Annotated in this window: 54 protein-coding genes and 1 pseudogene; 34 read left to right on the top strand and 21 right to left on the bottom strand. The window is 73.3% G+C overall.

Features of this window, described 5'->3' with window-relative positions; all coding sequences use genetic code 11:
* The coding region (locus QOZ86_RS19295) for a transposase (protein ID WP_284493598.1) at positions 1 to 580 on the top strand (580 nt) is incomplete at its 5' end.
* Here the strand turns inward: QOZ86_RS19295 and QOZ86_RS19290 are convergent.
* Positions 552 to 980: a hypothetical protein gene (locus QOZ86_RS19290; protein ID WP_284493597.1), complete on the bottom strand. Its 429-nt coding sequence runs from the start codon at positions 978 to 980 to the stop codon at positions 552 to 554. The two genes, QOZ86_RS19295 and QOZ86_RS19290, sit on opposite strands and share 29 nt — an antisense overlap.
* Before the next feature lie 442 nt (positions 981 to 1,422).
* Between QOZ86_RS19290 and QOZ86_RS19285 the strand changes: the two genes are divergently transcribed.
* The 4 genes from QOZ86_RS19285 (at position 1,423) to QOZ86_RS19270 (ending at position 3,530) form a co-directional block, all read left to right on the top strand.
* Positions 1,423 to 1,797 carry an SLC5/6 family protein gene (locus QOZ86_RS19285; protein WP_284493596.1) on the top strand — a complete coding sequence of 125 codons (375 nt, stop codon included), beginning with the start codon at positions 1,423 to 1,425 and terminating at the stop codon, positions 1,795 to 1,797.
* A gap of 108 nt (positions 1,798 to 1,905) precedes the next feature.
* Complete coding sequence (locus tag QOZ86_RS19280; protein WP_284493595.1) at positions 1,906 to 3,057, top strand: sodium-dependent transporter; 1,152 nt, start codon at positions 1,906 to 1,908, stop codon at positions 3,055 to 3,057.
* On the top strand, positions 3,054 to 3,188 hold the full coding sequence (locus tag QOZ86_RS19275; protein ID WP_284493594.1) for a methionine/alanine import family NSS transporter small subunit: 135 nt from the start codon (positions 3,054 to 3,056) through the stop codon (positions 3,186 to 3,188). The genes QOZ86_RS19280 and QOZ86_RS19275 overlap by 4 nt, the downstream gene beginning before the upstream one ends.
* Before the next feature lie 198 nt (positions 3,189 to 3,386).
* Positions 3,387 to 3,530 carry a hypothetical protein gene (locus QOZ86_RS19270; RefSeq protein WP_284493593.1) on the top strand — a complete coding sequence of 48 codons (144 nt, stop codon included), beginning with the start codon at positions 3,387 to 3,389 and terminating at the stop codon, positions 3,528 to 3,530.
* Here QOZ86_RS19270 and QOZ86_RS19265 read toward each other — a convergent pair.
* Positions 3,520 to 4,290: an SDR family NAD(P)-dependent oxidoreductase gene (locus QOZ86_RS19265; protein WP_284493592.1), complete on the bottom strand. Its 771-nt coding sequence runs from the start codon at positions 4,288 to 4,290 to the stop codon at positions 3,520 to 3,522. The genes QOZ86_RS19270 and QOZ86_RS19265 overlap by 11 nt on opposite strands.
* A gap of 216 nt (positions 4,291 to 4,506) precedes the next feature.
* Between QOZ86_RS19265 and QOZ86_RS19260 the strand changes: the two genes are divergently transcribed.
* From QOZ86_RS19260 to QOZ86_RS19250, 3 genes are read left to right on the top strand one after another with little or no spacing between them, the layout of a single operon-like run.
* Positions 4,507 to 4,962 (top strand): hypothetical protein, encoded by a 456-nt coding sequence (locus tag QOZ86_RS19260; RefSeq protein WP_284493591.1) that lies wholly within the window; start codon positions 4,507 to 4,509, stop codon positions 4,960 to 4,962.
* Positions 4,883 to 6,007, top strand: a complete 1,125-nt coding sequence (locus tag QOZ86_RS19255; protein WP_284493590.1) for an alpha/beta fold hydrolase — start codon at positions 4,883 to 4,885, stop codon at positions 6,005 to 6,007. Before QOZ86_RS19260 ends, QOZ86_RS19255 begins: the two co-directional genes overlap by 80 nt.
* A 1-nt stretch (position 6,008) precedes the next feature.
* Positions 6,009 to 6,551, top strand: coding sequence for a GNAT family N-acetyltransferase (locus tag QOZ86_RS19250; RefSeq protein ID WP_284493589.1), 543 nt, complete (start codon positions 6,009 to 6,011; stop codon positions 6,549 to 6,551).
* Between the two features lie 5 nt (positions 6,552 to 6,556).
* Here the strand turns inward: QOZ86_RS19250 and QOZ86_RS19245 are convergent, their stop codons facing one another.
* The 3 genes from QOZ86_RS19245 to QOZ86_RS19235 are packed head-to-tail and all read right to left on the bottom strand — an operon-like array spanning position 6,557 to position 9,776.
* Positions 6,557 to 8,194, bottom strand: a complete 1,638-nt coding sequence (locus tag QOZ86_RS19245) for an ABC-F family ATP-binding cassette domain-containing protein (protein WP_284493588.1) — start codon at positions 8,192 to 8,194, stop codon at positions 6,557 to 6,559.
* A 44-nt stretch (positions 8,195 to 8,238) separates the two neighbouring features.
* Positions 8,239 to 9,291, bottom strand: coding sequence for an adenylate/guanylate cyclase domain-containing protein (locus QOZ86_RS19240; protein WP_284493587.1), 1,053 nt, complete (start codon positions 9,289 to 9,291; stop codon positions 8,239 to 8,241).
* A gap of 14 nt (positions 9,292 to 9,305) precedes the next feature.
* Complete coding sequence (locus QOZ86_RS19235; RefSeq protein WP_284493586.1) at positions 9,306 to 9,776, bottom strand: universal stress protein; 471 nt, start codon at positions 9,774 to 9,776, stop codon at positions 9,306 to 9,308.
* Between the two features lie 113 nt (positions 9,777 to 9,889).
* Between QOZ86_RS19235 and QOZ86_RS19230 the strand changes: the two genes are divergently transcribed.
* The 6 genes from QOZ86_RS19230 (at position 9,890) to QOZ86_RS19205 (ending at position 17,749) form a co-directional block, all read left to right on the top strand.
* Positions 9,890 to 10,906: an ABC transporter ATP-binding protein gene (locus tag QOZ86_RS19230; protein ID WP_284493585.1), complete on the top strand. Its 1,017-nt coding sequence runs from the start codon at positions 9,890 to 9,892 to the stop codon at positions 10,904 to 10,906.
* Positions 10,903 to 11,655, top strand: coding sequence for an ABC transporter permease (locus tag QOZ86_RS19225; RefSeq protein WP_284493584.1), 753 nt, complete (start codon positions 10,903 to 10,905; stop codon positions 11,653 to 11,655). Before QOZ86_RS19230 ends, QOZ86_RS19225 begins: the two co-directional genes overlap by 4 nt.
* A 229-nt stretch (positions 11,656 to 11,884) precedes the next feature.
* Entirely contained in the window at positions 11,885 to 12,694 is an 810-nt protein-coding gene (locus tag QOZ86_RS19220) for an ankyrin repeat domain-containing protein (protein WP_284493583.1), read from the top strand.
* A gap of 139 nt (positions 12,695 to 12,833) precedes the next feature.
* A complete protein-coding gene (locus QOZ86_RS19215; RefSeq protein ID WP_284493582.1) occupies positions 12,834 to 16,637 on the top strand; it encodes a multifunctional oxoglutarate decarboxylase/oxoglutarate dehydrogenase thiamine pyrophosphate-binding subunit/dihydrolipoyllysine-residue succinyltransferase subunit in 3,804 nt (1,267 codons plus the stop codon).
* A 67-nt stretch (positions 16,638 to 16,704) separates the two neighbouring features.
* A complete protein-coding gene (locus QOZ86_RS19210; protein WP_091928837.1) occupies positions 16,705 to 16,893 on the top strand; it encodes a DUF6104 family protein in 189 nt (62 codons plus the stop codon).
* Positions 16,894 to 17,035: 142 nt separating this feature from the next.
* Entirely contained in the window at positions 17,036 to 17,749 is a 714-nt protein-coding gene (locus QOZ86_RS19205; RefSeq protein ID WP_284493581.1) for a metal-dependent hydrolase, read from the top strand.
* 1 nt (position 17,750) lies between these two features.
* Here QOZ86_RS19205 and QOZ86_RS19200 read toward each other — a convergent pair whose 3' ends face one another.
* Positions 17,751 to 18,047 carry a hypothetical protein gene (locus QOZ86_RS19200; protein WP_284493580.1) on the bottom strand — a complete coding sequence of 99 codons (297 nt, stop codon included), beginning with the start codon at positions 18,045 to 18,047 and terminating at the stop codon, positions 17,751 to 17,753.
* 76 nt (positions 18,048 to 18,123) lie between these two features.
* Here QOZ86_RS19200 and QOZ86_RS19195 point away from each other — a divergent pair, with 76 nt between their 5' ends.
* On the top strand, positions 18,124 to 19,311 hold the full coding sequence (locus QOZ86_RS19195; protein WP_284493579.1) for an RtcB family protein: 1,188 nt from the start codon (positions 18,124 to 18,126) through the stop codon (positions 19,309 to 19,311).
* 66 nt (positions 19,312 to 19,377) lie between these two features.
* Here QOZ86_RS19195 and QOZ86_RS19190 read toward each other — a convergent pair whose 3' ends face one another.
* A complete protein-coding gene (locus QOZ86_RS19190; protein ID WP_284493578.1) occupies positions 19,378 to 20,574 on the bottom strand; it encodes an NAD(P)-dependent malic enzyme in 1,197 nt (398 codons plus the stop codon).
* Between the two features lie 53 nt (positions 20,575 to 20,627).
* On the opposite strand from QOZ86_RS19190, the pseudogene QOZ86_RS19185 reads away from it, so the two are divergent.
* Positions 20,628 to 21,122: pseudogene (locus tag QOZ86_RS19185) on the top strand (dTDP-4-dehydrorhamnose 3,5-epimerase family protein); the annotation flags it as partial.
* Positions 21,123 to 21,194: 72 nt separating this feature from the next.
* Here QOZ86_RS19185 and QOZ86_RS19180 read toward each other — a convergent pair.
* Complete coding sequence (locus tag QOZ86_RS19180; RefSeq protein WP_284493599.1) at positions 21,195 to 21,497, bottom strand: S26 family signal peptidase; 303 nt, start codon at positions 21,495 to 21,497, stop codon at positions 21,195 to 21,197.
* A gap of 144 nt (positions 21,498 to 21,641) precedes the next feature.
* Here QOZ86_RS19180 and sodN point away from each other — a divergent pair, with 144 nt between their 5' ends.
* The 6 genes from sodN (at position 21,642) to QOZ86_RS19150 (ending at position 25,778) form a co-directional block, all read left to right on the top strand.
* On the top strand, positions 21,642 to 22,046 hold the full coding sequence (sodN, locus tag QOZ86_RS19175; RefSeq protein ID WP_284493577.1) for a superoxide dismutase, Ni: 405 nt from the start codon (positions 21,642 to 21,644) through the stop codon (positions 22,044 to 22,046).
* Between the two features lie 394 nt (positions 22,047 to 22,440).
* Positions 22,441 to 23,106 carry a phosphatidylserine decarboxylase gene (locus tag QOZ86_RS19170; protein ID WP_284493576.1) on the top strand — a complete coding sequence of 222 codons (666 nt, stop codon included), beginning with the start codon at positions 22,441 to 22,443 and terminating at the stop codon, positions 23,104 to 23,106.
* Positions 23,107 to 23,116: 10 nt separating this feature from the next.
* Positions 23,117 to 23,944 carry a CDP-diacylglycerol--serine O-phosphatidyltransferase gene (gene pssA, locus QOZ86_RS19165; RefSeq protein WP_284493575.1) on the top strand — a complete coding sequence of 276 codons (828 nt, stop codon included), beginning with the start codon at positions 23,117 to 23,119 and terminating at the stop codon, positions 23,942 to 23,944.
* Positions 23,941 to 24,420, top strand: a complete 480-nt coding sequence (locus QOZ86_RS19160; protein WP_284493574.1) for a GNAT family N-acetyltransferase — start codon at positions 23,941 to 23,943, stop codon at positions 24,418 to 24,420. Before pssA ends, QOZ86_RS19160 begins: the two co-directional genes overlap by 4 nt.
* An 81-nt stretch (positions 24,421 to 24,501) precedes the next feature.
* Entirely contained in the window at positions 24,502 to 24,972 is a 471-nt protein-coding gene (locus QOZ86_RS19155; RefSeq protein WP_284493573.1) for a quercetin 2,3-dioxygenase, read from the top strand.
* Between the two features lie 23 nt (positions 24,973 to 24,995).
* On the top strand, positions 24,996 to 25,778 hold the full coding sequence (locus tag QOZ86_RS19150; protein ID WP_284493572.1) for an HAD-IIA family hydrolase: 783 nt from the start codon (positions 24,996 to 24,998) through the stop codon (positions 25,776 to 25,778).
* Between the two features lie 101 nt (positions 25,779 to 25,879).
* On the opposite strand, the gene QOZ86_RS19145 is transcribed toward QOZ86_RS19150, so the two are convergent.
* Entirely contained in the window at positions 25,880 to 26,362 is a 483-nt protein-coding gene (locus QOZ86_RS19145; protein ID WP_284493571.1) for a hypothetical protein, read from the bottom strand.
* 82 nt (positions 26,363 to 26,444) lie between these two features.
* On the opposite strand from QOZ86_RS19145, the gene QOZ86_RS19140 reads away from it, so the two are divergent.
* Together QOZ86_RS19140 and QOZ86_RS19135 are read left to right on the top strand one after the other, a co-directional pair.
* Positions 26,445 to 27,464 (top strand): diacylglycerol/lipid kinase family protein, encoded by a 1,020-nt coding sequence (locus tag QOZ86_RS19140; protein ID WP_284493570.1) that lies wholly within the window; start codon positions 26,445 to 26,447, stop codon positions 27,462 to 27,464.
* A 279-nt stretch (positions 27,465 to 27,743) separates the two neighbouring features.
* Positions 27,744 to 27,995: a WhiB family transcriptional regulator gene (locus QOZ86_RS19135; RefSeq protein ID WP_041775839.1), complete on the top strand. Its 252-nt coding sequence runs from the start codon at positions 27,744 to 27,746 to the stop codon at positions 27,993 to 27,995.
* Positions 27,996 to 28,121: 126 nt separating this feature from the next.
* Here the strand turns inward: QOZ86_RS19135 and QOZ86_RS19130 are convergent, their stop codons facing one another.
* The 3 genes from QOZ86_RS19130 to QOZ86_RS19120 form a co-directional block, all read right to left on the bottom strand.
* Positions 28,122 to 29,603 carry a sensor histidine kinase gene (locus tag QOZ86_RS19130; RefSeq protein ID WP_284493569.1) on the bottom strand — a complete coding sequence of 494 codons (1,482 nt, stop codon included), beginning with the start codon at positions 29,601 to 29,603 and terminating at the stop codon, positions 28,122 to 28,124.
* A gap of 353 nt (positions 29,604 to 29,956) precedes the next feature.
* Complete coding sequence (locus QOZ86_RS19125; RefSeq protein WP_284493568.1) at positions 29,957 to 30,178, bottom strand: biotin/lipoyl-binding carrier protein; 222 nt, start codon at positions 30,176 to 30,178, stop codon at positions 29,957 to 29,959.
* A gap of 56 nt (positions 30,179 to 30,234) precedes the next feature.
* The gene (locus QOZ86_RS19120; protein ID WP_284493567.1) at positions 30,235 to 31,284 is read right to left on the bottom strand and encodes a biotin carboxylase N-terminal domain-containing protein; all 1,050 of its coding nucleotides are present in this window, start codon (positions 31,282 to 31,284) and stop codon (positions 30,235 to 30,237) included.
* Positions 31,285 to 31,455: 171 nt separating this feature from the next.
* On the opposite strand from QOZ86_RS19120, the gene QOZ86_RS21295 reads away from it, so the two are divergent.
* Positions 31,456 to 31,530: a 50S ribosomal protein bL37 gene (locus tag QOZ86_RS21295; protein WP_014377707.1), complete on the top strand. Its 75-nt coding sequence runs from the start codon at positions 31,456 to 31,458 to the stop codon at positions 31,528 to 31,530.
* A 238-nt stretch (positions 31,531 to 31,768) separates the two neighbouring features.
* On the opposite strand, the gene rsrA is transcribed toward QOZ86_RS21295, so the two are convergent.
* The gene (rsrA, locus tag QOZ86_RS19115; RefSeq protein ID WP_014377708.1) at positions 31,769 to 32,110 is read right to left on the bottom strand and encodes a mycothiol system anti-sigma-R factor; all 342 of its coding nucleotides are present in this window, start codon (positions 32,108 to 32,110) and stop codon (positions 31,769 to 31,771) included.
* Positions 32,110 to 32,802, bottom strand: a complete 693-nt coding sequence (locus QOZ86_RS19110; RefSeq protein WP_284493566.1) for a sigma-70 family RNA polymerase sigma factor — start codon at positions 32,800 to 32,802, stop codon at positions 32,110 to 32,112. The genes rsrA and QOZ86_RS19110 overlap by 1 nt, the downstream gene beginning before the upstream one ends.
* Before the next feature lie 197 nt (positions 32,803 to 32,999).
* On the opposite strand from QOZ86_RS19110, the gene ybaK reads away from it, so the two are divergent.
* Positions 33,000 to 33,473: a Cys-tRNA(Pro) deacylase gene (ybaK, locus tag QOZ86_RS19105; protein ID WP_284493565.1), complete on the top strand. Its 474-nt coding sequence runs from the start codon at positions 33,000 to 33,002 to the stop codon at positions 33,471 to 33,473.
* Between the two features lie 113 nt (positions 33,474 to 33,586).
* Here the strand turns inward: ybaK and QOZ86_RS19100 are convergent, their stop codons facing one another.
* The gene (locus QOZ86_RS19100; protein WP_284493564.1) at positions 33,587 to 35,134 is read right to left on the bottom strand and encodes a fused MFS/spermidine synthase; all 1,548 of its coding nucleotides are present in this window, start codon (positions 35,132 to 35,134) and stop codon (positions 33,587 to 33,589) included.
* Between the two features lies 1 nt (position 35,135).
* Positions 35,136 to 35,882: an SOS response-associated peptidase gene (locus QOZ86_RS19095; RefSeq protein ID WP_284493563.1), complete on the bottom strand. Its 747-nt coding sequence runs from the start codon at positions 35,880 to 35,882 to the stop codon at positions 35,136 to 35,138.
* A 137-nt stretch (positions 35,883 to 36,019) separates the two neighbouring features.
* On the opposite strand from QOZ86_RS19095, the gene QOZ86_RS19090 reads away from it, so the two are divergent.
* The 3 genes from QOZ86_RS19090 (at position 36,020) to rsgA (ending at position 39,987) form a co-directional block, all read left to right on the top strand.
* Entirely contained in the window at positions 36,020 to 37,483 is a 1,464-nt protein-coding gene (locus QOZ86_RS19090) for an NAD-dependent succinate-semialdehyde dehydrogenase (protein ID WP_284493562.1), read from the top strand.
* A gap of 105 nt (positions 37,484 to 37,588) precedes the next feature.
* Positions 37,589 to 38,968, top strand: coding sequence for a 3-phosphoshikimate 1-carboxyvinyltransferase (aroA, locus tag QOZ86_RS19085; protein ID WP_284493561.1), 1,380 nt, complete (start codon positions 37,589 to 37,591; stop codon positions 38,966 to 38,968).
* Positions 38,969 to 38,994: 26 nt separating this feature from the next.
* Positions 38,995 to 39,987, top strand: a complete 993-nt coding sequence (gene rsgA / locus QOZ86_RS19080; protein WP_284493560.1) for a ribosome small subunit-dependent GTPase A — start codon at positions 38,995 to 38,997, stop codon at positions 39,985 to 39,987.
* On the opposite strand, the gene QOZ86_RS19075 is transcribed toward rsgA, so the two are convergent.
* Together QOZ86_RS19075 and QOZ86_RS19070 are read right to left on the bottom strand one after the other, a co-directional pair.
* Positions 39,981 to 40,784 carry a hypothetical protein gene (locus tag QOZ86_RS19075; protein WP_284493559.1) on the bottom strand — a complete coding sequence of 268 codons (804 nt, stop codon included), beginning with the start codon at positions 40,782 to 40,784 and terminating at the stop codon, positions 39,981 to 39,983. The two genes, rsgA and QOZ86_RS19075, sit on opposite strands and share 7 nt — an antisense overlap.
* A gap of 88 nt (positions 40,785 to 40,872) precedes the next feature.
* The gene (locus tag QOZ86_RS19070) at positions 40,873 to 41,409 is read right to left on the bottom strand and encodes a DUF2087 domain-containing protein (RefSeq protein ID WP_284493558.1); all 537 of its coding nucleotides are present in this window, start codon (positions 41,407 to 41,409) and stop codon (positions 40,873 to 40,875) included.
* A 53-nt stretch (positions 41,410 to 41,462) separates the two neighbouring features.
* On the opposite strand from QOZ86_RS19070, the gene QOZ86_RS19065 reads away from it, so the two are divergent.
* Together QOZ86_RS19065 and hisN are read left to right on the top strand one after the other, a co-directional pair.
* Positions 41,463 to 41,645 carry a DUF2795 domain-containing protein gene (locus QOZ86_RS19065; RefSeq protein WP_284493557.1) on the top strand — a complete coding sequence of 61 codons (183 nt, stop codon included), beginning with the start codon at positions 41,463 to 41,465 and terminating at the stop codon, positions 41,643 to 41,645.
* A gap of 52 nt (positions 41,646 to 41,697) precedes the next feature.
* A complete protein-coding gene (gene hisN, locus QOZ86_RS19060) occupies positions 41,698 to 42,480 on the top strand; it encodes a histidinol-phosphatase (RefSeq protein ID WP_348637989.1) in 783 nt (260 codons plus the stop codon).
* A 6-nt stretch (positions 42,481 to 42,486) separates the two neighbouring features.
* Here the strand turns inward: hisN and QOZ86_RS19055 are convergent, their stop codons facing one another.
* Positions 42,487 to 43,827, bottom strand: coding sequence for an FGGY family carbohydrate kinase (locus QOZ86_RS19055; RefSeq protein ID WP_284493555.1), 1,341 nt, complete (start codon positions 43,825 to 43,827; stop codon positions 42,487 to 42,489).
* Positions 43,828 to 43,861: 34 nt separating this feature from the next.
* A complete protein-coding gene (locus QOZ86_RS19050; RefSeq protein ID WP_284493554.1) occupies positions 43,862 to 44,881 on the bottom strand; it encodes an aldo/keto reductase in 1,020 nt (339 codons plus the stop codon).
* A gap of 103 nt (positions 44,882 to 44,984) precedes the next feature.
* Here QOZ86_RS19050 and QOZ86_RS19045 point away from each other — a divergent pair, with 103 nt between their 5' ends.
* From QOZ86_RS19045 to QOZ86_RS19035, 3 genes are all read left to right on the top strand, one after another.
* A complete protein-coding gene (locus QOZ86_RS19045; RefSeq protein WP_284493553.1) occupies positions 44,985 to 45,935 on the top strand; it encodes an SRPBCC family protein in 951 nt (316 codons plus the stop codon).
* Between the two features lie 28 nt (positions 45,936 to 45,963).
* A complete protein-coding gene (locus QOZ86_RS19040) occupies positions 45,964 to 47,136 on the top strand; it encodes a zinc-dependent alcohol dehydrogenase (RefSeq protein WP_284493552.1) in 1,173 nt (390 codons plus the stop codon).
* A gap of 76 nt (positions 47,137 to 47,212) precedes the next feature.
* Positions 47,213 to 48,619: a cystathionine beta-synthase gene (locus tag QOZ86_RS19035; protein WP_284493551.1), complete on the top strand. Its 1,407-nt coding sequence runs from the start codon at positions 47,213 to 47,215 to the stop codon at positions 48,617 to 48,619.
* An 11-nt stretch (positions 48,620 to 48,630) separates the two neighbouring features.
* Here QOZ86_RS19035 and QOZ86_RS19030 read toward each other — a convergent pair whose 3' ends face one another.
* Positions 48,631 to 49,893, bottom strand: coding sequence for an IS110 family RNA-guided transposase (locus QOZ86_RS19030; protein WP_284493550.1), 1,263 nt, complete (start codon positions 49,891 to 49,893; stop codon positions 48,631 to 48,633).
* Positions 49,894 to 50,163 lie beyond the last annotated feature (270 nt).

The following is a 50,163-nucleotide window of genomic DNA, read 5'->3' as shown; positions in this document are numbered from 1 at the left end:
GGAACTGCCCGAGGCGGTCGCGGTCATGGACCCCTTCCACGTGGTCCGCCTGGCCGGCGATGCGCTGGACCGGTGCCGCCGACGGGTCCAGCAGGCCCTGCACGGCCACCGCGGCATGAAGAACGACCCGCTCTACCGCGCCCGGCGGACGCTGCACACCGGCGCCGACCTGCTCACCGACAAGCAGACCCAACGCCTTCGAGCCCTCTTCGCTGCCGATGAGCACGTCGAGGTCGAGGCCACGTGGGGGATCTACCAGCGGATGATCGCTGCCTACCGAGAAGACGACCGGCGGCGCGGCCGCAAGCTGATGATCGACCTGATCGACTCGGTCAGCACCGGCGTGCCGAAGTCGCTCAGCGAGGTCATCACGCTGGGCCGAACGCTGAAGAAGCGCGCTGCCGACGTGCTGGCCTACTTCGACCGGCCCGGTACCTCCAACGGACCGACCGAGGCGATCAACGGACGACTCGAGCACCTCCGAGGCTCCGCGCTCGGGTTCCGCAACCTGACCAACTACATCGCCCGATCGCTTCTCGAGACCGGCGGGTTCAGGAGTCGACTACACCCTCGATCGTGAAGAGCCTCTTGATCGCCGAGCTGGTGCAGCCGGTGTCGTCGCAGTGCGCGGTCTGGTACTCGAACCGCTGCCCGATCGACAGCCGCCCTCCGGGCAGCTGGGTGTAGGCGTCGGTGCCGGCCACCGCGACGTTGTCCAGCAGATCCCAGGTTGCCGACCCCACCGTCCGCGCCGAGAAGGTGATCGACTGCGCCCCCGTACCGGTGGCGGTCGCCTGGCCGTGCAGCACCGGCTGCAGGCTCTCGTTCACCACCACCTCGGCCACCGGCGCCGACGCCGGCGCAGCGAGGACACCGGTCGCCGACCCGGCCACCACTGCCGCGGCCGCGACCGTGACTGTGACTGTGACGGTGCGGCCCAGCCGCCGCCCTCCGGCGGCCCGGGAGCGGAGCCCCGACATCCTTGGCAGAACAGAACGAGCCACTGCGCACCTCACGAGATCAGAGACCGGGCCGAACCGATCAGTCCGACCACCGTCTCAGGCCTCATGGCACCCCGCAATCATTCGAACGCGCTGAGTAACGACAGGCCGACTACACTCAGTGGCTGCCTACCTCGCGACGAGAGGGGTGGCCCGTCGGAACGACCTTGCAGGTCAGGCCCCCGTGCCGACGAGGGGCGACACCTACCAGAGGTGATGCGCTAGAAAAGCGGTCCTCTCACGGCGCGCCGGCCAGGCCTCTCGACCCGGGCATCGCAGGGAGGCCGACGGCGGCAGCCGGGGCCCGGTAGCGCCCGAGCTGTCGACGTCCCCCGGTTCTGGCACGCTCTTCCCGACGGCCCATCGAGGCCCGGTGCGCGAGGTGCCTGCGGGCTCGGCGGACCACGAGGCAGGAGGTCGGATGAGCACGACAGGTCGACGCGCCACCGCCCAGGCAGCCGACGAGGGCCGCCGCGGCGCGTTCAGCTCCCGGCGCGTCTTCATCCTGGCGGCGATCGGCTCGGCTGTCGGCCTCGGCAACATCTGGCGCTTCCCGTACGTCGCCTACGAGAACGGCGGCGGAGCCTTCGTGGTGCCCTACCTGGTCGCGCTGCTGACCGCCGGCATCCCCTTCCTGCTGCTCGACTACGCGATCGGCCACCGCCACCGGGGCTCCGCGCCGCTGTCCTTCGCCCGGCTGCGCCGCGGCGCCGAGGGGCTCGGCTGGTGGCAGGTGGCCATCTGCTTCCTCATCGCCGTCTACTACGCCGCGGTGCTGGCCTGGGCGCTGAGCTAAACCTTCTTCTCGTTCGACCAGGCGTGGGGCGCCGATCCCGAGGGCTTCTTCTTCGGGGAGTACCTGCAGGCCGGTGACGTCGAGGTCACCGCCGACGTGGTGCCCGGGGTGCTCGTACCCCTCGCGGTCGTCTGGCTGGCCGTCCTGGTGGTCATGGCGCTCGGCGTCCAGCGCGGGATCGGTGCGATCTCGCTGGTCTTCATCCCGGTGCTGGTGCTCGCCTTCGCCGTCCTCGTCGTGCAGGCGCTGCTGCTGCCGGGAGCGGGTGCCGGCCTCGACGCCCTGTTCACGCCCGACTGGGCGGCGCTCACCGAGCCCTCGGTCTGGGCCGCCGCGTTCGGCCAGATCTTCTTCTCGCTGTCGATCGGCTTCGGCATCATGATCACGTACGCCTCGTACGTCGGCCGCCGCGAGGACATGACCGGCTCCGGCCTCGTCGTCGGCTTCTCGAACTCCAGCTTCGAGCTGCTCGCCGGCATCGGCGTGTTCGCCGCCCTCGGCTTCATGGCCCAGGCCGGCGGGGTCGCGGTCGGCGAGGTCGCCAGCGACGGGATCGGCCTGGCCTTCATCGCCTTCCCGACGATCATCAGCGAGGCCCCGGGGGGCACCCTCATCGGCGTCCTCTTCTTCGGGTCCCTGGTCATCGCCGGCATCACCTCGCTGATCAGCGTGATCGAGGTCGTGATCTCAGCCGTCCGCGACAAGCTCGACACCAGTCGCCTCACCGCGACCCTCGCCGTCGTCGTGCCCACCGCGGTGCTGAGCCTGGTGCTGTTCAGCACGACGAGCGGCATCTACGTCCTCGACGTCGTCGACCACTTCGTCAACCAGTACGGCATCCTCGTCGTGGCGCTGGTCAGCATGCTGGTCGTCGCGTGGGTGCTGCGGGCACTGCCCCGACTCGGCGACCACCTCAACGTCCACGGTCGACCCCGGGTCGGCACCGGCTGGCGGGTGCTGACGAGCGTCGTGGCCCCGGTGGGCCTGGCCATCGTGCTCGTCCTCGCGGTGCGGGACGACCTCGCCGCGCCCTACGAGGGCTACCCCACCTGGCTCCTGCTGGGCTTCGGCTGGCTGCTGGTCGTGGCGCTGCCGCTGGTCGGCTTCCTGCTCGCCCGGCTGCCGTGGCGCGCCGGGACCCACCTGGACGGGCCGCCACCCGGCTCGGATCCGGGGACACCGCTGGACGGGGCACCCGTGGCGGACGCGGCCCCCCGCGACCGCTCGGTGACCGGGTACGACGAAGGAGGACGCCGGTGAGCGCCGACGCGATCGTGATGATGGTGGTGACGATGGCCGTGATCTGGGGCGGCCTCGCCCTGGCCATCGGCAGCCTGCTGCGCCACGGCGCCGTCGAGGACCGCGCCGAGGGTGTACGCCGGGACCCCTGACTCGGCCGAGACCGCGCTCGCCCGGGTCGGTGGGCCCTTCCCGACGGGCTGCACTCCGGTCCGCATCCATGGAGACCAGCGGCATCCGCACGACACCGGTCGGCGACCTCGAGCTCGCCAACGAGACGTTCGGCGACCCGGCGGATCCCCCGGCCCTGCTGGTCATGGGCCTGGCCACGCTGACGATCGGCCGGCGCGATGACTTCTGCCGCGACCTGGCCGCTCCGCTGGGGCTCGCGCGCCGACGGCGGGACGGCGGCGCTGCCGGCGCCGGACCCGGAGGCCGACCGCGTGCTGCCGTGCACCGCCCGCGCCGCCGCCGAGGGGCAGCTCAGCTGGTGAGCATCCCACCCTCGACCGGGATGGTGGTCCCGGTGACGTACCCGCCGGCGTCACTGACCAGGAAGACCAGGGCGGCAGCGAGCTCCTCGGGCTCGCCCTTGCGCCCGACGAGCACCCGGGACAGCTGCGACTCCAGGTAACCCTCGGGGTACTGGTCGGTCATCTCGGAGGTGAAGAAGCCCGGCGCCAGAGCGTTGACCCGGATGCCCTTGCGGCCGGTCCACTGCTGGGCCAGGTCGCGGGTCAGCCCGATCAGCCCCGCCTTGCTGGCCGCGTAGGCCGCCTGCGGCAGGCCCGCGGTGGTCAGCCCGAGGACGCTGGAGATGTTGACGATCGAGCTGCCCGGCTGCATCACCCGGCCGCAGGCCTGGGCCATCCAGTAGCAGCCGTTGAGATTGACGTCGATGACCTGGCGGAACTGATCGGGGGTCTCCCGCGTCGCCGGAGCGGCGGTGCCGACCCCGGCGTTGTTCACCAGGATGTCGACCTTGCCGAACTCCGCCATGGCGGCGTCGACGAGCGCCTGGCAGTCCTCCGGCTTCGACACATCGGTGGCCACGGCGATCGCCCGCCGGCCGGCCGCCTCCACGGACCGCTGGGTGTCGGCCAGCCGGTCGGCCCGGCGAGCGCCCAGCACGACGTCGCAACCGGCTTCGGCGAGCGTGCGGGCGAAGACCGCGCCCAGCCCGGAGGAGGCCCCGGTCACGACGGCGACGCGGTCGTCGAGGCGGAAGAGGTCGAGGATCGGACGGTCGGGCATGAGCGGGGATCTCCTCGCAGACGGTGGGCTGTCCCGCCACCGTATCCGCCCTGTGCGGTAGATCACCGGCCGAGCCGGGTAGGGGCTCCCGGTCCACGCCGGGGCACACGGAGGAGCACGCATGACCACACCTGTGGCTGTCGGTACCCTGCCCGAGGGCACGACGGGAAAGATCCTGCGCCGGTCGGTGGAGGTTCCGCGGGAGGTGGGGGGCCGATGACCCAGCCGCCGGCCCCCCGCACGCCCCCGCCGTCGCCACCGCTGTGGCGGCAGGCCTTCGACGCCGCCGAGCGCGCGGTCGCCCCGCGAGCCGAGGACCTGGTGCGCAGCGAGTACTTCTCGCTGGCCACCGCGCTGCTCCGCCGAGCGCAGACCGTCGCGGGCAGTTCCGTCCAGGGCGTGAGCGCGCGTGCCTGGCACCTGCTCAACCTGCCCGCCGGCAGCGACATCAGCCGGCTGCGCGCGCAGATCGGCTCGCTCGACCGCGAGGTGCGGCGGCTGACGATCCAGCTGGAGCAGGAGCGGCGACGCGGATCCACGTCCCGCCCCCACTCCTCCCGACCGACGACCGCCACGACCACGGAGGACAGCGATGCCGACGGTGCCCAGCCCCCAGACGGTGCTCGATCGCGTCCGGCGCGACGTCGAGCGCAACGCCCTTCGGGCTCGTAACGGGATCAAGCTGGTCGCCGGCGTCGACCGCCCCGGTGTCGGGCAGACCCCCAAGGACGTCGTCTGGCAGCGGGGCCGCACCCAGCTCTGGCACTACCGGAACGACCCCGACACCTACGGCGGCGTCCGCTACGGACCGCCGCTGCTGATCGTGTTCAGCATGGTGAGCCGTAGCTACATCCTCGACCTGACGCCGGGCAACAGCTTCGTGGAGCAACTGCTGAATGCCGGCTTCGACGTGTACATGCTCGACTGGGGCGAGCCCGACGAGCGCGACGCGGGGAACGGGCTCGAGGACTACGTCGACGACTACATCCCCGCCGGGATCGACCGCGTCCTCGAGCTCTCCGGTGCCGACGAGGTCAACCTCTTCGGCTACTGCTTCGGCGGCGACCTGGCGCTGCTCTACGCCGCGCACCATCCCGACGCCCCGCTGCGCAGCCTGACCGTGCTGGCGACCCCGGTCGACTTCCGGCACATGGGCCCGCTCGCCGACATCTTCGCGGTCGGCGGGATGGACGTCGGCTCCGTCCTCGACGCGGACGGCAACGTCCCGCCCTCGGTCGTCGTCCAGGGCTTCCGGGCGCTGACCCCGACCGCGGAGGTGACCCGCTACGTGACCCTCTGGGAGCGGCTCTGGAACGACGACTACGTCGCGTCCTACCAGGCCATGACCGGCTGGTCGGACGACCACGTGCCCTTCCCCGGCGCGGCGGCCCGGGAGACCGCGGAGATGCTGGTGCGGAACAACGGGATGGTCGACGACCGGCTCACCGTGGGCGGCGACCGGGTGCACCTCTCCGACATCCAGGTGCCGTTCCTGACCGTGCGCGCCAACCGCGACCACATCGTGCCGCCGGACGCGACCGCGCCGCTGATCGACCTGGTCGGCTCCCCCGACAAGCACGAACTGTGCCTCGATGCCGGTCACATGGGGCTGGTCGTCGGGCGCACCGCGGCGAAGACGACGGTGCCCACCATCATCGACTTCGTCCGCCGGCGCAGCGATCCGCTGGATGCAGACGACACGAGAGAAGAGGCCTGACGTGGCGGTGGTGGAACTCGGACCGGAGCGCTGCGACGCGCTGCTGCGGTTCTTCGGCGACCTGCCGGCAGGTGACCTGACCTTCATCAAGGAGGAGGTCACCGACCCGGAGACCGTCCGCTCGTGGGCGAACGGCGAGTCCGCCGGTGGCCGGTGGGTGGCGGTCGAGGGCGACGAGGTGACCGGCTACGTCGCCGTCCGGCCGCTCCCGGGGTGGTCGGACCACGTCGGCGAGGTACGCCTGGTCGTCGCGCCGTCCAGCCGCGGCAGCGGGCTCGGGCGCGAGCTGGCCCGGCAGGCCCTGGTGGGGGCCGTGTCCTCGGGGCTGTCGAAGCTCGTCGTGGAGGTCGTCGCCGAGCAGGGGGCGGCTCTGGCGCTCTTCACCGACCTGGGCTTCTCCGGGGAGGCGCTGCTGCGCGACCACATCCGCGACCGCGACGGCGAGCTGCGCGACCTCATGGTGCTGGCCCACCACGTCTCGGACACCTGGTCGGGCATGGACACCGTCGGCATCGCCGACGAGCTGGGTGCTCCGGCCGGCTGACCGGCTCAGCGCTCGGTGACCCGACCCGCGACCACCTGGAACCGCCGGGTGGTCGCGACCGCCTCGAGCATCCGCCGGTCGTGCGTGACCAGCAGCAGGGTGCCGGGGTAGTCGGCCAGCGCCTGCTCGAGCTGCTCGATGGCCGGCAGGTCGAGGTGGTTGGTGGGCTCGTCGAGCACCAGCACGTTCACGCCACGAGCCTGCAGCAGCGCCAGGGCCGCGCGGGTCCGCTCCCCGGGCGAGAGGGTGACGGCCGGCCGGAGCACGTGGTCGGCGGTGAGGCCGAACTTGGCCAGCAGCGTCCGCACCTCAGCCGTCGGCCAGTCGGGCACCTCGGCGCCGAACGCGTCCAGCAGCTGCTCGGGGCCGAGGAACCGCCCCCGCGCCTGGTCGATCTCGCCGATCCGCACAGCCGGCCCCACCGAACCCGTACCGTCGTCCAGCGGCACCCGGCCGAGCAGGGCGGCCAGCAGGGTGGACTTCCCCGAGCCGTTGGCCCCGGTGATGGCCACCCGGTCCCCCCAGCCGATCTGCAGGTCCACCGGCCCGAGCGTGAAACCGCCCCGCCGGACGACGGCCCCGCGCAACGTGGCCACCACCGCACCCGCCCGCGGGGCGACGGCGATCTCCATGCGCAGCTCCCACTCCTTGCGGGGCTCCTCGACGACGTCCAGGCGCTCGATCATGCGCTGGGTCTGCTTGGCCTTGGCCGCCTGCTTCTCCGACGACGCCCGGTTGGCGGCCTTGATGTGCTTGTCGCCGTCCTTGGACTTCTTGATCGAGTCGCGGACGCCCTTGGCCATCCAGTTCCGCTGCATCCGCGCGCGCGCCTCGAGCGATGCCTTCGTGTCGGCGAACTCCTCGTAGTCCTCGCGCGCGTGCCGCCGGGCCACCTCGCGCTCGACCAGGTAGGCCTCGTACCCCCCGTCGTGCACGCGCACCAACTGCTGGACGAGGTCGAGCTCGACGATCCGGGTGGCGGTGCGGGCCAGGAACTCGCGGTCGTGGCTGACGACCACCACGCCGGCCCGGGTGCCGGTGACGAACCGCTCCAGCTGGTCCAGCCCGGCCAGGTCGAGGTCGTTGGTCGGCTCGTCGAGCAGCAGGACGTCGTACCGCGACAGCAGGAGCGCGGCGAGCCCCACCCGGGCGGCCTGACCGCCGGACAACCCGGTGGTCGGCGCGTCGAGGGCGACCCCGGGCGCCACGTCGGCCACCACCTCGGCGGCCCGCTCGTCGAGGTCGGCCCCGCCGAGGGCGAGCCACCGCTCGAGCGCGTCGCCGTAGCCGTCGTCGGCGCCCGCCGCACCGGCGGCGAGCGCCTCCGTCGCGGCGTCCAGCGCCGCCTGCGCGGCGGCGACGCCGGTACGTCGGGCGAGCGCGGCCAGCACCGTCTCCCCCGCCCGCCGCTCGTGCTCCTGCGGGAGGTAGCCGAGGGTCGCGCTCGGTGGGCTGAGGGCGATGCTGCCGGCCTCCGCCGGAAGGTCCCCGGCCAGGGTGCGCAGCAGCGTGGACTTACCCGCGCCGTTCACCCCCACGAGTCCGACGACGTCGCCGGGCGCGACGACCAGGTCGAGGTCGGAGAACAGCACGCGGGCGCCGTGACCGGCCGCCAGTCCGCGGGCGACGAGGGTGGCGCTCATCCTTACAGCGTGCCAAGCCGCACCAGCCGGCTCGTCAGCGGAGGTCAGCCGTCGGTGTCCTCGACGTCGAACGCTTCCTCGTCGTAGCCGCTGTCGTGCTCGCCGGCCGCGCCCACCGGCCGGCGGACCAGCCAGGGCTGGAGGTGGTCGTAGCCGCGCACCGACACCCGGCGCAGCGGCCGCACCCGGTAGCCCGGGAGGCCGCGGAGCCGGTCTGCCAGGTCGCGGTCGACCAGGAGCGCCCCGGGGCGGGCGAGCGAGGTGAGCCGGCTGGCCAGGTTGACGACCGGTGAGTACACGTCACCGAGCCGGGTGAGCACCGCGCCGTAGGCGGCACCCACCCGCAGCGGCGGGCGGTCCGCGGCCGCCCAGAACCCGGGCAGCTCGAGCCCGATGTCGGCGGCGTCGGTGGCCGACCGGGCGGTGAACAGCACCCCGTCCCCCACCGTCTTCACCACCCGGCCGTGGTGCCGGGCGATGACCTCGGCCGCGATGCTCTCGAAGTCCTCCACCATCGCGCCGAGCTCCCGGCCACCCATCCCCCGGCTGCGGGACGTGTAGCCGACCAGGTCGGCGAAGCCCACCGCGAGCTCCCGCCGGTCCCCCTGGCCGGTCGCCGCCAGGAGCCGGTCGACGTTGGCCGCCAGGTGCCGCAACCAGACGTAGCTCTGGAGCTGGAGCAGCTTGGGCAGCATCGCGCTCGCGACCGCCACGGCCTCCTCGGGGGAGGCCGGCCGCCGCTCGCCGTCCGGCCCGGTCCGGGCCAGGGCGTCGGCGAGCATGTCGGCCTGCCAGTCAGCCAGCCGCGACAGCGCCTGGCCCATGGCCCGCGCGATCGATGCTTCGGTGTCCTCGTCCACGAATCCCGACTCGATCAGCTCCGACAGGACGCCGAGGGCATGGATGTCGGCGTCGGTGAACGCGGGATCGTCGTCGGCGGCGTCGGGGAAGCCCAGCGCCCGCCACAGCCGCTGGGTGCGCTCCGGCGGCATGCCTGCCTGCTGCCCCACCTGCAGCCGGGTGTACCGGCGCGGACCGTCGAGCAGGAGCCGCTCCATCGCCTCCCGGGCGTCGGGTTCCGGGACGTCGGCGTCCATGCCCTCGCCGGACCTCAGTCGGTGGTGTGGACGACGAGCACGTCGCACTGCGACCGGCGGGTCGCGTCGGCGGGGACCGAGCCCAGCAGGCGGCCCTTGATCCCGTTCAGCCCCCGGTTGCCGACGACCAGCAGGTCGGCGTTCTCTCTCCGGACCACGTCCAGCAGCGTCTCGACCGGGGAGCCCATGACCGCGACCGTGCGCACCTTGCCCGCGCCGGCGGCAGCGGCTCGCTCGGCCGCGGTGCGCACGGTGTCCTCGGCGGGGTGCGCCCCCACCACCTGGTAGGCCTCGTCCCCCAGGACGTCCTGGGCACGGGCCAGCTCGCGGTCGTCCGGCTCCGTGGAGAGGTAGGCGCAGGCGACGACCAGGGTCGCCCCGCAGGCGCCGGCCAGGGCGCCGGCGCGGGCCACCGCACGCAGGGACGATTCCGACCCGTCGGTTCCGACGACGACCGTGGAGTAGGCGCTGGCGGGCTCGCTCACGGCGCGCACTCTATGGGATCACCGCGGCCGGTGTGCCCGTGGTCACCTGAGGGGATGCCGCCCGGTGCAGCCGGGGATGCCACACGGCGCGGGGCTCCCGCGGACGTCGCCGAGTGCGCTTGGATGGGAGCCCACCAGGACCGACGAGGGAGCAGGCCATCTCCAGCGGCACGACGGCGAGGGTCGACCCCGTCCGGGTCGAGATCCGCGGACTCACGAAGAGCTTCGGCAGCGTCCGGGCGGTCTCCGATCTCGGGTTCACCGTGGAGCCGGGCACCGTCACCGGGTTCCTGGGCCCGAACGGGGCCGGCAAGACGACCACCCTGCGGATGGTCCTGGGTCTCATGAAGCCCGACGCGGGTGCCGCGACGTTCGACGGCGTGCCCTACCCGTCGCTGTCCCGACCGCTGCGCACCGTCGGTGCGGTGCTGGAGACCGCGTTCCACCCCGCCCGGTCGGGGCGCAACCACCTGCGCGTCTACTGCCGCGCCGCCGGACTTCCGCTGCAGCGCGCGGACGAGGTGCTCGCGCAGGTCGGGCTCGCCGACGCCGGGCACCGCCGGGCGGGTGGCTACTCCCTGGGCATGCGGCAGCGGCTCGGACTGGCCACCGCGCTCCTCGGCGACCCCGCGGTCCTGGTGCTCGACGAGCCGGCCAACGGCCTCGACCCGGAGGGCATCCAGTGGCTGCGCGGTTTCCTCCGCCACCTCGCGCACGAGCAGGGACGGACCGTGCTCGTCTCCAGCCACCTGCTGTCGGAGGTGGAGCAGACCGTCGACCGGGTCGTCATCGTCGGAGCCGGGCAGCTCGTGCGCGAAGGCTCGATGGAGCAACTGCGGTCCGGCGCCGACGGCGCCGGGACCGTGCTGGTGCGCAGCCCGGAGGCCGCCCGGCTGGCCGAGGCCCTCCGTGCCGACGGCACCGGGGTCTCGCTGGACGGCGACGCCCTCACCGTCAGCGGTCGGACGACCGCCGAGATCGGCGCCCGCGCCTACGCCGCCGGGGTCGAGCTGCACGAGCTCCGCTCGCAGACCAGCGGCCTCGAGGAGATCTACTTCCAGCTCACCGCCGGGCGAGGGCAGTTCGCGGCGCCCCCGACCGGTCCGGCCGCCGAGGAGACCACCCGATGATGCGCCTGGTGCGTGCCGAGTGGACCAAGCTGTTCACCACCCGGGTCTGGATCGGGCTGCTGGTCGGCGCGGTCGCCCTGGCGGTACTGTCCACCGTCCTCCTCACCGCGTTCGCCGGTGACACCGAAGGTGTGGGCATCCCGCCGGTGGGCAGCCCGGCCTTCGAGCAGCTGGCCCTCGCGGGGCCGGCGAACTCCGTCGTCCTCATGCTCGTGCTCGGCGTCATCGGGATGACGCAGGAGTACCGCCACCGCACCGCCACCCCGACGTTCCTCACCACGCCGCACCGCGGCCAGGTCGTGATCGCCAAGCTGGTGGCCTACGCCCTGGTCGCCGTGCCGTTCGCGGTGGTCGTCACGGCCGTCAACTACGCCGTCCTGGCGGTGTACGCAGGCAGCCGCGGAGCCGTCCCCGCACTCACCGGCGACAACTCCCGCGTCGTGCTGACCTCGGCGCTGGCCCTGGTGATCTACACCGTCATCGGGGTCGGCCTGGGCGCGCTCGTCCGCAACCAGATCGGGGCGATCGTCGGCGCCCTGGTCTACCTCTTCGTCATCGAGGCCCTGATCCGCCAGTTCGTCGGCACGGCGTACAAGTGGTTGCCCGGTGGTGGCCTCGAGGCACTGACGGCGACCTTCCAGGGCCCGGACGTCCTGGAGGCGTGGCAGGGAGGCGTCCTGCTGCTCGGCTACGGTCTGGTGGCCGCCGTGCTGGGCACGTTCCTGGCCGTCCGGCGTGACATCGTCTGACGACAGCCCCGGGAGCATCGCAGCGAGGCCGCCGCCGACAGGGAGTGAGCATCGCAGCGAGGAAGGAGCGGAGCGGAGCGACCGCGGAGGCGGCGTACGGCTTCGAGCGAGGAGCGGACCGGGGCACGGAGTCGGACTCGAGGAATCGTCTGAGGCGCCGGCGGACAGCGCACGACCCCGTCCGGGCGAGACCACGCGCCGGGCGGCCCGAACGGAGAACGGAGACCGCGTGACGACCCGCATGACCGTGCAGCGACTCGGCCGGATGATCGCCGAGGCAGACACCGACGACGTCCGCGCCGCCGTCACCGAGGCACCGCACCTGCTCACCGCCTCGGTGGAGCGGGAGGGCGAGGGCGGCTGGACACCGCTGCACCTCGCCGTCGCCTGCGACCGCGCCGACGTGGTACCGGTCCTGGTGGAGGCCGGCGCCGACCTGTCGGCGCGCACCGATGGTCACCGCACCCCGCTGCACGTGGCGCTCGAGCACGCACCCGGCCTGGTGCCGGTGCTGGTGGAGCTCGGTGCGGTCGTCGACGCGTCCAGCGCGGCCTACCTGGACGACGTCGACCGGCTCACCGCCGAGCTCGACGCGGGCGCCCCGCTCACCGACCCGACCACCGGGGTGGACCTGCTCGCGTGGGCCGCCTTCGGCGGCGCGGCCGATGCCGCACGGCTGCTGCTGGACCGGGGCGCCGACCCCGACGGCGGGGCACTGCACGCGGCAGCCGAGGGCCGGCGCCTGGAGCTGGTCCGCCTGCTCCTGGACGCCGGGGCCGGGGTCGACCACCGGGATCCCGACACGGGGCGCACCCCGCTGCACACCGCCGTGGCGGCCGGCGGCACCGGCGACTCGCCGGAGATCGTCCGGTTGCTCCTGGACGCCGGCGCGAACGTCGACGCCACCACCCACGACGGCGCCAGCGCCCTCGACATCAGCCGGGTCGCGGCGGCCCGCCACCGCCGCGCCGACGAATCGCAGGCCAGTGGCAACGACGCCCTGGCCGAATTCCTGGTAGCGCGCGGGGCGAGCCATTGAGCCCGTTCCGGGCGGGGCACGCGGAAGCCGCTCCACGCCCGGTCAGCCGCCGCACACGGGCGTAGACTCGACACCCGGTTCAGCGACGCCCCTCAGACGCAGCCCCGAGACGAAGAAGGCACTCGACCCCGTGTCAAGCGTGAGTTCATCCCGACCGTCGTCCGCCTCGTCCCCGGTCGCCGGTTTCGGCACCAACGAGTGGTTGGTCGAGGAGATGTACCAGCAGTACCTCGCCGACCCGTCCAGCGTCGATCAGGCGTGGCACGAGTTCTTCGCCGACTACCGGCCGGGTGGCCCGGTCGGTGGTGGCGACCGAGGGGAGGCGCCGCCCGGCGAGGGCGCGCCCGCGGCGGCCCCGAAGCAGGCGGCCCCGAAGCAGGCGGCGCCGAAGCAGGGGGCGCCGAAGCAGGGGGCGCCGGCCGCTCCGGCGCCGGAGGCGCCCGCCGCCGCGAACAAGCCCGACGTCCAGCGCCCGGCCGCCGGGTCCCAGCCGACGGGGAGCCCGCCCGTGCAGAAGTCCAGCCAGCCCGCCGCCGATGCCGCCCCCGCCGCCAAGGCCGCTCCGAAGCTCCCGGTCGGGGACGGCAAGCAGTCCCCGCTGCGCGGCGCCGCCGCCGCGGTGGTCAAGAACATGAACGCGTCGCTGACCGTGCCGACGGCGACCAGCGTGCGCGCGGTGCCCGCCAAGCTCCTGGCCGACAACCGCATCGTCATCAACAACCACCTGGCCCGCGCGCGCGGCGGCAAGATCTCGTTCACCCACCTGATCGGTTACGCGCTGATCCGGGCGCTGGACGCGTTCCCGAACATGAACAGCGCCTTCGCCGAGGTCGACGGCAAGCCGGTGCTGGTGCAGCCGGAGCACGTCAACTTCGGCCTGGCCATCGACCTGCCGAAGCCCGACGGTTCCCGCTCGCTGGTGGTGGCCTCGATCAAGGGCGCCGAGGAGATGGACTTCGCCGGCTTCTGGGCCACCTACGAGGACATCATCCGCCGGGCCCGGAACAACAAGCTGACGATGGAGGACTTCTCCGGCACCACGATCAGCCTGACCAACCCCGGCACGATCGGCACCAACCACTCGGTGCCGCGGCTCACCGCCGGCCAGGGCGCGATCATCGGCGTGGGGGCCATGGAGTACCCGGCCGAGTTCCAGGGGATGAGCCCCGAGGTGCTGACCGAGATGGGCATCTCGAAGATCATCACGCTCACCTCGACCTACGACCACCGGATCATCCAGGGCGCGGAGTCCGGCGACTTCCTGCGCAAGCTGCACGCGCTGCTGCTGGGTGAGGACGGCTTTTACGACGAGGTCTTCCGCTCGCTGCGGATCCCCTACGAGCCGGTGCGCTGGATGCCGGACGTGCGGGTCACGCGGGAGGGGCAGATCGACAAGGAAGCCCGCGTCGTCGAGGTCATCGAGTCCTACCGGCGCAACGGCCACCTGATGGCCGACACCGACCCGCTCGAGTTCAAGGTCCGCACCCACCCCGACCTCGACATCCTCGAGCACGGCCTGACCCTGTGGGACCTGGACCGCCGGTTCCCCGTGGGCGGCTTCGCCGGCGAACGGCTCATGCCGCTGCGCGACATCCTCGGCGTGCTGCGCAACTCCTACTGCCGCACGGTCGGCGTGGAGTACATGCACATCACCGACCCCGAGGAGCGCGAGTGGCTCCAGCAGCGCATCGAGGTCAAGCACGAGCAGCCCGAGCGGCAGAAGCAGAAGCACATCCTGGGCCGGCTCAACGCCGCCGAGGCGTTCGAGACGTTCCTGCAGACCAAGTACGTCGGCCAGAAGCGGTTCTCCCTCGAGGGCGGCGAGTCGGTCATCCCGATCCTCGACGAGGTGCTCATCGCCGGCACCGACCACGGCCTGGACGAGGTCGCGATCGGCATGGCGCACCGCGGCCGGCTCAACGTGCTGGCGAACGTGCTCGGCAAGAGCTACGCGAAGATCTTCGGCGAGTTCGAGGGCAACATCGACCCCGGCACGGTCCAGGGCTCCGGTGACGTGAAGTACCACCTCGGCGCCACCGGCCGGTTCCGCAACCCGTTCCAGCCCGTCGCCGAGATCGCCGTATCGCTGGCCAGCAATCCGAGCCACCTGGAGACGGTGAACCCCGTCCTCGAAGGCATCGTGCGGGCCAAGCAGGACATGATCGACAAGGGCGAGGAGGGCTTCACCGTCCTCCCGGTCCTGCTGCACGGTGACTCCGCGTTCGCGGGGCAGGGCGTGGTCCAGGAGACCCTGAACCTCTCCCAGCTGCGCGGCTACCGCACCGGCGGCACGGTCCACGTGGTCATCAACAACCAGGTGGGGTTCACCACCAGCCCCGGATCCGCGCGCTCGACGCTCTACTCCACCGACGTCGCGCGCATGGTCAACGCGCCGATCTTCCACGTCAACGGTGACGACCCCGAGGCGTGCGTCCGGGTGGCGCGGCTGGCGGTCGAGTACCGGCAGCAGTTCAAGAAGGACGTCGTCGTCGACCTCGTCTGCTACCGCCGCCGCGGGCACAACGAGGGCGACGACCCCTCGATGACCCAGCCGCAGATGTACGACATCATCGACCGCAAGCGCTCGGTCCGGAAGCTCTACACCGAGGCGCTCGTGGGCCGCGGCGACATCACCCTCGAGGAGGCCGAGGAGGCCCTCAAGGACTACCGCGGTCAGCTCGAGCGGGCGTTCGCCGAGACGCACGACGCGCAGGACTCCTCGAAGCCCGAGCCGGTCATGGACCCGCGCACCCCGCAGCAGTCGCAGGTGCGGACGGCGATCACGCCCGAGGTGCTCAAGACCGTCGGGGACGCGCACGTCTCCTTCCCGCCGGACTTCACGCCGCACCCGAAGCTGCAGAAGATGCTGGAGCGTCGCGCGGCGATGGCCAGCGAGGGCGGCATCGACTGGGCGATGGGTGAGCTGCTGGCCTTCGGGTCGCTGCTGATGGAGGGCGTCCCGGTGCGGCTGGCGGGTCAGGACTCCCGCCGCGGCACGTTCGTGCAGCGCCACTCGGTGCTCATCGACCGGGAGAACGGCGCCGAGTACACGCCGCTGGCCAACCTCACCGAGGACCAGGCCAAGTTCTTCGTCTACGACTCGCTGCTCAGCGAGTACGCGGCAGTGGGCTTCGAGTACGGCTACTCGGTGGCCAACGAAAAGGCGCTGGTCCTGTGGGAGGCGCAGTTCGGCGACTTCGTCGACGGCGCCCAGATGGTCATCGACGAGTTCATCAGCTCCGGCGAGGCCAAGTGGGGCCAGCGTTCCGGCGTCGTCATGTTGCTGCCGCACGGCATGGAGGGGCAGGGCCCCGACCACTCCAGCGGCCGGATCGAGCGATTCCTGCAGCTGTCGGCCGAGAACAACATGACGGTCGCCAACTGCACCACGCCCGGCAACTACTTCCACCTGCTCCGCCGCCAGGCGCTGTCGGACGTGCACCGGCCGCTGATCGTCTTCACGCCGAAGTCGCTGCTGCGGGCCAAGGCCGCGGTCAGCCCGGTCGAGGACTTCACCGAGCGGGAGTTCCGGCCGGTGCTGCCCGACACCGGGGTCGGCGGCGAGCCGCTCGAGGCCTCCGCGGTCACGCGGGTGCTCCTGTGCAGCGGCAAGGTCGCCTACGACCTGATGGCGCAGCGGGAGGCCGACGGCCGCGCCGACACCGCCGTGGTGCGGGTCGAGCAGCTGTACCCGCTGCCGGCCGAGCAGATCCGGGCGGAGCTCGAGCGCTACCCGGATGCCTCCGACGTCGTCTGGGTGCAGGAGGAGCCGGCCAACATGGGGGCCTGGCAGTTCATGGCCGTCAACCTGCCCGAGGAGCTGCCGTCCGGCCGCAAGCTCCGGCGGGTGAGCCGCCGGGCGTCGGCCAGCCCGGCCGTGGGCTCGGCGAAGGTGCACGAGGTCGAGCAGCGCACGCTGGTCGCCGAGGCCTTCGGGAGCTGACCCGGCAAGCCCTTTCGACGCCCGGTCCCCGATCCGCTCGGGGACCGGGCGTCGTAGGTTCTGCGGCATGTACTTCACCGACAGGGGCCTGGAGGAGCTGGCCGAGCGGCGAGGCGGTGAGCAGGTCACCCTCGCCTGGCTGGCCGATCAGATGCAGGCGTTCGTCGACCAGCACCCCGACTTCGAGGTGCCGGTAGAGCGGCTGGCCACCTGGCTCGCCCGCGGCGGCACGGACGACGACGACCTCGACGACTGATCCGCCCGCCCCGCGCGCCGAGTGCGACGAACTCGTGGCCATCACCCTGCTGATCGCCACGAGTTCGTCGCACTGGGCGGGTCTCGCCAGCCATCCCGCGAGCCTGCGCAACAACACGGTCGGATGCAGCCACGCTCTGAGCATGCTCGGTCACTCCCACGCGCTCTCCGGTCTCGCTACCGGCGCCGCGACGCTGCCGTGGGCCCCGGTCCACGGCGCGGTCGCCCAGGGCGCCTGGATCGCCGCCGTCGGCGGGTTCGCGATGCTGCCCGACCTCGACCACCGCAACTCCACGGTGTCGGACATGTGGGGCCCGGTGACCGACGTACCGGCAGGGGCGATCGGGGCGCTGTCCGGCGGACATCGCTGGGGCACCCACGACGCCATCCTCGCCCCGCTGGCCTTCGGCGCCCTGGCCGTGCTCGCCGCCGGCGCGTTCTGGTCCAGTCTCCTGCTCATGGCGCTGGCGATCGGGCTGGCGCTGCGGGCGCTGCACTTCGTCATCCCCGGGCGGACCGAGACGACGGTCCTCGGGAACCTGGTGCTGTCCTGGGGCGGCGCGTGGCTGCTGCTCGACCACATGAGCAGCCCGGTGTGGCTGCCGTGGGCGGTGGCCGCCGGCGTCCTGACGCACGTCCTCGGCGACGCGATCACCACCGCCGGCGTGCCTGTGCCAGTGCTGTGGCTGGTCAAGCGGAAGCGGCTGGCCCTCTCTCCCATCCGCACCGGTGCGACCGTGGAGAAGATGGCGCTGGTGCCGCTGTTCGTGGTGGCGACGGTCGTGCTCGCCTACAGCAACACCGGCCTGCACCTCGCCGTGGACCCGCTGGTGGACCGCCTGCTCAGCGCCGGCTGACTCACGGGCGGGGGTTGGTCCGCGTCCATCCCCGCTCGTCGCGGCGCGCTCCCTGGCCCGCGCGGCAGCGCCGGCACACCGCCTGCACGCCCTCCGCGTGCCGCCCCGACTCGGGCTGAGCGTCGGCCCAACCGACGTGCGGGAAGCGGGTCAGCCGCGATCTGCTGAGCGAGAGCCCGCACACCGTCTCGTTCCGCCCGCGCTCCCACGCGTGCACCTCCCCTGCCGGGTACCGGATGCCGTCGTCGGGGTCGACCCACTGGTCCGTGGCCGCGACGGCCGCGCTGCTGGCTCCCATGCGCCGTTCGGTACCCGTGACGCGGACCCGCGACAAACCGTTCGCCGCGATCGGCCGGGACCCGCAGACTCGGGGCGTGGAAAGACTGTCCGACAAACTGCTGAACTGGGCGAGCATCCTCGACGACGAGACGCGCAAGCAAGCCGAGCGCACCGCCTCGCTCGACATCGTCGACCCGCATGTCGCCCTCATGCCGGACGCGCACCTGGGCAAGGGCGCGACCGTGGGGTCGGTGCTGCCCACGCGCGCGGCGATCATCCCGGCGGCGGTCGGCGTCGACATCGGTTGCGGCATGATCGCCGTCCGCACGCCGTGGTCGGCCGACGAGGTGCGGGCCCGCGGCTCGCTCGCGCCCCTGCGCGGCGACATCGAGCGCGCCGTACCCCTCTCGGCGGGCCGCTACAACAAGAGGCTGACCGACACCGCCCGCCGCCGGGTCGCCGAGCTGGAGGCGAAGGCCGAGGAGCTCGGCCACCGCGTCCTGCACTCGGTGACGGCGACGGCGCCAAACTGGGCGCTGCAGCTGGGCAGCCTCGGCTCGGGCAACCACTTCATCGAGGTGACCGCCGACGAGCAGGACCGCATCTGGCTCTTCCTGCACTCCGGCAGCCGCGGGGTGGGCAACAGGATCGCCCAGAAGCACATCGCGATCGCGCACGAGCGGGCGCGGCGCGACGGCCTCGACCTGCCCGACCGCGACCTGGCCTGGCTGGACGAGGGCACCCCGGAGTTCGACCGGTACATCGCCGAGCTGCGGTGGGCGCAGCACTTCGCGCTGCTCAACCGCGAGGAGATGATGGACCGGGTCGCCGACGCCCTGGCCCGGCACATGCGCGCCGACGCGACGCCGGAGCTGGAACGAGTCAACTGTCACCACAATTTCACCCAGCACGAGGAGCACTTCGGCGAGGAGCTGTGGGTGTCCCGGAAGGGCGCCATCCAGGCGGAGAAGGGGCAGGCGGGGCTCATCCCGGGCTCGATGGGGACGGCGAGCTACGTGGTCAGCGGGCTGGGCAACCCGGAGTCGCTGAACAGCTCCCCGCACGGCGCCGGCCGGGTGTACTCGCGGACCAGGGCCCGCAAGACCTTCACGCGGGGTCAGCTCGACGAGTCGATGCGCGGCATCGAGTGGCGGCACAGCGACGCGTTCCTGGACGAGATCCCCGCGGCCTACAAGGAGATCGACGTCGTGATGGCCGACGCCGTCGGTCTCGTCGAGGTCCGGCACACGCTGCGCCAGCTGGTGAACGTCAAGGGCGACTGAAGAAGGACCGGCCGGTCGCCGAGCGGTTGCTGGCCGGGGTGCCGGGGCTGGTCCACCGCCCCGGCCTCAGCGGGTGACACCCTGCTCGCGGGCGCAGGCGGCGACGGCCTCGGCGACCGCGGTGGCCACCCGGCGGTCCAGCGGGCTCGGCACGATGTAGTCCGGCCGCAGGTCCTCGCCCACCACGTCGGCGATCGCGGTGGCGGCAGCGAGCTTCATCTCCTCGGTGATGCCGGTGGCGCCGGCGTCGATGGCGCCCCGGAAGACGCCGGGGAACGCCAGCACGTTGTTGATCTGGTTGGGCAGGTCGCTGCGACCGGTGGCGACGACGGCGGCGTACTTCGCGGCCATCTCCGGGTCGACTTCGGGGATGGGGTTGGCCAGCGAGAAGACGATGCAGTTCTCGGCCATCGACGCGATCGCCGCCTCGGGCACCGTGCCGCCGGAGACTCCGACGTAGACGTCGGCGCCCGCGAGCGCCGCCACCATGGAGCCGGCGAAGCCGGCCTCGTTGGTGTTCTCCACCAGCCACCGTTTGGTCCCGGTCAGCGCCTCGCGCCCCGGGTGCAGGATCCCCTGCGAGTCGGCGACGGCGATGTCGCCGACGCCGGCCTCGATCAGGATCTTCGTGCACGCCACGCCGGCGGCGCCAGCACCGGAGACGACCACGCGCAGGTCGGCCAGCTCCCGCCCGACGACCTTCGCCGCGTTGCGCAGCGCGGCGAGCACGACGATCGCCGTTCCGTGCTGGTCGTCGTGCATGACCGGGATGTCCAGGCGGTCGCGCAGCCGGGCCTCGATCTCGAAGCAGCGGGGCGCGCTGATGTCCTCGAGGTTGATGCCACCGAAGGACGGGGCGATGGCGGCGACGGTCTCGACGATCTCGTCGACGTCCGTGGTGGACAGCACGATGGGGACCGAGGAGAGCCCGGCGAACTCGCTGAACAGGCAGGCCTTGCCCTCCATCACCGGCAGGGCGGCCACGGGGCCGATGTTCCCGAGCCCCAGCACCGCGGTGCCGTCGGAGACGACGGCGACCACGCGCGGCGCCCAGGTGAAGCGACGGGCGAGCTCCGGCTCGGCCGCGATGGCGCTGGACACCCGGGCGACGCCGGGGGTGTAGGTCAGCGCGAGGTCGGCGATCGAGCCGATCGAGCGGGTGGAGGCCACGGAGAGCTTGCCGCCCTCGTGCACCGCGAACGCCGGATCGTCGGCGAAGCGGTCGGTGCTGAGGTGCTGCCCGGGCCCGGCATTTCCGCTCATGGGCACAGCAGCGTAACGACGGCCGGGCGGGTGCATGTCGCTACGGTGCCGGCGTGGAGATCGGTGAGCTCGCCGTCCCCGACAGCTACGTGCTCGACCTGGTGCCGCACGGCGACACGCGAAGATGTTTCACGGAGTGGTTCCGCGCGACACGCGCTGTCCCTCGCGCAGGCCGACCACAGCGTCTCCGCACGAGGCGTCCTCCGAGGGGCGTGCACTTCGCCCTCGTGCCGCCCGGTCAGGCCGAGTACGTGCACCGCCCCGCCGGCCGGGTGCTCGACGTCGTGGTCGACGTGCGGGTCGGCTCCCCGACGTTCGGGGTGCACCACTTGGTGGTGCTCGACGGCGATCGGCCCCGCGGGGTGTACCTGGCCGAGGGCCTGGGCCACGCGTTCGTCTCCCTGGCCGACGCGAGCTCCGTCACCTACCTCGTCTCCTCCGGCTACGACCCGGCGCGCGAGTTCGGCGTCTCGCCGCTGGACCCGGCTCTCGACCTGCCCTGGCCCGCCGACGTGGAGCTGGAGCCGTCGGCCGAGGACCGTGCCGCCCCCACGCTCGACGAGGACCGTCAGCAGGGCCTCCTGCCGACCATGGAGGAGTGCGCGGCGCGGTACACCGCGCTACGCCACGCCCGAGGGCCGTCCCGGCAGCCGGCCCGGCCGCGGCCACAGCCGTCCCACGATCCGGCCGACGACCACGGCCGGGCCGAACGAGCGGCTGTCGTCGGTGGCGAACGGGTTGTCGCCCTCCACCCAGTGCCCGCCGTCGACGGCCCGGCGCACCCGTTTGACCACCAGGAGCTCCGGTCGCGCCGGGAAACGGGCCAGGACGACGTCACCCGGCCGCACCCGCCCCCCCGACCGGCTCCCCGGCCGCACCCTTCGGGCGAGCAGCCGATCGCCGGAACGCACCGTCGGTGACATCGACGGGCCGCTCACCCGGACCGCTGCCCAAGCGCTCGGCAGCCCGGCCACCTCTGCCCTCGCGCGATCTCCCAGACTGTCCCCGTCGGTCACCGCGAGTAGGGTCGCAGACGACACAACCCCACGATCTTCGGAGGCATCTCCATGCGTCTCATCCGCATGTTCTCCGCCGTGGAGGCCACCGCGCACTGCGACCTCCCCTGCGGCGTGTACGACCCGGCCCAGGCCCGCATCGAGGCGGAGTCCGTCAAGGGCATCCAGGAGAAGTACCAGGCCAACGAGGACCCGGTCTTCCGCACCCGCGCCATCATGATCAAGGAGCAGCGGGCGGACCTGGTCAAGCACCACCTGTGGGTGCTGTGGACCGACTACTTCAAGCCGCCGCACTTCGAGAAGTACCCGCAGCTGCACGAGCTGTTCAACAAGGCCACCAAGCAGGCCGGCGCGGCCGGTGGCAAGGGCAGCATGGACCCGGCCGAGGGCCAGAAGCTGCTCGACTACATCGCCGAGATCGACAAGATCTTCTGGGAGACCAAGGCCGCCGCCTGACCCTCCGGCAGCGCCTCGGACGGCGCCGGTCGACACCTGTCGGCCGGCGCCGTCCGCCGCCTGTCGGACTGTCGCCCGCCGGCGGCCGGTTCTCGTGTTCCTGACCGGCGGCCTGCTCGAGCGCAACGCCGCCTCCTTCGACGTCGTGGCCGCCCTCCGCCGACAGTGCAGCCCGGCATCCTCGGGAGGTCGTCCACGAGCTGGGCGCGGCGGTGCTGAAGGCCACGGGCGGCGACCTGTGCGACGACGCCACGATGGGGTGCCTGGACTCGTACGGGGCCCTCCCCGCCGCCGCATCACCGAGTGTGTGGCGCGGATCCCGGCCGCTCCTGACGCGGGTCCGACCCGCGAGTCCGGAACCGCATCCCCAGGCGCCCGGTAGCGTTCGCACACGATGCGCATCGACCCCGCCGGCTGGCCCTTCATCACCGGACCGCTGGCTCCGGCCGCCCTGCTCGCCGCGGGGGGCCAGGCCACGGGCCACCGTTGGCCGCGCCTGGCCGCCTGGCCCCTGCTCGGCCTCTCCGCCTACATGGCGCTGTTCTTCCGCGATCCCGACCGCCGGTGCGACACCACCACGCCCGGTCCCGACGACGTCGTGTCGCCTGCCGACGGCGTCGTCATGGTCGCCGGCGAGCCGCAGGAGGGCGTCGCGCCCGAGGGCGACTGGCAGCAGGTCAGCGTCTTCCTGTCGGTGGTCGACGTGCACGTGAACCGCTCCCCCTACCGGGGCGAGGTCGTGGAGAGCTCCTACCGCAAGGGCAGCTTCCTCGCCGCCTACCGCAAGGAGTCGGCGCACCGCAACGAGCGCAGCGAGCTGCGGCTGCGCGACGGCGAGCGCACGGTGGTCTTCCGGCAGATCGTCGGCGTGCTGGCGCGGCGGATCGTCACCCGGACCGGCCGGGGCCAGCGGCTGGAGACCGGTCAGCGGATGGGGCTCATGAAGTTCGGCTCCCGCATGGACGTGTTCGTGCCACCCGAGTGCACGATCACCGTGACGAAGGGGCAGCGGGTGCGGGGCGGCGAGACCGTCATCGCCCGCTGGCCCTCGACCGACTGAGGTGGCGTCCGTGCCCAGCTCCGCATCCGGCCAACGCCCGCCACAGACGCGCCGCACGGCCACCGTCGAGTTCGTCCGCGGCTCGGTTCGGGGCAGCCGCCGCCGCGCGCTGGCGACGCTGCCCAGCCTGTTCACCCTCGCGAACATGCTGTGCGGCTTCGCCGCGATCCTGGTCTCGATCCGCGGCCAGTACACCCTGGCCGCGGTGCTCATCGGGCTCTCGGTGCTCTTCGACATCACCGACGGCGCCGTCGCCCGCCTGGTGGGGGCCGTGACGCCCTTCGGCCTGCAGTTCGACTCGCTGGCCGACCTGGTGTCGTTCGGGCTGGCTCCGGCGCTGCTGGCCTTCACCCTGTTCTCCGAGGGCCGCGACGAGTGGGACCCCCTGGGCTGGGTCGTCTGCTTCCTGTGGGTGGCCTGCGCAGCCATCCGGCTGGCCCGGTTCAACACCACGATCGACCCGACGGCGGACAAGCGGTACTTCATCGGCATGCCCAGTCCCGGCGCCGCCGGTGTCGTGCTGGCCTCGGTGTTCGCCTTCGGGGACGCCATGCAGGGCCGCGACCGGCTGTGGGTGCTGCTCGTCGTCGCGCTGCCGGCGGTGCTGATGGTCACCAACATCCGGTTCCGGTCGTTCCGGTCGCTGGTCAGCCCGAAGAGCGGGCGCCCCTACGGCCTGATCGCCGCGGCTGTGCTGCTGGTCATCGGCCTCGCCCTCTGGCCCGTGGTCACCTTCTGCCTGCTGGCCTACGGCTACCTGTTCGCGCCGGTCCTCGTGCCAGTCGTCGCTCCGCTGGCCAGGCTGCTGCCGCCGAGGCTGAAGGAGGTCCTCTCATGAGCGTCCGACCCGTCCGCCCCGACGACGTCCCGGCCGTCATCGGCCTGGTCCGCGAGCTGGCCGAGTACGAGAAGGCGCTGCACGAGGTGCGCCTGACCGAGGAACAGCTCACCAGCTGCCTTTTCGGCGACTCCCCCGCACTGTTCGGCCACGTGGCCGAGCACCAGGGCAGCGTGGTCGGCGTCGCCCTGTGGTTCCTGAACTTCTCCACCTGGCGCGGCACGCACGGCGTGTACCTCGAGGACCTGTACGTCCAGCCACAGCACCGCGGCACCGGTCTGGGGCGCGAGCTGCTCCGCACCCTCGCCCAGGTCTGCGTCGACCGGGGTTACTCCCGGCTGGAGTGGTCGGTGCTCGACTGGAACACCCCGTCGATCGAGTTCTACCGGGCCGCCGCCGCCGTCCCCATGGACGAGTGGACGGTGTTCCGCCTGACCGACGACGCCCTGGACTCCTTCGCTGCCGACCGCCGCTGAAACGGTGGCGCACCGGGGCCTGGACCGGCGTGCCGGCCCGCGGCACGATGCCGCCACCCGGTCGTCCCCGAGGAGCGCGCCATGCCCCGACCGTTCGCCACGCACCGCGACGACGCCCCCGCGTACTGGTCCCTGGGCGAGCTGCTGACCGTCTTCGCCACGGGTGAGCAAACCGGCGGCGCCTTCAGCCTGCTCGAGGAGCGCCTGCCCCGGGGGGCCGAGCCACCGCCGCACGTCCACCACCGGGAGGATGAGTCGTTCCTGGTCCTGGCCGGTGAGCTCACCGTCCGGGTCGGCGACGACCTCCTGCGCGCCTGCGCCGGCTCGCTGGTGTTCTGCCCCCGCGACGTCCCCCACCTGTTGACCGTGGAGTCCGACGAGGTGCGGATGCTCACGCTCTGCACGCCCGGTGGCGTGGAGCGGTTGTTCGTGGAGCTGGGCGAGCCGGCCACCGCACCCACCCTGCCGCCGTACGACGGCGCGCCCGACCCGGCGCGGGTCGTCACGCTCGCCGCGCACTACGGCGCCGAGGTGCTGACCGCGTGGCCGTGAGGAAGGGCGCTAGCGTTCGCCCCGTGACGACCGAGCGCGGACCGATCGAGTGCTGGCTGACCGACATGGACGGCGTCCTCGTCCACGAGGGCAACGCCCTGCCCGGAGCCAAGGAGTTCCTCGACCGGCTCGTCGAGCGGCGCCGCCGGTTCCTCGTCCTCACCAACAACTCGATCTTCACGCCGCGCGACCTCGCCGCCCGCCTGGCCCGGGGCGGCCTGCAGGTGCCCGAGGCGGCGATCTTCACCTCGGCCCTCGCCACGGCGGACTTCCTCACCTCCCAGCTGCCCGGCGGCTCGGCGTACGTCATCGGCGAGGCCGGGCTGACCACCGCGCTCTACGAGGCCGGCTACACGCTCACCGACACCGACCCGGACTACGTCGTCCTCGGCGAGACGCGCACCTACTCGTTCGAGGCCATCACGCGGGCGATCCGGCTGGTCGCGGGCGGCGCCCGGTTCATCGCGACCAACCCCGACGTGACCGGCCCCTCCCCCGAGGGCCCGCTGCCGGCCACCGGATCGGTGGCCGCGATGATCACCGCGGCCACCGGCGCCAAGCCCTACTTCGTGGGCAAGCCCAACCCGATGATGTTCCGCAGTGCGATGAACCGGATCGAGGCCCACTCGGAGTCCACGATGATGGTGGGCGACCGCATGGACACCGACGTCGTGGCCGGGATCGAGGCCGGGCTGGAGACGGTCCTGGTACTCACCGGCTCCACCACGGCGAGCGAGGTCAGCCGCTTCCCGTTCCGCCCCAGCCGGGTCTGCGACTCGATCGCCGACGTCATCGATGTGATCTGAGAAAGGACCCCACCGCCCCCACGCCTCGCACGCTCGGCGCGGGCCCCTGCGGCGGGGCCGTGTGCCGCTTGCGAGCTGACGGCGCTTCCCGGGACGGGCCGTCAGCGGTCGAGAAAGGCCAGCCGGGACTCCGGGGTCGCCAGCAGGTAGAGCACCGTGGCCACGAGCGCGAGGATCGGCAGGCCGATGAGCGGCAGCTGGGCCGAGAACGCGAACGTGAAGCCGGTCAGGCCGAGGAAGAGCTGGAGCGCGATCACCGGCCCGCGAGCCCAGCCGGCCACCCGCCGGAGACCCCGGGCCCCTGCACCCAGGACGCCCGCGACCAGGCCGGCGAGCACCACCTCGGCCACCGCCCGGGGCACGCTCTCCGGGTTCCCGGTCAGCGTCAGGAACAGCAGGACCAGGGCACCGAGCGCGAAGGCGAGCGCCTCGACGGCGACCGCCAGCGCGGCCCGGCGCAGGGACGCCGGCGCAGCGGTCGCGGGCCGCGGCGGGCGCGGCGCCGGCTGCGCCGCCGCAGCGCCGAACAACCGGTCGGCCAGGCGACGGGGCGGCGGGGACGGCGCGCTCCGGTCCTCGGTCACGACGGCGAGACTACGCGGCGCGGCCGGCCCCCGGCCCCGCTTCCTCCCATGACCGTCCGGCGCCGCTGGATAGCCTGGCGGCATGCGCGCGCTCGTGGTGGTCAACCCCGCGGCGACCACCACGACCGCCAAGATGCGGAACGTTCTGGTCGGGGCGCTCGCCAGCGAGCTCAAGGTCGACGTCACCGAGACGGGCCACCGCGGGCACGCCCGCGAACTGGCGGCCCAGGCCGCGGCCGACGGAATCGACGTCGTGGTCGCCCTGGGCGGCGACGGCACGGTCAACGAGGTGGTCAACGGCCTGCTGAGCGATGGCCCGGGTCCGGCGGTGCCCACCCTGGCCGTCGTCCCCGGCGGATCGACGAACGTCTTCTCCCGGGCCCTGGGCCGGTCTCGCGACCCGGTGGAGGCCACCGCCGAGATCCTGGCCGCGCTGCGGGCCGGCCGGACCCGGCTCGTCTCGTTGGGTACGGCGAGCGCCACGGGCACCAGCACGGCGGCGGTCACCGGCGTCGCGCCGGCGGTGGCCGAGGCGGTGGCCCGGGCCGACGCCGACGAGTCGGGGTGGACGACCCCTCGCTGGTTCGTCTTCGCGGCCGGGCTCGGCTTCGACGCCGACGTCATCGCCCGGGTGGAGGCCCGCCGGGCACAGGGACGGCGGTCCACCGGCGCGCTCTACGTGCGAGAGGCCACCAGCGCCTTCCTGTTCGGCCGGGAGCGGCGCCGTCCGGCCATGAGCCTGCAGGTGCCGGGGGAACCGGATCTGGAGGGTCTGTTCCTGTGCCTGATCTCCAACGTGAGCCCCTGGACCTATCTGGGCGCGCGCCCGGTGAACCCGACGCCCGAGGCATCCTTCGAGACCGGGCTCGACGTGTTCGCCCTCGGCCGCACGAGCACCGCCCGGATGCTGCTGGCGCTGCGGCAGACGATGGCGCGGGAGCCCGACCTCCGGGGCCGGGGGCTGCACCGCCGGCACGACCTCCGGCAGCTCGCGCTGACCGCCGACCGGCCGCAGGGCTGGCAGGTCGACGGCGACCACCTGGGGACCGCCACCGGGCTGCGCATCCAGAACGTGCCGGACGCGCTCCGCGTGGTCGCCTGAGGGCATTCCTCGAGCGTCCGGCGGTGGTACTCGCCCCGCCGAGTGGCGGGCCTATCACGGTCGTGGTGAGGTTGCTCACGCGGGGGTCCGCCCTCAGCCCGTTTCCCTTGACAGGCGTCCCTGCCGTGAAAACATCGCTGCTGGAACGCAACCTGTCGGTAACAGAGCGGGAAAGTCGCTGCCGCCATGGCGCTGGGTAACCGGTGTCGGCCCGGCGAAGGCGGACCGAGCAGGCGACTGACGCAGTAATCCGTAGACGACATCGAGGAGTACAACGCCATGGACTGGCGCCACCGTGCGCTCTGCCGGGACGAGGATCCGGAGCTGTTCTTCCCGATCGGGACGACCGGCCCCGCCCTGGTCCAGATCGAGCAGGCGAAGGCCGTGTGCCAGCGCTGTCCGGCCGTGCAGCCGTGCCTGGACTGGGCCCTGCGCTCGGGTCAGGACTCCGGTGTCTGGGGTGGGCTCTCCGAGGACGAGCGACGCGCGCTGAAGCGCCGTCAGGCTCGGACCCGGGTGCACACCGCCTGATCCGGAGGACACGACCGGCTGCGGGGACGCCCTCGCGGCCACCGCACCACCGCGATCGCACTGACCGCCACGAGGCCGGTCCGGGTTCTCCCCGGACCGGCCTCGGCGTTCTCGGAGTCGGCCGGCTCAGCGTCGCGGTCGCTTCCCGCCGGGCAGCGTGAGCACCACCTCGGTGCCGGTCCGGCCCTCCGGCGTGCCCATGCTGAGACTGCCACCGAGCTCGCTGGTCACCAGCGTCCGGACGATCTGCAGCCCCAGACCGTCGCTGTCGGTCGGGTCGAACCCCGGCGGCAGGCCCTGCCCGTCGTCGCGGACCCGGACGACCAGGTCGTCGCCGTCGCGCTCGGCGACCAGTTCGATCGTCCCGGGCTCGGCACCGACGAACGCGTGCTCGGCGGCGTTGTGCAGCAGCTCGGTGACCGCCAGGACCAGCGGCGTCGCCGCCGCCGCCGGCAGCTCCCCGAACGAGCCGGTGCGGCGGGTGCCGGCTGCCGGGCCCACGGAGGTGAGGTCGCCCAGCATCGGGAGCACCTGGTCCAGCACGTCGTCGACGTCGACGACGTCCTCCCGGCTGCCGGCCAGCGTCTCGTGCACCACGGCGATCGACGCCACCCGGCGCACCGACTCCTCCAGCGCCGCCCGGGCGGCCGGCTCGGTCATGCGCCGGGCCTGCAGCCGGAGCAACGCGGCCACCGTCTGCAGGTTGTTCTTCACACGGTGGTGGATCTCGCGGATGGTCGCGTCCTTGGTGAGCAGCGCCCGGTCCCGGCGCCGCACGTCGGTGACGTCCCGGACCAGCACCAGCGCCCCCGGGTCGGCGCCGGGCGCCTGCAGCGGCAGCGCCCGCAGCAGCAGCGTGGCGCTCGCGGCCTCGACGTCCATGGGGTCGGGGTACCGCCCGGCGACCGCCGCCGTGACACGGGCGGCCGCCGACTCCCCGGCGACCCGGTCGGTCACGACGCGGCACGTGACCTCGGCCAGGTCGGCCCCGGCGAGATCGCCGGCCACCCCGATCCGCCGGTAGGCCGAGAGCGCGTTCGGGCTGGCATACGTGACCCGCCCGGCGCCGTCGAGGCGCACCAGCCCGTCGCCGACCCGGGGACCCATCTCGGCGTCCTGGAGCTTCTCCGGCGGGAAGGTGCCGGCCGACACCATGAGGCAGAGGTCGGCGGCGATGTCCAGATAGGTGAACTCGAGCGTCGACGGCGCCCGGGTGACCGCCAGGCTGGTGTCCTTGGCGAGGACGGCGACACCGACGCCCGCGTGGCGGACCGGGATGACCTCCCGCCGCCGGGGCGTGCTGCCGCTCCGGTCCGGCTCGCCACGCGTGACCGGACGCCCGTCCCGGTGCGCCGCGGCGAAGGCCTCGGCAGCGGCCACGTCGAGTTCGACGCCCACCACGTCCTCCGGAAGGCTGGTCGGGGCGGTGAGCGGACGGACCTGCGCCACGCACCACCACGCCCCGGTCGGCAACGGCACCCACAGGGTGAGGTCGGCGAAGGCCAGGTCGGCCAGCAGCTGCCAGTCTGCGACCAGCCGACGGGCGTGGTCGACCTGCGCGGGGCTGGACACCGTCCCGCGGGTGAGGCGCTCGGAGAGGCTGCTCATGGTGCCCCGAGCCTAGAGAAGGGCGCCTTCGCCCTCGCACGCTCGGGAGGCGGCAGCCGTCGGGGGTGACGACGGCATTCCGCGCCCGGTCCTGCTCTTCCGGTGTGCCGACGTCGCCGGCCGGGCGGAGTTGCTCGTGGTGCGCGGTCCGGGCGGCCGGGTCCGAACCGCGTACGACCGCCGCGCACCGGCTGCACCGGCTGCACCGGCTGCACCGGCTGCTGGACTTCGACCGGATGCCGGACCGGGACCGGTCGCCGGTCCCTGGCCTGTTCGTCCACGGCCGGGAGCTCCATGAGGATCCCGTCCTCCTCACCCGTCGCACGCTCGGGGTGAGCTTCCGGACGGGGCCGTCAGGCAGAGACGGTGGCGATCAGGTCGCCCTCCTGGAGGACCTCTCCCTCCACCACGTGCAGCTCCTGGACGGTGCCCGCACGCTCGGTGAGCACCGGGATCTCCATCTTCATCGACTCGAGGATCACCAGCGTGTCACCGGCCGCCACGGGCGTCCCCGGTGCGACGAGCACCTTCCAGACGCTGGAGACCATTTCCGCGTGGATCTCCTCGACCGCCACCGGTTCCTCCCGCGCTCGCCGTTCGTGAGCCCTCATCCAAGCACGGCGGACGCCGCTCAGGCTCCCGGCACGGTCGCCGCCGAGGCGAGTCGGCCGAGTACCGCGCGCACCTCCGGACCGTCGTGCGGCACACCGGTCTCGGGCATCCCCGACAGCGCCCGGCTCGCCGCCCCTGCCGCCGTCGGGATGTCGTCGGCGCCCACGCTGACCGTGGCCAGCAGCGCGTCGTACCAGCCGTCGAGCCGGTCGCCCGGGTCGTAGCCGCTGCGCGCCACCAGGTCGACGACGGCGTCGGCCGCCGGTGGGCGGCCCGAGCCCGGGAGGCGGCCGCTGATCCGGCCCGCGGTCCCGGGGGGAAGGGTGGACCGCAACTGGACGGCGATCGCGGCCCGCGGCGCGGTGTGCCCCGTGGAGCCCGGTCCGGCCGCCCGCGGATCGTCCGCGCTGCGGAGGGCGAGTTCCACGGCGTCCACCCCGTGCGCGCGCTCCAGCACGGCCATGTCCAGGGAGAAGCCGGCGGCGACCTCGGCGAGTGCGCCGTCCGGGGCGATGCCCACGGTGACCAGGCCGCGCCAGCCCACCTCCGCCAGCCTGGAGGCCGCCGACGGCAGCTCCTCCGGGAGGGTGGGCGTCCAGGAGACCCGGGCGATCCCGGCGGCACGGTCGCGGGCCACCGGGGTCGTGAAACGCAGCCCCTCGGCGGTCACCCAGGCCAGGAAGCCGCGCTCGCTGGCCGGCTCCACGCCGTCCCCACCGAGCCGTTCCAGCACCTCGGGATCGGGGCCGGCCCAGCGGAGCCCGGCGGCGATGACCGCGCCGGCCAGCCGCGCGTTCCCGGCCAGTGCCGGAGGCACCGGCAGCACGGTGCCGGCCCCGCTGCGGCGGGCGGCCTCGACGATGCGGTCGACGGCCAGGTAGGACTCCGTCGCGGGCGCCGGGCCGAGCAGGACGGCGTCATCGGCCAGCCGGACGTGCCGTGCGGCGCGTTCCACCTCGCTATGCACCGCCACGGCCTTGACGTCCAGTCGGTGGCAGGCGGTGATCACGGCGCAGGCCGCCGGACCCCGTCCCGCGACCAGGACGGTCTCGTTCCCCAGCTGCGGCACTGCTGTTCCTCCTGCATCGCCCTGCCCGGCGCACGGCCGGGTTCCCCCGTGAGAGGCTTGTCGGGTCAGCTTGGCGGGTCCATCGGCGTCGCGCACCCTACGTGCACCACGCTGCGGCCCCGCGGGATCCACGGGCCAGCGGCCCACCGGCAGTGTGAGAGGAGGGCAGCGATGTCCAAGCGTGGACGCAAGCGTCGCTCCCGCAAGGGGAACAAGGCCAACCACGGCAAGCGCCCCAACGCGTGACGACAGGCCCGGGAGCATCGCAGCGAGGCCGCCGCCGACAGGGAGTGAGCATCGCAGCGAGGAACGAGCGAGGAGCGGAGCGACCGCGGAGGCGGCGTTCGGCTCCGAGCGAGGAGCGGACCGGGCCGCGGAGTCGCGCCAGCGGTGACGCTTGAGAGCGACCCCCTCTGTACGCAGAGGGGCTGCGCGCCAGAGGCCCAGAACCGGACCGGTTCTGGGCCTCTGGCGTTTCCCGGTCCTATGCGGTGGGGCGCTCCGCCGACCGCTCGATCGTCAACCGCTCGACGCTGACCGAGGTGCCGTCGTCCTCGATGGACACGGTGGTCAGCTGCATCTTGATCCGGTCCCGCAGGCCCGACGGCGGCTTGTCCCCACCGCAGCGCCGGCGCACCAGCGCCTTGAACTCCTGCTCGATGCCGAACTCGCGCAGACACGAGGAGCAGTCCTCGAGGTGCTCGGCGATCAGCCCGCGGCGCTCGTCGCTGGTCTCGTGGTCGAGGAACTCGAACACGTGCGTCAGGACGTCGTCGCAGGAGTTGATCTCGATCGGCCCACCGGCCTGAGAAGCCTCGTCGGCCATCAGTGGCTCGCCTCCTCACCGGCTCCGGCACGGACGAAGCCGCGCTCACGGGCGTAGTCGGCCAGCAGCTTCTGCAGCCCGCGCCGACCGCGGTGGAGACGGGACATCACCGTGCCGATGGGCGTGCCCATGATCTCGGCGATCTCCTTGTAGGCGAACCCCTCGACGTCGGCGAGGTACACGGCCAGCCGGAAGTCCTCCGGCAGCTGCTGCAGGGCCTCCTTGATGTCGGAGTCCGGCAGGTGGTCCAGCGCCTCGATCTCGGCCGACCGCAGCCCCGTGGAGCTGTGCTCCTCCGCCGCGTACAGCTGCCAGTCCTGCACCTGTTCGGTGGGGTACTGCTGCGGCTGCCGCTGCTTCTTCCGGTAGCTGTTGATGTAGGTGTTGGTCAGGATCCGGTAAAGCCACGCCTTGAGGTTGGTGCCCTGGGCGAACTGGTGGAAGGCCGAGTAGGCCTTCACGAACGTCTCCTGCACCAGATCCTCGGCGTCGGCCGGGTTGCGGGTCATCCGCAGCGCGGCCGGGTAGAGCTGGTCCAGGAAGGGCAGCGCATCCCGCTCGAACCGCGCATCGCGTTCCGCGCGGGTCTCGGCCACCTCCGTGCGGCTGCCGCCCTCGCGGGCCTCGGGCACCTCCACGGGTGCGGCCACGGGCGTCTGGCCGGGGTTGTCGACCGCGGGATCCTCAGGCACCGACCATCCTCTCTGGGGCCCCCTGATGCGGGGCGCCACATCGGTCGATCCTAGCCGTGCTGCGTCCGGACGGCCCGGGGGACGTCGGTGCGCGGCCCGTGTGCGCGTGCTGGCGAGGGTGCTGCTCACGGCCGGTGCAACCGCCCGGCCGGGCGGGGGCATTCCCGCCCGGGGCCACCTCGCTAGGCTCCGGCGCCGTGGCGGCGACCCCGGCGGTGCGGGCCCTCGAACGGGCGGGGGTGGCGCACGCGCTGCACCCGTACGACCCTGAACACCCGGCGGACCAAGGGCACGGCGAGGCGGCCGTGGCTGCGCTGGGAGCCGACCCCCGCCAGGTCTTCAAGACGCTGGTGACCCGGGTCGACGGTGTCCTCACCGTCGCGGTCGTACCGGTCAGCGGCACGCTCGACCTCAAGGCACTGGCCGCCGCGGCCGGCGGCCGGAAGGCGGTGATGGCCGACCCGGCAGACGCCGAGCGGGCCACCGGCTACGTGCTCGGCGGCATCAGCCCGCTGGGCCAGCGGAAGGCGCTGCCCACCGTCGTCGACTCCTCGGCGCTGGAGTTCGGCACCGTCATGGTCAGCGCCGGCCGGCGCGGGCTGCAGGTGGAGCTGCCGCCGGCAGAACTGGTCCGGCTGACCCGCGCCCGTACCGCGCCGATCGGCCGCTGAGGAGTACCGGCTCGGCCCGCACCGTCCGGCGTCGGGCCGGGTCCTGGTGCGGCTCGACGACCGGCCGGGGGCCCGCCCCCCGCCGGCGAGGGGCGGGCACCCGCCCCCAGCGGTCAGCCGTAGGGGTTGAGCAGCTGGTCGACCGGCGCGAAGTCGTCGGTGAGCACGGCGGCGCCGCCGACGAACCGGTCCAGCGTCTCGCCGCCGGCCACCTGCCAGGCGAGGTCCCGCTCGGCCAGCGCCGCCGCGATCTCCTCGGCCGGGAGCGGCCGCTGCGAGGCGACGGCGACCAGGTTGCCGCCGTCCTCCCCCGCCAGCACGGGCGCACGGGCGAGCAGCAGGACGTCGTCGAAGACCGCCCGCAGCGTGGCCAGCTCCGCGCGGACGAACGACAGCGGCGGGTGGTCGATGAGGTTCACCGCGTACACGCCGTCGTCGGCCAGCGCCCGGTCCACCAGCTCGAGGGCCTCGCGGGTGGTCAGCTGCCACGGCACCGACAGCCCGCCGAAGGCGTCGCCTACGACGAGGTCCCGCTCGCCGGCCGGCTCCTCGGCCAGCCCGACCCGGCCGTCGGCGACCCGCACCCGCAGCTCCTCGGACGTCTCCAGCCCCAGCTGCTCCCGGTCCATGGCGACGACGCCCGGGTCGACCTCCACCACCAGGCTCTCCGTCCCCGGACGCACCTCGGCCAGGTGCCGCGGCAGGGTCAGCCCACCGCCGCCGATGTGGAGCGCGGAAACCGGTTCGCCCGCCGGGAACACCGCGTCGGTGACCGCGGCGATGGCCCGCACGTACTGGAACTCCAGGTGCGTCGGGTCGGCGAGGTCGACGTAGGAGTGCCGAAGGGTGTCCAGCATCAGCACCCGGCCGGACGGCCGGTCGGGATCGGCCACCACGCGTGCGCAGTGGTAGGCGGTCTCCTCCTCGCACGGCGTGGGCGCGACGGCGGCCAGTCCGCCGCCGACCACCGCCAGCACCAGCAGCCCGGTCGGCACGGGGCGGGCGCCGGTGCCGCGCCGCAGGACCAGACCCACGGCCAGCCCGGTGACCACGGTGACCGCCCCGGTCGCGACGAGGATGACGCTGCTGGGCAGCACCGCCACCAGCACGAAGCCAGTAGCGAACGTCGCGGCGATTCCGCCGAGGGTGCCGATGCCTGACAGCCGCCCGACCACCGCGCCGGTCTCGGACAGGCTGGCCAGCTGCAGCTTGACGACCATCGGCGGTACCGCCGACAGCAGGGCTGCCGGGACGACGACCGCGACCGCGGCAAGCAGCAGCACTCCCCCGGCATCGGCCCCGCTGAGGAGTGCGCCGGTGAACCGGACCAGCGGCAGCACCGCGACGACGAGCGCACCTCCGGCGACCAGCAGCGGCGCCAGCAGGCGGCGCGGGTCGGTGCGGTCGGCCGTCGCGCCCCCGAGCCAGGCACCGGCAGCGATCGCCGCGAGGGCGAAACCGATGACGGCGGTGCTGGTCTGCACGGTGACGCCCACGTAGGGCGCGATCAGGCGCAGACCGACGATCTCCAGGACCAGGACGGCACCCGAGCTGAGGAAGGTCAGCCCGGCCGCCATCCACGGAGGCAGCGCCCCGCCGGGGGGTGGGGCGGGCGTAGGCCCGTCGGTGACCGGCGCCGCGACGTCTCGATCGGTGGCCACGTCAGAACAGCGCATCCTGACGAGCCGGGGCGGCGACCGAGTCGGCCCGGGCCAGCAGCTGGGGGCCGTTGTTGCGGACGTTGTTCACGCCCGCACCCACCGGGCGGAGCTCGAGGCCGGCCACGAACTCCGGGGGCGTCGGCAGCGCCAGCTCCGCGACGTCCTCCCGGGCCGGGTCCAGCCAGTCGGCCCAGCGATCGGGAGGCAGCACCAGGGGCATCCGCGCGTGGATCTCGGTCAGGGCGCCGGTCGCCGGCGCGGTGACCACCGTGCAGGTGTAGAGCCGATCCTCACCCTGCCCCCACACCTCCCACAGGCCCGCGAAGGCCAGCAGCGACCCGTCCTCGGGCGTGATGAAGTACGGCTGCTTGGCCGGGGAGTCCAGCCGCTCGGCCCACTCGTACCAGCCGTCGGCGGGCACCAGGCAGCGCCGTGAGGCTGCCGCCTTCCGGAAGGCGGGCTTCTCCGTGAGCGACTCCACCCGCGCGTTGAGCATCCGGTTGCCGACCGAGGGATCCTTGGCCCACGACGGCACCAGGCCCCACCGGACCGCGCGCAGCTCCCGGTGCGCGCCGCCGGTCGGCCGGCCTTCGGCGTCCCGCTCCTTGGCCTGGCGTACCACGTGGACGTCCTTCGTGGGCGCCACGTTGTAGTCCGCCGCCAGCGGGCGCTGCCCCTCCGCCGGCACCGCCTCGAACTCGACCGCGAGGTCCTCGGGCTTGCGGCTGGCCGCATAGCGACCGCACATGGGCGCCTCCTCGACGGGCACGGACTGACCGTTGGCACTCTAGGCGCGCCCGCCGACACCGGGTGGAGGGTGCGTGCGACCGGGCGCCCGGGGTAGCCCCCCTGTCGCAACGACCGCCGAGAGACGAGGATCACCGCGTGACCGCTACGCAGAATCCACCGACCGAGCACCCGAAGACCGCCAGCGACAGCGCCGAGCGCCGCTACGCGACGGTCAACCCCTTCACCGGGGAGACGGAGAAGGAGTTTCCCTTCACCGAGACCTCGGAGATCGACGGCATCGTCGAGCGGGCGCACGCCGCCTACCAGGAATGGCGTGACCGCCCGATCGAGGAGCGTGCCGCCGTCGTCCGGCGGGCCGCCGAGCTCATGGACGAGCGCCGTGACGATCTCGCCGCCCTCATCACCCTCGAGATGGGCAAGCGCCGGGAGGAAGCCACCGGCGAGCTCTACCTGTGTTCCATGATCCTGAAGTACTACGCCGACAACGGCCCCGGCTTCCTCGAGCCCACGTCCATCACGCCGATGATGGGCAAGGGCGAGGCGGTCGTCGAGACCCAGCCGGTCGGCGTCCTGCTGGCCATCGAGCCGTGGAACTACCCCTTCTACCAGGTGGTCCGCGTGGCCGGCCCGAACCTGGTGCTGGGCAATACGGTCATCCTGAAGCACTCCGAGATAACCCCGCAGTGCGCGGTGGCCATCGAGCAGCTCTTCACCGACGCCGGCGCCCCGGCGGGTGTCCTCACCAACACCTTCCTGCGCATCGCCGACGTCGAGCAGGTCATCGCCGACCCGCGCATCCAGGGCGTCACGCTCACCGGCAGCGACCGGGCCGGCAGCGCCGTGGCCGCCCTGGCCGGCAAGCACCTGAAGAAGTCGGTGCTCGAGCTGGGCGGGAGCGACCCGTTCATCGTGCTCGACGCCGACGACCTCGGCGCCACGGTCAAGGCCGCGACGATGGGCCGGATGCAGAACACGGGCCAGGCGTGCACCGCCTCCAAGCGGCTGATCGTCACCGAGGACCTCTACGAGCCGTTCGTCGAGGGTCTCAAGCAGGCGTTCTCGACCTTCGTTCCTGGCGACCCGGCCGAGCCGTCGACCTCGCTGGCCCCGCTGTCCAGCGAGCGGGCGGCCCAGGACCTGCACGCGCAGATCCAGGACGCCATCGACAAGGGCGCCACCGTGATCGCCGGGGGCAGGCGCCCGGAGCACCCCGGCGCCTTCGTGGAGGCGACGATCCTCACCGACGTCACCCCGGAGATGCGGGCCTACCACGAGGAGCTGTTCGGCCCCGCGGCCGTCGTCTACAAGGTCAAGGACGCCGACGAGGCGGTCGCGCTGGCCAACTCCAGCGTCTACGGCCTGGGGGCCACCGTGATGAGCGGCGACCTCGACCGCGCGCGGTCGGTGGCCGACCGGCTCGAGGCCGGCATGGTCTGGATCAACCAGCCCACCGGCTCCTCCCCGGAGCTGCCCTTCGGCGGCGTGAAGCGCTCCGGCTACGGCCGGGAGCTCTCCGAGCTGGCCATGTTCGAGTTCGCCAACCGGCGGCTCGTGCGGACCGTCCCGGTGAAGAAGGCCGAGAAGCCGCACGCGGGCTGAAGAAGGACTCCCTGCCCCCGCCACTCGCATGCTCGCGGCGGGACCCTGCAGGGGGCCGCGGGACGGGGCCGTACGGTGCGGTGCGCGACCGGGCAGACTGAGTACGTGAGTGACGTCTGGTCCGCGCCGCACCACCCGGCTCCCGTCGACGCCGTCGTCACCCTGCCCGGGTCCAAGTCGCTGACCGCCCGGGCCCTGGTGCTCGCGGCGCTGGCGGACGGGCCGAGCCGGCTCGTCCGCCCGCTCCGGGCACGGGACACCGACCTCATGGCCGGTGCGCTGCGCGCTCTGGGGGTACGGGTCGACGACGACGGCCCGTCACCCACCCACCCGGACTGGCTGGTCACGCCCGGGCCGCTGCGCGGTCCGGTGACGGTCGACGCCGGACTGGCCGGGACCGTCCTGCGGTTCCTGCCACCGGTGGCAGCGCTCGCCGACGGCGCGGTGACCGTCGACGGCGATCCACGGCTGCGCGAGCGTCCCAACGCCGGGCTGATCGCCGCCCTGCGCGCCCTGGGCGTCGAGGTGGACGACGGCGGCCGCGGCCGGGCGCCGTTCACCGTGCACGGCACCGGCCGCCTGCGCGGCGGAGCGGTGACGGTGGATGCGAGCGAGTCCTCCCAGATCGTGTCCGGGCTGCTGCTGGCCGCCGCCCGCTTCGACAGGGGCGTCGACCTCGCCCTGACCGGCGGGGTGCCGTCGATGCCGCACGTGGACATGACCGTGACGACGCTGCGCGAGCACGGCGTCGACGTCTCTCCCACCGACCGCGGCTGGCGGGTGGCCCCCGGGCCGATCGCCGCCCTCGACCGGGTCATCGAGCCCGATCTCTCCAACGCCGCCCCGTTCCTCGCTGCCGCGCTCGTCACCGGCGGGCAGGCGACGGTGCGCGACTGGCCGGAGCGGACCACCCAGCCCGGCGCCCAGCTGGACCGGCTGCTGTCGCAGATGGGCGCCGAGGTCACCCGCACCGCCGACGGCGGGCTGCGGGTCGCCGGGACGGGCACGGTCGCTCCCCTGGTCGCCGACCTCGGAGAGGTGGGCGAGCTGACCCCGGTGCTGGCGGCGCTGTGCGCGCTGGCCGACGGTCCGTCGCGGCTGACCGGCATCGCCCATCTGCGCGGGCACGAGACCGACCGGCTGCAGGCCCTCGACGAGGTGCTGACCGCCGTCGGGGCACGGGTCCGGCAGCTCCCCGACGGCCTGGAGATCGAGCCCGGCCCACGGCGGCCCACCCGGCTGGACTCCTACGCCGACCACCGGATGGTCATGGCCGCCGCTGTCCTGGGCCTGGCGATCGACGGCGTCCAGGTGGCCGATCCCGGCGCGGTGACCAAGACCCTCCCCGACTTCCGCGAGCGGTGGGCCGGGATGCTGAGCGAGCCGGGCGACACGAGAACGACGCCCGAGCGAGCATCGCCGGGAGCGCCGGCGACCGAGGAGCGGAACGAGGGCGGAGTCGAGCCGGGTGGGGTCCCCCGCTGAGCGGCAACCAGCGCGGCGCCCGGCGGATGGACGAGGACGACGTCCGCGTCCGGCCGAGCCGGCGCGGCTCGCGGCCCCGCACGCGCACCCGCCCCACGCACGCCGACGCCGTCCCCGGCCTGGTCGTGGCCGTGGACCGGGGCCGGATGACGGTTCGGGTCGAGGGGCCCGACGGCGGGCAGGTCGAGGTCACCGCCATGCGGGCCCGGGAGCTGGGCCGGCACGGCGTGGTGGTGGGCGACCGGGTCCGGCTGGTCGGCGACACCAGCGGGCGCACCGACAGCCTGGCGCGCATCGTCGTCATCGAGGAGCGCACCACCTCGCTGCGCCGCACCGCCGACGACACCGATCCCACCGAGCGCGTCGTCGTCGCCAACGCCGACCTGCTGGTCATCGTCACCGCCGTCACCGATCCCGACCCCGCGCTGGGCTTCCTCGACCGCTGCCTGGTCGCCGCATACGCCGGCGGGCTCGAGCCGCTGCTGTGCCTCACCAAGACCGACCTGGCCTCGGCGCAGCCGCTGCTCGACCGGTACGCCGGGCTCAGCCTCGACGCCGTCCCGATGTCCCGGGAGCTGCCGCTGGACGACCTGACCGGGCGGCTGCGCGACCGGATGAGCGTCTTCGTCGGGCAGTCCGGCGTCGGCAAGTCCACGCTGGTCAACCGACTGGTCCCCGAGGCGCTGCGGGCCACCGGCGACGTCAGCAAGATCGGCAAGGGCCGGCACACGTCGTCCTCGGCCGTGCTGTTCGACCTGCCCGACGGCGGGATGGTCATCGACACACCCGGCATCCGGTCCTTCGGGTTGGCCCACGTCACCGCCGGCGACGTCCTCTCCGCCTTCGAGGACATCGCGGAGGCGGCGACCGACTGCCCGCCGGGCTGCGGGCACACCGCCGAGGACCCCGACTGCGCGCTGGACGCCTGGGCGGCCGCGGGGCCGGACCGACGGCAGGACCAGATCCGGGCCCTGCGGGTGCTCCTGGGCGCGGTGGGCCAGGTCGGCCCCGGCTACTGACACGGGTACGGGCTCCAGCCGCGGCGGCGGAAAGGCTCCCGGCGGGGCTCGACGAACAGGTCGTCGGCCATCGGTTCGTCGACCGCCTCGATCCGCAGGTCGTGCCCGTCACCGGCGAACGTCCCGCCGAGCTCCTCGGTCCGCACGCACACGCCGGTCGCGACATCCAGCCGGACGAGGTGCCCGGTCGGATAGCCGGCGCCGGCGAACTTCTCCGCCCCCCACTCGGCCGTGTCGACCTCACGATCCCGGAGCAGGGGGCAGCAGCCGCAGTGCGGCTCGTAGGACGGCGTCGTCCGGGCGACGGCCTGCCATGCCGGCCGCCCGCCGTGCTCGACCTCGGCGACCGCGTCGATGGCCAACGGCGGGCCTGCCGGCTCGCCCGTCTCCAGGTCGAAACCGTCGGCCAGCTCGACCGGGTCCAGCATCGCCACCCAGCGGTAGTTCTCGTACATGGGGTCGTCGTAGGTGCGATCGGCGAAGTGGCGGTCCGGACGCTCGGCCACCAACTCGTCCGGCCGCAGCCGCGGTGGCGGCCCGCTGCGCGCCCAGGACGGCACCGCCACCCGGCCGCCGTCCGAGGTCAGGACGGCGACCCGGGGTGGCTGCTCCCGGACGACCTGGCGCAGCTCGCCCTCGACCGTCTCCACGCGCAGCAGGTCCGGCCGGCGCAGCCAGGCGCGCACCGGCGGGCCCGCGTACTCGCCGCGGAAGCGGACGGTGAACCGCAGCGTCGACCAGCGCCACGGCGACGAGCGGGCCAGCGCGGCGAAGGCGTCGGGCGACGGGGTGAGCACCCGAGCAGTGTGCCGCCGGCCCACGGCGCAGGCGAACGACTTGTCGACATGACCGCTCGTCGACTCGACGACGGGGATGCCGACCGCCCTAGACCTCGACGTAGCCGCCGCTGCGCCAGTACACGCCTGCGTCCCGGCTGAGCATGGCCTCGTCGACCAGGTAGCGGCGGAGCGCGGCGACGTCGGGGTGCCAGACGGCCAGCAGCGCGTTGACCTCCCGCTCCGGGTACCGGACGCCGGGCTCGAACACCCGCACCAGGTGGTCGAGGACCACCAGCCGCTTGCTGCGCTGCGACGGGATCGACACCAGCCGGCCGTCCCGGACGAACGCCGACAGGACCGCGTCGGCCGCCGGGTCGTCCGACAGCGGCTCCGGCGGCGGGGCGGCCGCCGCGGCGGAGCGGGCAGCCGCCCCGAACCGCTCGGTGTGCAGCACGAGGTCGTGCCCGTCACGGTGCACCAGACCGGCGCGGGCGAGCCGGCGGGCGGCCAGCGCGACCTCCTTGAGCGACAGGCCGGAGGCTTCGGCGACCTGCTCGATGGTGCCGGCGCCGAGCGCGAGGGCGGCGACCACCTTGAGCCGCACCGGGTCGGCGAGCAGCCCCACGATCGTCGCTGCGTCCACGCACCCGACGGTATCGGTGCATCAGCAGGAGGTGGCGGGGTAGGGACCCGGGCATGGTGAGCCCCATCGACATCCAGAAGGCCCTGTCCGGCGTCGACTACCCCGCGAGCAAGGACGACCTCGTGCGGCACGCCGAGCAGAACGGCGGCGGCGACGAGGTCGTCGAGGCGCTGAAGAAGATCGAGGACCGGGAGTACGAGGGGCCGAGCGGGGTCAGTTCCGCCGTCTTCGACTGACCGCCCGCTAGGTTCGGTGCCCATGACGTCGGGTCGGGGCTACTCAGAGGACATGCGGCTGGCACACGTGCTGGCCGACCAGGCCGACTCGATCAGCCTGGACCGCTTCAAGGCCCAGGACCTCACGGTCGAGACCAAGCCCGACCTGACGCCGGTCACCGATGCCGACCGGGCGGTCGAGGAGCAGCTGCGGATCACCCTCGGCCGGGCCCGCACGCGCGACGCGGTGCTGGGCGAGGAGTTCGGCACCACCGGCCACGGATCCCGCCGCTGGGTGCTCGATCCGATCGACGGCACGAAGAACTTCGTGCGGGGTGTCCCGGTGTGGGCCACGCTGATCGCACTGTTCGACGGCGACGAGCCGGTGGTCGGACTCGTCTCCGCGCCGGCCCTCAACCGCCGCTGGTGGGCGGCCAAGGACGTCGGCGCCTGGACCGGGCGCCGGCTGGAGTCGGCCACCCGCTGCCGCGTCTCGGAGGTCGCGCGCCTCGAGGACGCCAGCCTCAGCTACTCCAGCCTGTCCGGCTGGGAGGAGCGCGGCGGGCTCGACGGGTTCCTCGACCTGACCCGCTCGGTGTGGCGCACCCGCGCCTACGGCGATTTCTGGAGCTACGTGCTGCTCGCCGAGGGCGCGGTCGACATCGCGTGCGAGCCGGAGGTGTCGCTCTGGGACCTCGCGGCCCTGGACGTGATCGTCCGGGAGGCCGGTGGCCGGTTCACCGACGTCACCGGCGCGCCCGGTCCGGCCGGCGGGAGTGCGCTGGCCAGCAACGGCAGACTGCACGATGCCGCCCTGGAGCGGCTGCGGACGCCGGGCCGGCCGACCCCTGCCTGACCGGCGTCACCCGCGCGGGTCCACCACCGGTCCCGCCGCGCGCCGGGGGACGACGTCGACGCCGGCGCCGCGGGCGCCCAGCTGCGCCGCGCCTACGGCCGAGGCGCTGCGCAGGCGCACGGCCCGGACCGGGCGCAGGAGAACGTCTGCGAGCAGCTGCTGGACGAGAGGGGCTCGCACCCCGCCGCCGGTCAGCACCACCGGGGCGTCCTCGTCCGGTGGCTCGAGCAGCGCCGCCGCAGCGCCTACGGCTCGCACGACGCCCTCCACGGCGGCCCGCGCGAGGTGGGCCCGGGTCGTACCCGGGTGCAACCCGTCCCAGCCGGCTCGCTGCTCCGGCGCGGCCACGCCGCCGCGCTCCCCGGTGAGGAACGGCCGGAAGACCGCTCCCCCGGCGTCGGGCACCGACGCCGCCGCGTCGAACAGCTCCCTCCAGGGCAGACCGAGGACATCGCACACCCAGGCCCACGCCGAGCCGCCGTTCTGCAGCGCCGCCATCGCGTACCAGCCGCCGTCGGCGTCGGCGTAGCCGTGCACCACCGGGTCGGCGACCGCGCGCGGCGCCCACCGCGGGCGCAGCACCTGGGCGCCGGTGCCGAGGTTCACCTGCAGGCCGGCCGTCGAACCGGCGCCCAGCAGGGCCAGGGGCGTGTCCGCTGCCCCCACCACGACCGGCACCTCACCCACGGGCAACCGCGCCGTCCCGACCACCGCACTGCCCGGCCGGACCGCAGGCAGCAGCCGTGGCGCAACCCCGGCCGCGGCGACCGCCGCCGCCGACCAGTCGTCGGCGGGCACGTCCCACAGCAGCGTCGCCGACGCGTCGCTGCGATCGGTCACCGCTGCGCTGCCCGGAACCAGGGCGGCGCGCAGTGCGTCCTTGGGCAGCAGCACCGCCGCGGCCCGCTCGACGGTGGCCGGCTCGTGCCGGGCCAGCCAGGCCAGCAGCGGCCCGGTCATCCCCGGCACCAGCGGATTGGCCAGCGCGGCGCGGTGCGCCGCGCCCAGGGCGCGCCAGCGGTCCAGCTCGGCGGCGGCCCGGGAGTCCGGCCACAGCAGTGCCGGACGCAGCGCCCGGCCGTCGTCGCCGACGAGCACGGCGCCGTGCATCTGGCCCGAGAACCCGAGCGACCGCACCGGGGCCCGCGGCAGCGCCACGGCGAGCTCGGTCAGCGCCCCGTCCAGCGCCCGTCGCCACACCCGGACGTCGATCTCGGCGTGACCCGGTGCCGGCCGGTCGATCGCGTATCCGGCCTCCGCCTCGGCGACCAGGCCGCCGTCCGGGTCCAGCGCGACGACCTTCAGGCCGCTGGTGCCCAGGTCCGCCCCGAGGAACAGCCCGGTCACCGACCGGCCCGCACCGACCCGGGCGCGGCTGCCTTCACCCGGCCCACTCCGGGCTGTCGCCGTAGGCGTAGCCGGCGTCCACGTAGCGACCTCCCGTCGCGGCCCCCGGTGGGGCGATGGCCTCCAGGCGGGCGAGGTCGTCGGCGGAGAGCTCCACGCCCACCGCGCCGACGTTCTCCTCCAGATAGGTCCGCCGCTTGGTACCGGGGATCGGGACGACGTCGTCGCCCTGCGCCAGCACCCACGCCAGCGCCAGCTGGCCGGCTGTCACGCCCTTCTCCCTCGCCAGGGCGCGGACGTCGTCCACCAGCCGCAGGTTGGCCGCGAAGGCCTCGCCGGTGAACCGCGGATGGTTGCGGCGCCAGTCGTCGTCGCCGAAGTCCGCCGGGCTGCTGATCGCCCCGGTGAGGAAGCCGCGACCCAGCGGGCTGAACGGCACGATGCCGATCCCGTGCTCCCGGGCGACGCCCAGAACCTCCTCCTCGAGGTCACGGGTCCACAGCGACCACTCGCTCTGCAGAGCGGCGATCGGGTGCACGGCCACCGCACGGCGGATCGAGGCGGCGCTCGCTTCGGAGAGCCCGAGGTGGCGCACCTTCCCCTGCTGCACGAGCTCGGCCATGGCACCCACCGTGTCCTCGATCGGGACCCGGGGATCGACCCGGTGCTGGTAGTACAGGTCGATGACGTCGACGTCCAGCCGGCGCAGGCTCGCCTCGGCGCAGGCGCGCACGTTCTCCGGCCGCCCGTCGATCGTCATGCCTCCTCCTGCGGTGCGGGTGAGGGAGAACTTGGTGGCCAGCTGCACCTCGTCCCGGCGGCCGGCGATCGCCTCGCCGACGAGCTCCTCGTTGTGACCGCTGCCGTAGACGTCGGAGGTGTCCAGGAAGGTGACGCCGAGATCGAGCGCCCGGCGCACGGTCGCGATCGCCTCGGTGCGGTCGGCGGGGCCGTACATCTGGCTCATCCCCATGCAGCCCAGACCGAGCGCGGACACCGCGAGTCCGGTCCGGCCGAGCGTGCGGGAACCGACGGGAGGGAGGGAGGCAGGCATGGGTCGCATCCTCGTCCGCCCACCGCCGAGGTCGCCACCGGCCGTTTCCCCCTCCGGCCCGCGGGTAGGCGGCCGGAGACACCGATCGAACCGGAGGACCCCCATGAGCTCCAGCCGCAGCCGCCCAGGCCTGCGCCGCACCGCCCGCGTCCTGGGTCTGGCAAGCACCGGACTCGGCGTGGCCATGCTGCGCGACCCGAAGGGCGTGGCCCGGGTGTCCGGTGTGGACGACTCGGCCACCGCCCTGTCGGTGATCCCCCTGGTCGGTGCCCGCGAGCTGCTGCACGGCCTGCCCCTGCTGGCCGGCCGAGCCGGCTGGGCCTGGACGCGGGGCGCCGGCGACGCCATGGACCTCACCGCGATGGGGATCGCGCTGTCGCACCGGAGCGGCGACCGCGGCCGGCGGCTGCGCAACGCCACCGTCGCCGTCGCCGGACTGGCCGCCCTCGACCTGCTCACGGCGGCGCGCTCGCGCCGCTCGGGCAGCCGGAGCGCCGCCCGGGAGCTGCTCCCCGGCTCCGCCCCGTGGAAGGGCGCGATCGACGTCTCCGCGGCCACCACGGTGAACAAGGCGCCGGAGGAGGTCTACCGGTACTGGCGCGACTTCTCCCGCCTGCCGGAGTTCATGGCGCACGTGCGCGAGGTCCGCACGCTCGACGGCGGCGCGCGCTCGCACTGGGTCGCCGAGGCGCCGGGGAAGCTCTCGGTGGAGTGGGACGCCGAGGTGGTCGAGGACTCCCCCGGCGAGCTCGTCCGCTGGCGCTCGCTGCCCGGTGCCGACATCGAGAACGCCGGCTCGGTGGAGTTCCGCCCGGCCCCCGGCGGGCGGGGCACCGAGGTGCGGGTGCGGCTGGCCTACGCCCAGCCAGGTGGCCGGCTCGGCAAGGTCGTCGCCGGGCTGTTCGGGGAGTCGCCCGAGCAGCAGGTGCGCGACGACCTGACTCGCTTCAAGCAGGTGCTGGAGACCGGGCAGGTGGTGCGCTCCGAGGGCAGCCCGCACGGCCCGCAGGCCCGGCGGCTGGTCGCCCAGCGCCCCGCGGCACCGCGTTCCTGACCCCCCCGCCTTCCGGAAGGACTACCCCGTGCGCGCCACCCAGTGGATGGGCAAGAACCACATCGAGGTCAACGAGGTCCCGGACCCGCAGATCCTCAACGACCGCGACGCGATCGTGAAGATCAGTTCCACCGCGATCTGCGGATCGGACCTGCACCTGTACGACGGCTTCATCCCGACCATGCGCAAGGGCGACATCGTCGGCCACGAGTTCATGGGCGAGGTGGTGGAGCTCGGCAAGGGCGTCGGCAACCTGAAGGTCGGTGACCGGGTCGTCGTCCCGTTCCCGATCGCCTGCGGCAACTGCGTGGCCTGCGAGAAGGGGCTGTTCTCCGTCTGCGAGAACTCCAACCCGAACGCCCGGATCCCGGAGAAGCTGATGGGCCACGCGCCCTGCGGCATCTTCGGTTACTCGCACATGATGGGCGGCTACCCCGGCGGTCAGGCCGAGTACGCCCGCGTCCCGTTCGCGGACGTCGGTCCGATCAAGGTGGACGCCGACCTGACCGACGAGCAGGTGCTCTTCCTCTCCGACATCTTCCCGACCGGCTACATGGGGGCCGAGGTCTGCGACATCTCCCCCGGTGACGTCGTCGCCGTCTGGGGAGCCGGTCCGGTCGGCCAGTTCGCCGTCGCCAGCGCGAGGATGCTCGGCGCCGAACGGGTCATCGCCATCGACCGGTTCGACTACCGGCTGGCCAAGGCCCGGGAGGCCGGCGCCACCGACGTCCTGAACTACGAGGAGGTCGACGTCCTCGACGCGCTGCAGGAGATCACCGCCGGGCGCGGTCCGGACGCCGCGATCGACTGCGTCGGCATGGAGGCCCACCACCCGACGGCGGCCGTGCACGCCTACGACCGTGCCAAGCAGGCCACGATGATGGAGACCGAGCGGCCGCACGCCCTGCGCGAGGCCATCCTGGCGGTCAAGAACGGCGGCACCGTCTCGATCGTCGGCGTCTACGGCGGGCTGATGGACAAGTTCCCGATCGGCTCGCTGATGAACCGGTCGCTGACCGTGAAGACCGGCCAGTGCCACGTGCAGCGGTACACGAAGCCGCTGTACGAGCGGATCCGCAACGGCGACATCGACCCGTCCTTCGTCGTCTCGCACACCCTGCCGCTGGCCGAGGCGGCGGATGGCTACCGGATGTTCCGCGACAAGAAGGACGAGTGCAACAAGGTCGTCCTCAAGCCCTGATCCGCAGGTCTGATGGGATGAGCAGCAACCGGGCGCCGGCCACGAGGCCGGCCCCGGGTCCGAGGAGGACGCCACCGTGCAGTACGCCGAGTCCGTCGTCGACCTGGTGGGGAACACCCCGCTGGTCAAGTTGTCGTCGGTCACCCGCGACCTGCGCCCCGACGCGCCCCTGGTCCTGGCGAAGGTCGAGTACCTCAACCCCGGCGGTTCGGTGAAGGACCGGATCGCCGTCCGCATGGTCGACGCCGCGGAGGCCAGCGGTGAGCTGCAGCCGGGCGGCACCATCGTCGAGCCGACCAGCGGCAACACCGGCATCGGGCTGGCACTGGTCGCCCAGCAGCGTGGCTACCGATGCATCTTCGTCTGCCCCGACAAGGTGGGACAGGAGAAGGTCAACGTGCTCAAGGCCTACGGCGCCGAGGTGGTCGTCTGCCCGACCGCCGTCGATCCGGTCGACCCGCGCTCGTACTACTCGGTGTCCGACCGGCTCACCCGCGAGACGCCGGGGGCCTGGAAGCCCGACCAGTACTCCAACCCCAACAACCCGCGTTCGCACTACGAGACCACCGGGCCGGAGATCTGGGCGCAGACCGAGGGCCGGGTCACGCACTTCGTCACCGGCGCCGGCACGGGCGGCACGATCAGCGGCGTCGGCCGGTACCTCAAGGAGGCCTCCGGCGGCCGGGTGCAGGTCATCGGTGCCGACCCCGAGGGATCGGTGTACTCCGGCGGCACCGGACGCCCCTACCTGGTGGAGGGCGTGGGCGAGGACTTCTGGCCGTCCACCTACGACCAGGAGGTCGCCGACGAGATCGTCGCGGTCTCCGACGGCGACTCCTTCGCCATGACCCGCCGACTGGCCCGCGAGGAGGGGCTGCTGGTCGGCGGGTCCTGCGGCATGGCGGTGGTGGCGGCGCTGCGGGTGGCCGAGCGACTGACCGAGGACGACGTCCTCGTGGTGCTGCTGCCCGACGGCGGCCGTGGCTACCTGAACAAGATCTTCAACGACGCCTGGATGGCCGACTACGGCTTCCTCGGCGCGGCCTCCGGCACGACCGTGGGCGAACTGCTGCACACCAAGTCCGGCGAGACCCCACCGCTGGTGCACACCCATCCCAACGAGACCGTGCGCGACGCCATCGACATCCTCCGCGAGTACGGCGTCAGCCAGCTGCCCGTGGTGCGCGCCGAGCCGCCGGTGACCGCCGGCGAGGTCGTCGGTTCGGTCGACGAGAAGACGCTGCTGGACGCCGTCTTCGCCGGGCGGGCGATGCTGGCCGACCGGGTGGAGAAGCACATGTCGCCGCCGCTGCCGATCATCGGGTCCGGTGAGCCGGTCACCGCGGCGGTCGCCGAGCTCGGCTCGGCCGGCGCGCTGCTGGTGCACGTCGACGGCAAGCCCGCCGGCGTGATCACCCGGCAGGACGTGCTGGGGCACATCGCCGACCGGCCCGCCGCGGCTGCGCCTACGGTCGGGGCGTGAGAAGCCCTGTGTCAAGCCGCTGCTTGGTTGATGTTGTCTTGGTTGGTGAGGACGCGTTGCAGGGCGTGGTGGCGGGCCGGGTCGTAGGCCTCGCCGGCCTGCCAGCAGTGCCAGATCACGTAGAGCCAGGCGCGGGCAAGGATGCGCACGGCGTGCGGATGGTCGTGGCCGCGGGCGCGGGCGCGGTTGTAGAGGTCGGCGGCCCAGGGGTTGGCGTGCCGGGAGTCGGCGGCGAAGTCGCAGACCGCGTCGCGCAGTTGCTTATCGCAGGCCCAGCGGAACCCGACGGCGCGGATCTTGCCGGACTGGCGGGTGGAGGGGGCGGCGCCGGCCAGGCAGGCCAGCGATTCGGGGCTGGGGAAGCGCGCGCGGCAGTCACCGATCTCGGCGAGCATCCGGGCCGCGCGGACTCGTCCCGAGCGGGGCAGGCCAGTGAAGATGTGCTGATCGGCGTGGCGGGCCAGCTGCGCGTCGATCTCGGCGGTGAGGGCCTTGATCTGCTCGAGCAAGCCGAACAGGACGGCGACCAGAGCGCGGGTGATGGCCGCGTTGGCGTCGGCCTCGGCGCCGGTGGCGCCGCGCGGGGCGGCGGTCAGTCGGGCGTGCAGCACGGCGGGGTCGGTACGTCCGGGGTAGCCCTGCTTGGTCAGCCAGGTGCCGAGCCGGGTGGGAGTGAGCCAGTCGGCCTTGTCCTGGGTGTCGAAGCGGGTCAGGAACGCCAGGCTGACCGGGCTGTCGATCTCGGCGAAGAGACCGATAGCGCCGGGGAAGACGTTGCGCAGATGCGCGCGCAGCTGGTTGGCGGCCCCGACCCGGTGGGCGATGAGGTCCTTGCGGGCCCGACAGGTCCGGCGCAGCGCAACGGTGTCGGCCCTGTCGGGGGTCAGCGGGCGCAGTCGGGCCCGGTCGGTGCGCAGCGTGTCGGCGAGCACGTAGGCGTCGAACCGGTCGTCCTTGTTGCCGGCCGATCCGTAGCGGGAACGCAGGTTCTTCACCTGGTTCGGGCTGATCACCACCACCGTCAGCCCGGCGGTGAGCAGGGCGTCGACGACCGGGCCGTCGGGGCGTTCGATCGCGACCTCATGGCAGCCCGCGCGGCTGAAGACGTCGATCAACTCGCGCAGCCCGGCCGCGCTGTGCTCGACACTGTGCCGGACCAGTTCCCGGCCGCGCGCGTCGACCACCGAGGCCGCGTGATCATCACGCGCCCAGTCCAGGCCGCCGGTCACGCCGTTGAGTGCTTCATCGGGCAGGGTGTTGCTGGCAGACTTCACGTCAGCCTCCTCGCTGCTAGTCCCAGTGGGGAGGCGCCCACTTGTGGTGCCGGTGGAGCCGGAACGTGGCTGCCGGTTCGCTCACTGATCGGCGCTCGCTGGCGCTCAGCCCTGTCGACGGTCGGCACGTCCCGGGCAACCGCCTCGCCTCGCAGATCTCATGCTGGACATCAACAGCGTCAAGCGAGCAGGGCGATGACGAGGCGGCACCTCGGGCGCATCACCGACCCAACCAAGATCGGTGACGGAAGGATGGTGCACCAGTGAGCC

The sequence above is a fragment of the Blastococcus capsensis genome, assembly GCF_030165005.1.
GTDB classification, from domain to species: Bacteria; Actinomycetota; Actinomycetes; order Mycobacteriales; family Geodermatophilaceae; genus Blastococcus; species Blastococcus capsensis.
The sequence above is the reverse complement of the archived record's forward strand: the minus strand, read 5'-3'. Positions and strand labels throughout refer to the sequence as shown.

Coding starts and splice junctions, on each gene's coding strand:
- QOZ86_RS19045 (WP_284493553.1), top strand. CDS start 44,985: ATGAGCTCCAGCCGCAGCCGCCCAGGCCTGCGCCGCACCGCCCGCGTC.
- QOZ86_RS19285 (WP_284493596.1), top strand. CDS start 1,423: ATGAGCACGACAGGTCGACGCGCCACCGCCCAGGCAGCCGACGAGGGC.
- QOZ86_RS19130 (WP_284493569.1), bottom strand. CDS start 29,603: ATGAGCAGCCTCTCCGAGCGCCTCACCCGCGGGACGGTGTCCAGCCCC.
- QOZ86_RS19155 (WP_284493573.1), top strand. CDS start 24,502: ATGCCCCGACCGTTCGCCACGCACCGCGACGACGCCCCCGCGTACTGG.
- sodN (WP_284493577.1), top strand. CDS start 21,642: ATGCGTCTCATCCGCATGTTCTCCGCCGTGGAGGCCACCGCGCACTGC.
- QOZ86_RS19210 (WP_091928837.1), top strand. CDS start 16,705: ATGTACTTCACCGACAGGGGCCTGGAGGAGCTGGCCGAGCGGCGAGGC.
- QOZ86_RS19260 (WP_284493591.1), top strand. CDS start 4,507: ATGACCCAGCCGCCGGCCCCCCGCACGCCCCCGCCGTCGCCACCGCTG.
- hisN (WP_348637989.1), top strand. CDS start 41,698: ATGCGGCTGGCACACGTGCTGGCCGACCAGGCCGACTCGATCAGCCTG.
- QOZ86_RS19160 (WP_284493574.1), top strand. CDS start 23,941: ATGAGCGTCCGACCCGTCCGCCCCGACGACGTCCCGGCCGTCATCGGC.
- QOZ86_RS19245 (WP_284493588.1), bottom strand. CDS start 8,194: ATGAGCGCCACCCTCGTCGCCCGCGGACTGGCGGCCGGTCACGGCGCC.
- QOZ86_RS19240 (WP_284493587.1), bottom strand. CDS start 9,291: ATGGACGCCGACGTCCCGGAACCCGACGCCCGGGAGGCGATGGAGCGG.
- QOZ86_RS19135 (WP_041775839.1), top strand. CDS start 27,744: ATGGACTGGCGCCACCGTGCGCTCTGCCGGGACGAGGATCCGGAGCTG.
- QOZ86_RS19190 (WP_284493578.1), bottom strand. CDS start 20,574: ATGAGCGGAAATGCCGGGCCCGGGCAGCACCTCAGCACCGACCGCTTC.
- QOZ86_RS19265 (WP_284493592.1), bottom strand. CDS start 4,290: ATGCCCGACCGTCCGATCCTCGACCTCTTCCGCCTCGACGACCGCGTC.
- rsgA (WP_284493560.1), top strand. CDS start 38,995: ATGGACGAGGACGACGTCCGCGTCCGGCCGAGCCGGCGCGGCTCGCGG.
- QOZ86_RS19200 (WP_284493580.1), bottom strand. CDS start 18,047: ATGGGAGCCAGCAGCGCGGCCGTCGCGGCCACGGACCAGTGGGTCGAC.
- QOZ86_RS19050 (WP_284493554.1), bottom strand. CDS start 44,881: ATGCCTGCCTCCCTCCCTCCCGTCGGTTCCCGCACGCTCGGCCGGACC.
- QOZ86_RS19290 (WP_284493597.1), bottom strand. CDS start 980: ATGTCGGGGCTCCGCTCCCGGGCCGCCGGAGGGCGGCGGCTGGGCCGC.
- rsrA (WP_014377708.1), bottom strand. CDS start 32,110: ATGGCCGACGAGGCTTCTCAGGCCGGTGGGCCGATCGAGATCAACTCC.
- QOZ86_RS19180 (WP_284493599.1), bottom strand. CDS start 21,497: ATGTCACCGACGGTGCGTTCCGGCGATCGGCTGCTCGCCCGAAGGGTG.
- QOZ86_RS19095 (WP_284493563.1), bottom strand. CDS start 35,882: ATGTGCGGTCGCTATGCGGCCAGCCGCAAGCCCGAGGACCTCGCGGTC.
- QOZ86_RS19225 (WP_284493584.1), top strand. CDS start 10,903: ATGATGCGCCTGGTGCGTGCCGAGTGGACCAAGCTGTTCACCACCCGG.
- QOZ86_RS19270 (WP_284493593.1), top strand. CDS start 3,387: ATGACTTCTGCCGCGACCTGGCCGCTCCGCTGGGGCTCGCGCGCCGAC.
- QOZ86_RS19205 (WP_284493581.1), top strand. CDS start 17,036: ATGCTCGGTCACTCCCACGCGCTCTCCGGTCTCGCTACCGGCGCCGCG.
- QOZ86_RS19170 (WP_284493576.1), top strand. CDS start 22,441: ATGCGCATCGACCCCGCCGGCTGGCCCTTCATCACCGGACCGCTGGCT.
- QOZ86_RS19065 (WP_284493557.1), top strand. CDS start 41,463: ATGGTGAGCCCCATCGACATCCAGAAGGCCCTGTCCGGCGTCGACTAC.
- QOZ86_RS19140 (WP_284493570.1), top strand. CDS start 26,445: ATGCGCGCGCTCGTGGTGGTCAACCCCGCGGCGACCACCACGACCGCC.
- QOZ86_RS19255 (WP_284493590.1), top strand. CDS start 4,883: ATGCCGACGGTGCCCAGCCCCCAGACGGTGCTCGATCGCGTCCGGCGC.